Annotated in this window: 42 protein-coding genes, 1 tRNA gene and 1 riboswitch (1 of these 44 running past the window's edge); of the genes, 6 read left to right on the forward strand and 37 right to left on the reverse strand. The window is 41.8% G+C overall.

Annotated features, from left to right (window positions below; translation table 11 throughout):
- Positions 1 to 291 precede the first annotated feature (291 nt).
- The 17 genes from rpoC to tamL all read right to left on the reverse strand — a co-directional run bounded on the left by rpoC (position 292) and on the right by tamL (position 20,982).
- A complete protein-coding gene (gene rpoC / locus BM130_RS01060) occupies positions 292 to 4,569 on the reverse strand; it encodes a DNA-directed RNA polymerase subunit beta' (protein WP_010528814.1) in 4,278 nt (1,425 codons plus the stop codon).
- Between the two features lie 74 nt (positions 4,570 to 4,643).
- On the reverse strand, positions 4,644 to 8,453 hold the full coding sequence (rpoB, locus tag BM130_RS01065; RefSeq protein ID WP_010528815.1) for a DNA-directed RNA polymerase subunit beta: 3,810 nt from the start codon (positions 8,451 to 8,453) through the stop codon (positions 4,644 to 4,646).
- A 105-nt stretch (positions 8,454 to 8,558) separates the two neighbouring features.
- Positions 8,559 to 8,936 (reverse strand): 50S ribosomal protein L7/L12, encoded by a 378-nt coding sequence (rplL, locus tag BM130_RS01070; protein ID WP_010528816.1) that lies wholly within the window; start codon positions 8,934 to 8,936, stop codon positions 8,559 to 8,561.
- A 42-nt stretch (positions 8,937 to 8,978) separates the two neighbouring features.
- Entirely contained in the window at positions 8,979 to 9,497 is a 519-nt protein-coding gene (rplJ, locus tag BM130_RS01075; protein WP_010528817.1) for a 50S ribosomal protein L10, read from the reverse strand.
- Positions 9,498 to 9,528: 31 nt separating this feature from the next.
- Entirely contained in the window at positions 9,529 to 10,227 is a 699-nt protein-coding gene (gene rplA / locus BM130_RS01080; RefSeq protein WP_010528818.1) for a 50S ribosomal protein L1, read from the reverse strand.
- Positions 10,228 to 10,242: 15 nt separating this feature from the next.
- A complete protein-coding gene (gene rplK, locus BM130_RS01085; protein ID WP_010528819.1) occupies positions 10,243 to 10,686 on the reverse strand; it encodes a 50S ribosomal protein L11 in 444 nt (147 codons plus the stop codon).
- A gap of 117 nt (positions 10,687 to 10,803) precedes the next feature.
- Complete coding sequence (nusG, locus tag BM130_RS01090; protein ID WP_010528820.1) at positions 10,804 to 11,346, reverse strand: transcription termination/antitermination protein NusG; 543 nt, start codon at positions 11,344 to 11,346, stop codon at positions 10,804 to 10,806.
- 24 nt (positions 11,347 to 11,370) lie between these two features.
- Positions 11,371 to 11,565: a preprotein translocase subunit SecE gene (secE, locus tag BM130_RS01095; RefSeq protein WP_010528821.1), complete on the reverse strand. Its 195-nt coding sequence runs from the start codon at positions 11,563 to 11,565 to the stop codon at positions 11,371 to 11,373.
- A 39-nt stretch (positions 11,566 to 11,604) separates the two neighbouring features.
- Positions 11,605 to 11,677 (reverse strand) — tRNA-Trp (locus BM130_RS01100).
- 56 nt (positions 11,678 to 11,733) lie between these two features.
- A complete protein-coding gene (tuf, locus tag BM130_RS01105; RefSeq protein ID WP_010528822.1) occupies positions 11,734 to 12,921 on the reverse strand; it encodes an elongation factor Tu in 1,188 nt (395 codons plus the stop codon).
- A 381-nt stretch (positions 12,922 to 13,302) separates the two neighbouring features.
- On the reverse strand, positions 13,303 to 13,617 hold the full coding sequence (gene hpf, locus BM130_RS01110) for a ribosome hibernation-promoting factor, HPF/YfiA family (protein ID WP_010528823.1): 315 nt from the start codon (positions 13,615 to 13,617) through the stop codon (positions 13,303 to 13,305).
- Between the two features lie 4 nt (positions 13,618 to 13,621).
- Complete coding sequence (locus tag BM130_RS01115) at positions 13,622 to 14,506, reverse strand: tyrosine-type recombinase/integrase (RefSeq protein WP_010528824.1); 885 nt, start codon at positions 14,504 to 14,506, stop codon at positions 13,622 to 13,624.
- Between the two features lie 86 nt (positions 14,507 to 14,592).
- Positions 14,593 to 14,784: a 30S ribosomal protein S21 gene (rpsU, locus tag BM130_RS01120; RefSeq protein WP_010528825.1), complete on the reverse strand. Its 192-nt coding sequence runs from the start codon at positions 14,782 to 14,784 to the stop codon at positions 14,593 to 14,595.
- Positions 14,785 to 14,997: 213 nt separating this feature from the next.
- Positions 14,998 to 15,966, reverse strand: coding sequence for a ComEA family DNA-binding protein (locus BM130_RS01125; protein ID WP_010528826.1), 969 nt, complete (start codon positions 15,964 to 15,966; stop codon positions 14,998 to 15,000).
- A 57-nt stretch (positions 15,967 to 16,023) separates the two neighbouring features.
- Positions 16,024 to 17,343 carry a sodium-dependent transporter gene (locus BM130_RS01130; protein WP_010528827.1) on the reverse strand — a complete coding sequence of 440 codons (1,320 nt, stop codon included), beginning with the start codon at positions 17,341 to 17,343 and terminating at the stop codon, positions 16,024 to 16,026.
- 82 nt (positions 17,344 to 17,425) lie between these two features.
- Entirely contained in the window at positions 17,426 to 18,505 is a 1,080-nt protein-coding gene (fbaA, locus tag BM130_RS01135; protein ID WP_010528828.1) for a class II fructose-bisphosphate aldolase, read from the reverse strand.
- 152 nt (positions 18,506 to 18,657) lie between these two features.
- The gene (gene tamL, locus BM130_RS01140) at positions 18,658 to 20,982 is read right to left on the reverse strand and encodes a translocation and assembly module lipoprotein TamL (protein WP_237706181.1); all 2,325 of its coding nucleotides are present in this window, start codon (positions 20,980 to 20,982) and stop codon (positions 18,658 to 18,660) included.
- A 92-nt stretch (positions 20,983 to 21,074) separates the two neighbouring features.
- On the opposite strand from tamL, the gene BM130_RS01145 reads away from it, so the two are divergent.
- Positions 21,075 to 21,845, forward strand: a complete 771-nt coding sequence (locus BM130_RS01145; RefSeq protein WP_010528830.1) for a TrmH family RNA methyltransferase — start codon at positions 21,075 to 21,077, stop codon at positions 21,843 to 21,845.
- Here the strand turns inward: BM130_RS01145 and BM130_RS01150 are convergent.
- The 4 genes from BM130_RS01150 to purL all read right to left on the reverse strand — a co-directional run bounded on the left by BM130_RS01150 (position 21,832) and on the right by purL (position 27,192).
- A complete protein-coding gene (locus BM130_RS01150; protein ID WP_010528831.1) occupies positions 21,832 to 23,397 on the reverse strand; it encodes an NAD(P)/FAD-dependent oxidoreductase in 1,566 nt (521 codons plus the stop codon). The two genes, BM130_RS01145 and BM130_RS01150, sit on opposite strands and share 14 nt — an antisense overlap.
- On the reverse strand, positions 23,397 to 24,107 hold the full coding sequence (gene porT, locus BM130_RS01155) for a type IX secretion/gliding motility protein PorT/SprT (protein WP_010528832.1): 711 nt from the start codon (positions 24,105 to 24,107) through the stop codon (positions 23,397 to 23,399). The genes BM130_RS01150 and porT overlap by 1 nt, the downstream gene beginning before the upstream one ends.
- A 48-nt stretch (positions 24,108 to 24,155) precedes the next feature.
- Complete coding sequence (ubiE, locus tag BM130_RS01160; RefSeq protein ID WP_010528833.1) at positions 24,156 to 24,878, reverse strand: bifunctional demethylmenaquinone methyltransferase/2-methoxy-6-polyprenyl-1,4-benzoquinol methylase UbiE; 723 nt, start codon at positions 24,876 to 24,878, stop codon at positions 24,156 to 24,158.
- Positions 24,879 to 24,960: 82 nt separating this feature from the next.
- Entirely contained in the window at positions 24,961 to 27,192 is a 2,232-nt protein-coding gene (gene purL / locus BM130_RS01165) for a phosphoribosylformylglycinamidine synthase subunit PurL (protein ID WP_010528834.1), read from the reverse strand.
- 254 nt (positions 27,193 to 27,446) lie between these two features.
- On the opposite strand from purL, the gene BM130_RS01170 reads away from it, so the two are divergent.
- Positions 27,447 to 28,205, forward strand: coding sequence for an SDR family NAD(P)-dependent oxidoreductase (locus BM130_RS01170; RefSeq protein ID WP_010528835.1), 759 nt, complete (start codon positions 27,447 to 27,449; stop codon positions 28,203 to 28,205).
- A 415-nt stretch (positions 28,206 to 28,620) separates the two neighbouring features.
- On the opposite strand, the gene BM130_RS01175 is transcribed toward BM130_RS01170, so the two are convergent.
- Together BM130_RS01175 and BM130_RS01180 are read right to left on the reverse strand one after the other, a co-directional pair.
- Positions 28,621 to 29,937 carry an alpha-L-fucosidase gene (locus BM130_RS01175; protein WP_010528836.1) on the reverse strand — a complete coding sequence of 439 codons (1,317 nt, stop codon included), beginning with the start codon at positions 29,935 to 29,937 and terminating at the stop codon, positions 28,621 to 28,623.
- A 658-nt stretch (positions 29,938 to 30,595) separates the two neighbouring features.
- Positions 30,596 to 31,816 carry a serpin family protein gene (locus BM130_RS01180; protein ID WP_010528837.1) on the reverse strand — a complete coding sequence of 407 codons (1,221 nt, stop codon included), beginning with the start codon at positions 31,814 to 31,816 and terminating at the stop codon, positions 30,596 to 30,598.
- 234 nt (positions 31,817 to 32,050) lie between these two features.
- On the opposite strand from BM130_RS01180, the gene BM130_RS01185 reads away from it, so the two are divergent.
- Positions 32,051 to 33,154 (forward strand): Ldh family oxidoreductase, encoded by a 1,104-nt coding sequence (locus BM130_RS01185; RefSeq protein WP_010528838.1) that lies wholly within the window; start codon positions 32,051 to 32,053, stop codon positions 33,152 to 33,154.
- Positions 33,155 to 33,224: 70 nt separating this feature from the next.
- Here the strand turns inward: BM130_RS01185 and BM130_RS01190 are convergent, their stop codons facing one another.
- The gene (locus BM130_RS01190; protein ID WP_010528839.1) at positions 33,225 to 33,968 is read right to left on the reverse strand and encodes an NADPH-dependent oxidoreductase; all 744 of its coding nucleotides are present in this window, start codon (positions 33,966 to 33,968) and stop codon (positions 33,225 to 33,227) included.
- A 143-nt stretch (positions 33,969 to 34,111) separates the two neighbouring features.
- Positions 34,112 to 36,097, reverse strand: a complete 1,986-nt coding sequence (locus tag BM130_RS01195) for a retaining alpha-galactosidase (protein ID WP_029626748.1) — start codon at positions 36,095 to 36,097, stop codon at positions 34,112 to 34,114.
- A gap of 444 nt (positions 36,098 to 36,541) precedes the next feature.
- Here BM130_RS01195 and BM130_RS01200 point away from each other — a divergent pair, with 444 nt between their 5' ends.
- Both BM130_RS01200 and BM130_RS01205 read left to right on the forward strand, forming a co-directional pair.
- Entirely contained in the window at positions 36,542 to 36,904 is a 363-nt protein-coding gene (locus BM130_RS01200; RefSeq protein WP_010528841.1) for a BlaI/MecI/CopY family transcriptional regulator, read from the forward strand.
- Positions 36,905 to 36,917: 13 nt separating this feature from the next.
- The gene (locus tag BM130_RS01205; protein ID WP_010528842.1) at positions 36,918 to 38,672 is read left to right on the forward strand and encodes a M56 family metallopeptidase; all 1,755 of its coding nucleotides are present in this window, start codon (positions 36,918 to 36,920) and stop codon (positions 38,670 to 38,672) included.
- Positions 38,673 to 39,483: 811 nt separating this feature from the next.
- On the opposite strand, the gene cobU is transcribed toward BM130_RS01205, so the two are convergent.
- The 7 genes from cobU to BM130_RS01245 all read right to left on the reverse strand — a co-directional run bounded on the left by cobU (position 39,484) and on the right by BM130_RS01245 (position 47,035).
- Positions 39,484 to 40,017: a bifunctional adenosylcobinamide kinase/adenosylcobinamide-phosphate guanylyltransferase gene (gene cobU, locus BM130_RS01215; protein WP_010527984.1), complete on the reverse strand. Its 534-nt coding sequence runs from the start codon at positions 40,015 to 40,017 to the stop codon at positions 39,484 to 39,486.
- 184 nt (positions 40,018 to 40,201) lie between these two features.
- Positions 40,202 to 40,774: a histidine phosphatase family protein gene (locus BM130_RS01220; RefSeq protein ID WP_010527983.1), complete on the reverse strand. Its 573-nt coding sequence runs from the start codon at positions 40,772 to 40,774 to the stop codon at positions 40,202 to 40,204.
- 445 nt (positions 40,775 to 41,219) lie between these two features.
- Positions 41,220 to 41,978, reverse strand: coding sequence for an adenosylcobinamide-GDP ribazoletransferase (cobS, locus tag BM130_RS01225; protein ID WP_010527982.1), 759 nt, complete (start codon positions 41,976 to 41,978; stop codon positions 41,220 to 41,222).
- A gap of 221 nt (positions 41,979 to 42,199) precedes the next feature.
- On the reverse strand, positions 42,200 to 43,264 hold the full coding sequence (cobT, locus tag BM130_RS01230; protein ID WP_010527981.1) for a nicotinate-nucleotide--dimethylbenzimidazole phosphoribosyltransferase: 1,065 nt from the start codon (positions 43,262 to 43,264) through the stop codon (positions 42,200 to 42,202).
- A 356-nt stretch (positions 43,265 to 43,620) separates the two neighbouring features.
- A complete protein-coding gene (cbiB, locus tag BM130_RS01235) occupies positions 43,621 to 44,565 on the reverse strand; it encodes an adenosylcobinamide-phosphate synthase CbiB (protein ID WP_010527980.1) in 945 nt (314 codons plus the stop codon).
- Entirely contained in the window at positions 44,556 to 45,566 is a 1,011-nt protein-coding gene (locus tag BM130_RS01240) for a threonine-phosphate decarboxylase (protein ID WP_010527979.1), read from the reverse strand. The genes cbiB and BM130_RS01240 overlap by 10 nt, the downstream gene beginning before the upstream one ends.
- On the reverse strand, positions 45,563 to 47,035 hold the full coding sequence (locus tag BM130_RS01245; RefSeq protein WP_010527978.1) for a cobyric acid synthase: 1,473 nt from the start codon (positions 47,033 to 47,035) through the stop codon (positions 45,563 to 45,565). The genes BM130_RS01240 and BM130_RS01245 overlap by 4 nt, the downstream gene beginning before the upstream one ends.
- Before the next feature lie 348 nt (positions 47,036 to 47,383).
- Positions 47,384 to 47,632: riboswitch (cobalamin riboswitch) on the reverse strand.
- A gap of 42 nt (positions 47,633 to 47,674) precedes the next feature.
- Between BM130_RS01245 and BM130_RS01250 the strand changes: the two genes are divergently transcribed.
- Entirely contained in the window at positions 47,675 to 48,016 is a 342-nt protein-coding gene (locus BM130_RS01250) for a hypothetical protein (protein ID WP_074964228.1), read from the forward strand.
- A 218-nt stretch (positions 48,017 to 48,234) separates the two neighbouring features.
- Here BM130_RS01250 and galB read toward each other — a convergent pair whose 3' ends face one another.
- The 5 genes from galB to BM130_RS01275 all read right to left on the reverse strand — a co-directional run.
- Positions 48,235 to 50,667, reverse strand: coding sequence for a beta-galactosidase GalB (galB, locus tag BM130_RS01255; RefSeq protein WP_010527976.1), 2,433 nt, complete (start codon positions 50,665 to 50,667; stop codon positions 48,235 to 48,237).
- A gap of 209 nt (positions 50,668 to 50,876) precedes the next feature.
- Positions 50,877 to 53,717, reverse strand: coding sequence for a TIM-barrel domain-containing protein (locus BM130_RS01260; RefSeq protein WP_010527975.1), 2,841 nt, complete (start codon positions 53,715 to 53,717; stop codon positions 50,877 to 50,879).
- A gap of 295 nt (positions 53,718 to 54,012) precedes the next feature.
- Positions 54,013 to 55,524, reverse strand: a complete 1,512-nt coding sequence (locus tag BM130_RS01265; protein WP_138956902.1) for a cellulase family glycosylhydrolase — start codon at positions 55,522 to 55,524, stop codon at positions 54,013 to 54,015.
- Between the two features lie 119 nt (positions 55,525 to 55,643).
- The gene (locus BM130_RS01270; RefSeq protein ID WP_010527973.1) at positions 55,644 to 57,503 is read right to left on the reverse strand and encodes a hypothetical protein; all 1,860 of its coding nucleotides are present in this window, start codon (positions 57,501 to 57,503) and stop codon (positions 55,644 to 55,646) included.
- Between the two features lie 23 nt (positions 57,504 to 57,526).
- Positions 57,527 to 57,671, reverse strand: partial view of a RagB/SusD family nutrient uptake outer membrane protein gene (locus tag BM130_RS01275; RefSeq protein ID WP_010527972.1) — the end only. 1,454 nt of this gene lie beyond the right edge of the window; the window shows 145 of its 1,599 coding nt (coding positions 1,455-1,599); its start codon lies beyond the right edge, outside the window — the gene reads right to left on this strand; it ends in the stop codon at positions 57,527 to 57,529.

The following is a 57,671-nucleotide window of genomic DNA, read 5'->3' on the forward strand; positions in this document are numbered from 1 at the left end:
TATTTATCAAATCAGGAAAAAGAAAAAATTAAATTTGCAATACTAACTAAACTGAGATAGATCTTTATCCGGACACACTAATTTAAACACTACCAAACGAGCATAAGAATAATAGATTGACACAAAAGAGAATTTAACAATTTTGTCATGCTCATTTCATCGAAGCTATAATTAGCAAATTCCTTTAGGGTAAAATCACAGGTTACAAGTAAAGCATAAAAGCGCGATTTCTAGAAAAGAAACCGCGCTTAAAAAAAATATCACAAGCGTTATTAACGCAACAACTTAATGTTAACGATCAGTAACGTGTTCTGATTCGCGTTTATTGACAAGTTTATCATACTCTTCCTGTGAGCCAACGATAATCTTTTCATACTCACGCAAACCGGTACCTGCAGGGATTAAGTGCCCACAAATAACATTTTCCTTCAATCCTTCCAGATTATCAACCTTACCTTGTATGGCCGCTTCGTTAAGCACTTTGGTAGTTTCCTGGAAGGAAGCCGCAGACATAAAGCTCTTCGTTTGCAACGCAGCTCTGGTAATACCTTGCAGAACCTGACTTGAAGTAGCAGGAACCGCATCACGAGCCTGAACGGGCTTCAAGTCCTTACGTTTGAGCTGAGAATTTTCATCACGCAAACGACGGGCAGTAATTATTTGTCCGGCACGGAGCGTTGTGGAATCACCCGGATCAACCACGACTTTTTTACCCCATATTTCGTCGTTTTCCTCCATAAACTCAATTTTGTCAACAATTTGCTTTTCAAGGAATTTGGTATCACCCGGATCATCGATTTCCACTTTGCGCATCATTTGTCGAACAATGATTTCAAAGTGTTTGTCATTAATTTTCACACCCTGCAGACGATATACATCCTGAACTTCGTTCACAATATATTCCTGTACGGCTGTTGGTCCCTTGATGGCAAGGATATCTGCCGGGGTAATGGCACCATCTGACAATGGGGTACCGGCCCTTACATAATCGTTTTCCTGAACCAGAATTTGTTTGGACAAAGGTACCAGATATTTTTTGACCTCCCCATTCTTGGAAGTAACGATGATTTCCCGATTTCCTCTCTTAACCTTACCAAAGGTAACCTCACCATCGATTTCAGAAACCACAGCAGGGTTGGAAGGATTCCTGGCTTCGAAAAGTTCGGTAACCCTGGGCAAACCACCGGTAATATCACCAGCCCGACCAACCGCTCTAGGAATTTTGGCCAAGGTTTCACCTTGTTTTATTTCATCACCTTCGTCAACAGCAACGTGAGCCCCTACGGGCAGGTTATAAACCTTTATCACCTCACCATTGGCATCCTTAATTTGCACTGCAGGGTTTTTGGTCTTATCACGGCTTTCGATAATTACCTTTTCACGGTAGCCCGTTTGCTCATCGGATTCTTCCTTGAAGGTAACGCCATCAATCATGTTATCGAAGGCGATGGTACCCGATTTTTCAGTAATAATCAAAGCGTTAAATGGATCCCATTCACAAATCAAATCACCTTTCTTCAGTTCGGCTCCATTTTTTATAAAAAGTTTTGCACCATACGGAATGGGCTGAGTGGTAAGGGCAATGTTGGTATTTTTATCGACAATACGCAATTCGGCCAATCGACCAATAACCACATCCAAATCTTGCCCCTCATCACTTGTATAAGGAACAGTCCTTAATTCATCAAATTCAGCAATACCATCGTACTTGGCCACAATATTGTTTTCAGAGGTAACATTAGAAGCGGTACCACCCACGTGGAAAGTACGGAGTGTAAGCTGAGTACCAGGTTCACCGATTGACTGAGCAGCGATCACACCAACAGCCTCACCTTTGTGAACCATTTTACCCGTTGCCAGGTTCCGACCATAACATTTGGCACAGACGCCCCTCTTAGATTCACAGGTCAATACCGAACGAATTTCAACCCTTTCGATCGGGGATTCTTCTATTATGCGAGCGGCTTCTTCGTCAATTTCATCACCACTTTTCACAATAATTTCGCCGGTATTGGGGTGATAAACGTCATGTACAGAGACACGTCCCAGAATCCGTTCATACAAAGAGGCAACTACTTCCTCGTTGCTTTTAATAGCTGTAGCGGTGAGCCCTCTTAATGTACCACAATCTTCTTCAGTAACAATAACATCTTGAGAAACATCCACCAAACGACGGGTCAGATAACCGGCATCAGCGGTTTTAAGAGCGGTATCGGCCAAACCTTTCCGGGCACCGTGAGTAGAGATAAAGTACTCAAGCACGGAAAGTCCCTCTTTAAAATTGGACAAAATGGGGTTTTCAATAATTTGTCCTCCTTCAACACCTGATTTTTGCGGTTTAGCCATCAACCCCCGCATACCTGAGAGCTGACGAATCTGCTCTTTAGAGCCCCGGGCACCGGAATCCAACATCATGAATACCGAGTTGAATCCATCCTGGTCGGAACTCAACTGTTTCATGAGGGTTTGCGTAAGCTTGGCATTAACGTGTGTCCAAATATCAATAATTTGGTTGTATCTTTCATTATTGGTAATGAATCCCATGTTATAGTTATTCATTACCTCTTCCACTTCCTTATAACCTTCATCAACGAGAGCCGCCTTTTCAGCAGGAATGATAACATCTTCGAGGTTGAAGGAGAGTCCACCCTCGAAAGCCATTCGGAATCCTAAAGACTTAATATCATCAAGGAAAGCAGCAGTTCGGGGCGTTCCACATATTTTATGAACGCGACCGATAATATCTCGTAAAGCTTTCTTGGTCAGCAAGGTATTAATATACCCCACCTCTTTTGGAACGTATTCATTAAACAAAATACGTCCTACGGTGGTATCAATCATTACCTTTTCCAGCTCGCCATTTTCATTGAGGTCGTAGGTTTTAACTTTAACTTTGGTTTGTAATTCAACCTTACGTTCGTTATAAGCGATTTTTGCTTCTTCAGGGGAATAGAAAACCAATCCTTCGTTTTTGGCACCCGGACGGGCTTTGGTCATATAATACAATCCCAGTACCATATCCTGAGAAGGAACGGTTATAGGAGCACCATTTGCCGGGTTAAGAATATTTTGACTTCCCAGCATAAGGATTTGTGCCTCTAAAATAGCGGCATTCCCTAATGGCAAGTGGACAGCCATCTGGTCACCGTCAAAGTCAGCGTTAAAGGCCGAACAAGCCAGTGGGTGCAACTGAATAGCTTTACCTTCAATTAATTTAGGTTGGAAAGCCTGAATCCCCAACCTGTGCAGCGTTGGGGCACGGTTTAATAGTACAGGGTGACCTTTTAAAACGTTTTCAAGAATATCCCACACAACAGGGTCTTTTCTATCAACGATTTTCTTAGCCGATTTAACGGTTTTAACGATGCCCCGCTCAATAAGCTTTCTTATAATAAATGGTTTGTATAACTCAGCCGCCATATCTTTGGGGAGCCCGCACTCGTGCATTTTCAATTCAGGCCCCACCACAATTACGGAACGAGCAGAATAATCGACACGTTTCCCCAAGAGGTTTTGACGGAATCGTCCTTGTTTACCTTTAAGACTATCGCTCAGCGATTTTAAAGGTCGGTTAGCATCGGTTTTAACGGCATTAGACTTCCGTGAGTTATCAAATAATGAATCGACAGCTTCCTGCAGCATCCGCTTTTCATTTCTGAGGATAACTTCAGGAGCTTTGATTTCGATCAAACGCTTCAAACGGTTATTACGAATAATTACTCTCCGGTAAAGGTCGTTGAGGTCGGAGGTAGCAAAACGACCTCCATCCAACGGTACCAAAGGTCTTAATTCAGGCGGTATAACGGGTACCACTTTCACGATCATCCATTCGGGACGATTAACACCTTTGGATTCTCGGAAAGATTCGACCACCTGCAGCCTTTTGAGCGCTTCATTTTTACGTTGTTGAGACGTTTCGGTGTTCGCTTTATGCCTTAAATCATAAGACAACTCATCCAGATCGAGACGAGACAGAAGCATTTCCAATGCTTCGGCCCCCATTTTAGCAATAAATTTGTTGGGGTCTTCATCATCGAGATGTTGGTTCTCTTTGGGTAAACTGTCAAGGATATCAAGATATTCCTCTTCAGTCAGGAAATCCATATACTTGATACCATCGGCAGCAGCAACACCAGGCTGTATTACCACGTAACGCTCATAATAAATGATAGAATCAAGTTTTTTGGTGGGTAGTCCCAACAAATACCCGATTTTATTAGGAAGTGAACGGAAATACCAAATATGTGCCACAGGAACAACCAGAGAAATATGCCCCATCCGTTCACGCCGGACTTTCTTTTCGGTAACTTCTACACCACAGCGATCGCAAACAATTCCCCTGTAACGAATTCGCTTATATTTTCCACAATGACACTCATAGTCCTTAACAGGACCAAAAATGCGTTCGCAGAACAACCCGTCCCGCTCGGGTTTGTAGGTACGATAGTTAATAGTTTCAGGTTTTAATACTTCACCTGAAGATCTTTCCAGAATCTCTTCCGGGGAAGCCAACCCAATGGTTATACGGGAAAAATTACTCTTGACTTTCTGATCTCTTCTGAATGCCATATATAGCCGAGTATTAGAATTAAAAAAATAAAAGAGGCAAGGTACATGACAATGAGTCATGTACTGCCGGCGTATTATTCAAGATTCACACTCAATCCAAGGCCACGCATTTCATGGAGCAGTACATTGAGCGATTCGGGAATGCCCGGCATTGGAAGCGGATCACCCTTAACGATGGCTTCATAAGCTTTGGCTCGTCCAACCACATCATCTGACTTAACAGTCAGAATTTCCTGCAAGATATGAGAAGCGCCAAAGGCTTCGAGAGCCCAAACTTCCATTTCACCGAACCTTTGCCCACCAAATTGAGCTTTACCACCCAACGGTTGTTGGGTAATTAATGAATAAGGTCCGATGGAACGTGCGTGCATTTTATCTTCTACCATGTGGCCCAGTTTCAGCATATAAATTACCCCTACAGTAGCGGGCTGGTGAAATCTCTCTCCTGTGCCACCATCGTAAAGGTAAGTCTTACCGAAATCAGGCAAGTTGGCTTTTCTGGTCCAATGCAGAATATCCTCATTGGAAGCTCCATCAAAAATAGGAGTAGCAAACTTAACACCAAGGACTTCGCCCGCCCATCCAAGAACGGTTTCGTAAATCTGTCCCAGGTTCATCCGAGAAGGCACACCCAATGGATTCAGGACAATATCAACGGGGGTACCGTCCTCTAAGAAAGGCATATCCTCTTGTCGGACGATTCGGGAGATAATCCCTTTGTTACCATGGCGACCAGCCATTTTATCACCTACGGTAATCTTCCGTTTTTTGGCAATATAAACTTTGGCTAACTGCACAATACCAGCAGGCAGCTCATCACCAATGGTAAGGTTATACTTTTGCCGTTTCTCTTTGGCTTCGAGCTCTTTATACTTCATCCGATAATTGTGAATGACCTTCTCTATGAGCTCATTCTTATCCTTATCGGTTGTCCATTTATGAGGATTAACAGTGTTATAATCCAGCTCTTGTAAAATTTTCTGGGTAAATTTGGTACCCTTAGCTACCACATCAACACCCCAATAATCCTTAACTCCTTGGCTGGTTTTACCATTAATCAAAGAGAATAATTTATCCACCAACCGACCCTTCAATTCTTCGGCTGCACGGTTAAACTCCTGATCAATTTTGGCGAGAGCAGCTTTATCGCTGGTTCTATTTTTACGGTCTTTAATAACCCGGGAAAAAAGCTTTTTATCAATAACAACTCCAGACAAAGAAGGCGAGGCTTTAAGAGATGCATCCTTAACATCCCCGGCCTTTTCACCAAAAATAGCCCTTAAGAGTTTTTCTTCAGGGGTAGGATCACTTTCGCCTTTAGGCGTAATTTTCCCGATTAGAATATCCCCTGGTTTAACATGAGCCCCCACCCGAATAAGACCATTTTCGTCTAATTCTTTAGTGGCCTCCTCACTTACATTTGGTATATCAGCAGTAAGTTCTTCCAATCCCCGTTTGGTATCTCTCACTTCCAACGAATACTCATCAATATGTATTGAAGTGAAAATATCTTCGCGTACCAATCTTTCAGAAATAACGATAGCATCCTCAAAATTGTAACCTTTCCAAGGCATGAAGGCAACTTTCAGGTTACGACCTAAAGCAAGTTCTCCATTTTGTGTAGAATAGCCTTCAGTAAGGATTTGCCCGGGTTCAATTCGGTCACCCTTTTTAACCAAAGGTTTTAAATTAACACAAGTACTTTGGTTAGTTTTTTGAAATTTAGTAAGCTTATATCGTTTTGTTTCAGGTTCAAAACTCACAAACCGCTCTTCATCCGTCAGGTCATAGCGTACAACAATTTCTTTAGCATCAACATATTCAACAACACCATAACCTTCGGAAACTACTTGCGTACGCGAATCCCTAATCAATCTACCTTCTAAACCTGTTCCTACAATGGGTGATTCAGGCCTTAAAAGAGGTACTGCCTGACGCATCATATTAGATCCCATCAAGGCACGGTTAGCATCATCATGCTCGAGAAAGGGAATAAGCGATGCAGCTACCGAAGCAATTTGGTTAGGAGCGACGTCCATTAAATCAACTTCATCTCCGCTAATTAACGGGAAGTCGCCATCGTGCCGGGCTTTAACCTTACTATTTAGAAAATTTCCTTCATCATCGAGCGGGGCATTAGCCTGAGCAATAGTTTTTGCCTCTTCTTCCTCAGCAGTCATATAGAAAACACCTTCGCTCGATAAATCAACCTTACTATTTTCTACTTTACGGTAAGGTGTCTCAATGAATCCCAAGTTATTAACTTTGGCATATACACAAAGAGAAGAAATCAAACCAATATTAGGTCCTTCAGGCGTTTCAATAGGACAGAGTCGACCATAGTGGGTATAGTGAACATCCCGTACTTCGAAACCGGCTCGTTCCCGAGAAAGACCTCCAGGCCCTAGCGCAGACATTCTTCGCTTATGGGTAATCTCAGCCAATGGATTGGTTTGATCCATAAACTGAGACAAAGCATTGGTACCAAAGAAACTATTAATAACAGACGAAAGAGTTTTACTATTAATTAGGTCAATAGGAGTAAACACTTCGTTATCCCTAACATTCATGCGTTCACGAATGGTACGCGCCATCCGGGCAAGTCCAACACCAAATTGATTGGCCATTTGCTCACCGACGGTACGCACCCTCCTATTGCTTAAGTGATCGATATCATCCACTTCCGTTTTGGAGTTGATCAGCTCAATCAGATACTTTATGATGGCGATCATATCATCGCGCGTCAGTACCTTAGTATCCAAATCGATATTTAGATTTAATTTTTTATTCAATCGATATCGACCTACATCCCCTAAATCGTACCGTTTATCAGAAAAAAACAATTTATCAATAACGTCCCGAGCCGTGGCCTCATCTGGTGGTTCGGCATTTCTCAATTGCCTGTAGATATGGACAACGGCTTCTTTCTCCGAATTACACGGATCTTTCTGAAGAGTATTATAAATAATAGCAAAATCCGAAAGGTTTTGATCTTCCTTGTGCAGAAGAATCGTTTTCGCTCCCGAATCTATAATAGCATCAATATGTTCATCTTCCAGAACAGTTTCCCGGTCAATAATTACTTCATTTCTTTCAATTGAAACTACTTCACCAGTATCTTCGTCAACAAAATCTTCGATCCAGGTTTTCAGGACACGAGCTGCCAGTTTACGGCCAATCACCTTTTTCAAGGCAGCTTTGGAAACTTTTATTTCGTCGGCAAGTCCGAAAATTTCAAGGATATCTTTATCACTTTCATATCCAATGGCTCTCAACAATGTGGTAACAGGTAACTTCTTTTTACGATCGATGTATGCATACATCACATTGTTGATATCGGTAGCAAATTCGATCCAGGAACCCTTAAACGGGATAATACGGGCAGAATAAAGCTTCGTACCGTTGGCATGAACACTTTGACCAAAGAATACGCCGGGCGAACGGTGCAATTGAGATACTATAACTCTTTCAGCACCGTTAATAATAAAACTACCTTTGTCGGTCATGTAGGGAACAGTCCCCAGGTAAACATCCTGAACAACTGTATCAAAGTCTTCATGCTCGGGATCGGTGCAATATAATTTTAATTTTGCTTTGAGAGGGACACTATAAGTCAAACCTCTTTCAATACATTCCTGAATAGTGTAACGGGGTGGGTCGACATTATAGTCGAGAAACTCGAGCACAAAATTATTGCGCGTATCGGTAATGGGGAAATTCTCCATGAAAACCTTCCATAACCCCTCATTTTTCCTTTCCTCCGGGGTAGTCCCCAATTGAAAAAATTCACGGAAAGATTTCAGTTGAATCTCCAAAAGATCAGGATAATCCAACTGATTTTTAATGGAAGCAAAGCTAATCCTTTCGGTAGTAATTGGAGTCATCTATCAACAAATTATTTGAACTTAAACATATAAGCATAAAAAGGTTTAGGATCTCATAAAATGAGTTCCTAAACCGCAACCATATTACAGGTAATATTGTCCTGTTTACTTAAGTTCAACTTCCGCTCCAGCTTCTTCTAATTGAGATTTAAGACTTTCAGCTTCTTCTTTAGAGACTTTTTCTTTAACAGGAGCAGGTGCTTTATCAACAAGTTCTTTTGCTTCCTTCAGTCCAACACCGGTAATTTCCTTAACAAGCTTTACAATAGCAAGCTTAGAACCACCAGGAGACTTCAAGATAACATCAAATTCGCTTTGTTCTGCAGCACCGCCTTCATCACCACCGGCAGCACCACCAGCAACAGCTACTGCTGCAGCAGCAGGTTCGATTCCATATTCTTCTTTTAAGATATCTGCAAGTTCGTTAACTTCTTTAACAGTCAAATTTACCAATTCTTCTGCAAGTTTCTTAATATCTGCCATTGTCTTAGGTATTAAAAAATTTCAATTTCAGTTTGTAAAAAATTATTCCTTTTCACTAAGGGTTTGAAGAATTCCGTGGATTTTAGTTCCACCTGATTGAAGAGCTGAAATAACATTCTTCGCAGGAGACTGCAGAAGGCCGATGATTTCACCCAACAATTCTTCTTTAGACTTAATTTTCGTAAGCACTTCCAATTGCTCACTGCCCAAATATACTGATTCTTCAACAAAAGCACCTTTCAAAACAGGCAATTCAGCTTTTTGTTGAAAATCTTTAATTAATTTGGCAGGTGCATTTCCAGTATTACTGAAAAGAACAACAGAAGTACCTTTAAAGGCCTCGTCCATGCCTTCCACTTTCTTGTCGCTTTGCTCCAGAGCACGTTTAAAAAGGGTGTTTTTAACCATCACCATTTTAATATCCCTCTTGAAGCATTCGCGTCGCAATTCACTGGTTTGGCTGGCATCTAAACCAAGAGTATCGGTCACATAAAAGTGATTGTACTCATTGATTTTGTCCGACAGCTCTTTAATCAGTGCGCTTTTATCTGTTTTTTTCATGATTCCTAATACTCTTCAGTTAACATTAATTTTAAACCTCAACCGATTTGGGTTCAATACGAATACCGGGACTCATGGTACTAGAGAGCGCAATGCTCTTAATATAGGTACCCTTTGCTGAAGCAGGCTTCAGCTTTTGAATGACCCCAACAAATTCACGCACATTTTCAACGAGCTTCTCGGGTGGAAAAGAAACTTTACCAACAGTAGAATGGACGATGCCATATTTGTCTACTTTAAAGTCAATTTTCCCAGCCTTCACTTCCTTCACAGCTTTAGCAATATCCATAGTTACAGTGCCGCTTTTGGGATTAGGCATTAAACCACGTGGGCCTAAAATACGTCCCAAAGCACCCACTTTAGCCATTACGCTAGGCATAGTAATGATAACGTCCACATCAACCCAACCACCTTTAATTTTTTCAATGTATTCATCAAGCCCAACATAATCGGCACCTGCAGCTTTAGCTTCCTCTTCCTTATCGGGCGTACAAAGAACCAAAACCCGAATTTCCTTACCTGTGCCATGAGGGAGCGTAACAACGCCACGTACCATTTGATTGGCTTTGCGTGGATCAACTCCCAGTCGGATGTCAATATCAACAGAGGCATCAAATCTGGTTGTGGTAATTTCTTTTACCAATTTTGCAGCTTCTTCAATGGGATATTGCTTTCCGGCATCGATTTTTTCTAACGCAAACTTTCTATTCTTTGTTAGCTTTTTTGTCATTGTTGCAAACGGATTTTAATGGTTAACCGGAAAATCACCTTCAACAGTGATTCCCATACTTCTGGCTGTGCCAGCAATCATCCTCATTGCAGATTCGATCGTGAAACAATTCAAATCGCTCATTTTATCTTCAGCGATGGCTTTCACCTGATCCCACGTTACCGTAGCAACCTTTTTACGGTTAGGTTCGGCAGAACCGGATTTAATTTTTGCCATCTCCATTAATTGAACAGCTGCAGGTGGTGTTTTAACAACAAAATCAAAAGATTTATCCTTATACACCGTAATAACTACCGGTAACACTTTACCGGCTTTATCCTGCGTGCGAGCGTTGAATTGCTTACAGAATTCCATAATATTCACCCCTTTGGCCCCTAATGCGGGTCCTACAGGAGGTGAAGGATTTGCTGCACCACCTCTAATCTGAAGTTTGATTAAAGTTTCTACTTCTTTAGCCATTGTAGCAATTCATGAGATTATTTATTAATAAATTGTCTTAAAGAGATAAGTCCTGATTTCATAGGTAGAGGTAATACATTAATTACCCTGGAAGCTAACTACTCAATGAAGCGGTACTTATTCTTTAATGACCTGTAAAAAGCTTAATTCCAAAGGAGTTTTTCTTCCGAAAATTTTGACCATTACTTTTAACTTCCGTTTTTCTTCATTTACCTCTTCAATCACACCGTTAAAGCCATTAAATGGTCCATCAACAACTTTAACACTCTCACCAACATAAAACGGATTATTGATTTCTTCTTCATTTTCCGAAAGCTCATCAACTTTACCCAACATACGGTTCACTTCCGATTCCCGCATGGGAGTAGGATGATCTCCTCCCAAAAAACCTATAACATGATTAATATTTTTCAGGATATGAGGAATCTCACCGACTAGCGCAGCCTCAATAAACACATAACCGGGATAAAAATTTCGTTCTCTACTAATTTTTTTCCCGTTACGGATTTGAACAACTTTCTCGGTGGGAATTAAAACTTGGCTCACATAGTCCTGAAGATTTCTACTGGCAATCTCATTCTCTATAAATTCCTTTGCCTTCTTTTCCTTTCCAGTAACCGCCCGGACTACGTACCATTTCTTCTGAATTTCTTCACTCATCGGTACTCTTTCCTTCTTTCCTTACTAATAAAATTGTTGATAAATCCACTGTAATAAGTGATCAAACGAAAAATCCATCAGGTAAACCACGGCTGCAATAATCAAAGAGGCAATCATCACAACAATGGCACTATTCTGTAATTCTGACCAAGTAGGCCATGAAGTTTTATTAACCAATTCATGATGGACATCCTTAAAATAGGCCTTTATTTTTTCCATGCTAAATTTTTATCTGCTCTAACCGGTAATTAAACTATGCACGGGAGGAGAGACTCGAACTCCCGACACCTGGTTTTGGAGACCAGTGCTCTACCAACTGAGCTACACCCGTGTAAAAAGGATAGAGCTTAGTAAAAAAGTGCTCCATCCTTATAGAATTTATCGTTATTATTCAATAATTTCAGTAACCTGACCTGCCCCTACGGTACGACCACCTTCACGAATTGCGAAGCGTAATCCTACGTTCAAAGCAACAGGATAGATCAACGAAACAGAAATAGTAACGTTATCACCAGGCATAACCATTTCAGTACCTTCTGGCAATGTAATTTCACCGGTTACATCAAGGGTACGCAAATAAAATTGAGGACGATATTTATTGTGGAAAGGCGTATGACGACCACCTTCTTCTTTTTTCAACACATAAACCTCAGCTTTAAATTTGGTATGAGGTGTAATAGAACCTGGCTTGGCCAAAACCATTCCACGTTTAACTTCTTTTTTATCAATTCCACGCAACAACAAACCAACGTTATCACCAGCTTGTCCTTCATCCAAAATTTTACGGAACATTTCAACACCGGTACAAACGGTTTTCTTTCCTTCAGCACCTAATCCGATAATTTCCATTTCGTCACCGGTATGGATAACACCGGTTTCAATACGACCGGTAGCAACAGTACCACGACCGGTAATTGAGAAAATATCTTCAATAGGCATCAAGAAAGGTTTCTCGTTATCACGAGGAGGAAGAGGAATCCATTCATCAACGGCATTCATTAATTCCAAAATTTTGGCTTCCCACTTTTCATCACCTTCCAAAGCACCGAGAGCAGAACCTTTAATAATGGGAGTATTGTCACCATCGAATTCGTAGAAATTCAACAGGTCACGAACTTCCATTTCAACCAGTTCTAGCAACTCTTCGTCATCAACCATATCCACTTTATTGAGGAAAACCACAATTTTGGGAACGTTTACCTGACGAGCGAGCAAGATGTGCTCACGGGTTTGAGGCATAGGACCATCTGTTCCTGCAACCACAAGAATAGCACCGTCCATCTGAGCAGCACCTGTCACCATATTCTTAACATAGTCGGCGTGACCAGGACAGTCAACGTGAGCATAGTGACGCTTTTCTGTCTGATATTCAACGTGAGAGGTGTTAATAGTAATACCCCTTTCTTTTTCTTCCGGAGCATTATCTATTGCATCAAAATCTTTTACTTCGGACAAACCTTGCTTGGCCAGCACCTTAGTAATAGCTGCAGTCAGAGTAGTTTTTCCATGGTCTACGTGACCGATAGTACCGATATTAACATGAGGCTTCGTCCTTTGAAATGTTTCTTTAGCCATAACTCGAAATTATTAGACAATTAGATATAAATTGAAACCACTTATTTTATAATTCTCCTTATAAATTACTAACAATCAACAAAGAAAATTAAACTCTTTAAAAATTAACCCATTTTGCGGGGCATAAAGATAAACATTTTCAAGGGAATAATCCATTAAAACCTTTCTTTTTCCCAAAAAATCAGTCAAATAATTATTCCTCCCAATAAAAATATACAGACAGAAAAGCCTTTAGAAACTCTTTGCCTATCATTTTAATAGGCTGATTATCAACAATAACCAGCCTATTAAAATAATTTAAAAAGCCATTAAGGCCATCAAAACGGTGTGCAAATGTATAATAATTTTCATATTACACCAAAAAACAATTCTCTTTTTTAATTATTTGACTTTTAATTTTTCTTTTCTTTTTACTAACTGTTTTCGAAGAGCTTCGCAAACCAAATCTACAGCTTCTTCAAAAGTTTTACTTTGTTTTTTTGCAAATAGAGTATTTCCGGGAATGTCCAATTCAATTTCTACCAATTTGTTTTCGGTAGTCTCTGACTTATCCAGCCTGAGCGTCACAACAGCGCTAATAATGTCATCTGAGAATTGATCTAATTTTCCGACTTTTTGACGGATAAAACTATCAAGTCGAGAAGATGCATCAAAGTGCACGGATTGAATGGTAATATTCATAAAATATCCCTCCATAAATTTATGCCCTGGGATGGGCTTGTTTATAAATAGCTGATAATTTTTCAAACGTATTATGGGTATAAATTTGTGTTGCATTTAGGTTCGCATGTCCCAAAAGCTCTTTAATGGCATTAATATCAGCACCACGGTTTAACAGGACAGTGGCGTATGTATGCCTTAAAATATGCGGGCTTTTTTGGGCCATGGTAGTTACCAGCTTAAGATGTTTCTGAACAATCCGATACACCAATTTGTGGTAAATGGGTTGACCTTTATCGGTAAGAAAGAAGGTCTGAAAAGATTCACCAGCAAAAGTATTGTTACGAACCTTAATATAATGAGTAACATTCTGGACAGTACTTCGGTTCAATGGCACTAACCGCTCTTTGTTTCTTTTTCCCAAAACCTTTACTATGCCCGATTTAAGGTCAAAATTGTGATCTTTCAATGCCACCAATTCCGATAGCCTCATTCCAGTACCATAAAATAAATCAATGATGGTATAGTCTCGAATTCCAGAGTAATCTTTTGAAAATGGCACCTGATCGAGCAACAAATCCATCTCATTTTCTTTAACAAAATCAGGCAAATTTTTGGGTAGCTTGGGGAGAACCACACCATCAACCGGAGAAGTTTCAATAATTTTTGCTCTCAATAAATGTTTAAAATAGGATCTTAATGCTGCAATTTTTCGATGAATGGATCTTGGCTTTATGTTATTGTAGTGAAGTGTTACAACCCAATCGCGAATCACCCTGGTTTTGATATTCCTCTCGTCCATAATACCTCTATCAACCAAATAAGTTTCAAATTGTCTGAGGTCATTTTCGTACGCCACCAAGGTATGGTCAGAGTACCGCTTCTCGTATTTCAGATATTTTAAAAACGATTCAATATATTGCATAAAAAAACGTCTGACTTTTCAATTCATCGTGTTAACGAATATACGAAAAAACATTGAAAAGTCAGACGTTCGAAAAAGATTTTCTCTTACTCGTTGTCTTGCTGTAATTTTTGAATGTAAATAGCTCTTTTAATTTCCTCTCTGCGTCGTACAGAAGGTTTCACAAAAGCTTGACGGGCACGTATTTCACGCATTGTGCCGGTTTTTTCAAATTTACGTTTAAATTTTTTCAAAGCGCGTTCTATGTTCTCTCCCTCTTTAACAGGAACTACAATCATAATTCTAAAATTTTTAAATATCTCAAAAACAAACTATTAACTCAATAAAAATAAATTTGACAGGCATTTCTACTATTGCCCTTAAAACTCAATATTTTCTTTACCCTAAAACGTTAACAACCTCCAATCTTTTAAATTTCAGAAAATTATTAATATTAAAATCGTTTCAAAAATTGCGATACAAAGAAAATGAAGTTTTCTGATTGAAACAAGTTAATCTTCAATTTTTTGTTTATCGACAGAAAAATCTATATATGGCAAAAGCTTTTTTAGCGTTTCTTCGTCAATAGAAGGTATACTTTTCAATTGTTGCTTAGAAGTAATATATCCTTTCTTCTTTCTGTATTCTATGATATCACGGGCCTGATAAAAATTTAGATACGGATGTTTTCGCAAATAAAAGATTGATGCTCTGTTTATGGATATTTTTCTGTAAACCCCTGTATTAATTACAAAGTGATGATTGATATTCTCATACAATTCTTTTGAAATACCATATACTTCTTTAACTTGTTCCCTATCATAAAAACCTCCCAGAAGTTCCCGAAAATCAATAATTCGCTGCGATAAAACATTTCCAATACCTTTTATCTTTTTTAAATCCTCAGCTGTAGCACTGTTAAGATCAACAATAAAAGTATCAATATCGGAAGCTGGCCTACGCTCAGAAATGGTTCTATGATTTTCCCCACTCAGCCTGCCTACAGATGTATGGATAGATGCAGACTTAAAATGATTATTTGATCGGTTTTCATTTGAATTTTTGTTTTCAGAGAAAACCACATAATTGCTTAGCTCTTGTGCCAAAATAGAATCCAATCCATAAATTTTGGCTATATCTTCGGGATGATAAAAAGAGCCACCTGCCTCCAAATATTTCATCCAATTGATGATAACAAGATAAGGAAGACCCATCTTGTCTAACTCAGTTACGGTAACTTTATTTGGATCAAAAAACTTAAAAGCGTACTTGGGTTTATCCTTTTGTACTTCTTCGGCGCCCTCATTATCTTTTTCATTCCTTTCTATAAGCACAGAAGCATCCTTATCCACCTTTATTTCAGATAGATTCCAACTTATTGCCATCAATATCCTTAAAATCACTAAAAGAAAAAGGATAGAGCTTAACGCTATAATGCCGTATTGTTCTCTCCGCGAAAAAGACAGCCAGTCTTTCCACATAATTTTTACTATCCGTCAATATTTATTGATAACGCATAGCCAACATCAACATGGTAATTAAATCCATCCCAGACCTTTCAGAAAAACCAATGTAATGGCAATGGGGGCAACAAATTTAATGATAAATAAAAACCCATTATAATAATGAGCTTTACGTCCATCCGCTTCAATTTCCTCACGCGGTTTTTTAGAGCCCATAACCCAGCCAACAAAAATAACAATCAGCAATCCGCCAAGCGGTAACAAAATATTGGATGAAACTTTATCAAAAATATTAAAAACATTGGAACTAAAAGCACATATTATTGCCAATATGCCAATAACAGCTGTCGCAATCCAAGTGGCACGCGACCGCAACAAATTTAGCTCCTCGGTAAAATAGGCGACTACCACTTCAAGCAATGAAATTGAAGAAGTAAGAGCAGCAATGGTAAGCAAAATAAAAAATAAAAGTCCAAAAACATAACCGCCCACCATTTTATTGAAAATATTTGGCAAGGTAATAAAGACCAGTCCTGGACCTTGGTCTGGCGCCATCCCAAAGGCAAAAGCCGCAGGAAATATTGCTATTCCTGCTAAAACAGCTATTATCGTATCTGCAAGAGAAACCGATAAAGCGGTTCCACCAAGACTTTCAGATTTCTTAATATAAGAACCATAAGTAACAATAACTCCCATACCAATGCTGAGCGAAAAAAATGCTTGCCCCAGAGCCTCCAGAATCACATCAGAAGTAAGTTTTGAGAAATCGGGGTTAAACAGAAATTTCAAACCGGCAGAAGCACCATCTAAAGTTAACGAGCGGATGATAAGTACTAAAATGATCAAAAACAGCAAAGGCATTAATATTTTAGTGTACTTTTCAATACCTTTCTCAATTCCGGCTCTAACAATAAAGGCTGTACCACCTAAAAAAAGAATTGTCCAAAAAGCCGACAGGCCTTTATTTGCTTGAACTCTCTCGAATACTGCAATTAATTCATTTGGTGTACTTCCGGCCAGAGAATTTGTCAAACTTAAGTAGACATACTGTAAGGTCCAACCGGCAACAACTGAATAAAAGGCCAAAATGAGAAAAGCGGCCCCCACTCCCATTACACCTACCAAATTCCAATGCTGGCTTGGAGCTAGTTTTCTAAAAGCACCGAAAACACTTAGCTGAGCCTTTCTTCCTATCAATAATTCTGAAATCATTACCGGAACTCCGATGATAATCACAAATAAAATATATATCAACAAAAACGCACCGCCGCCACTTTCACCTAAAACATATGGGAATCTCCAAATATTACCCAAACCTATAGCCGATCCAGCTGCGGCAGCAATGATTCCAAATTTATTGGTAAAACTATCTCTGTTGGGAGTGTTCAATGACATACTACTGTTATTTTAGAAACTATTAATTAAAAAAACCCCCATTTTATGGGGGTTATAATCAATATCACATTAAAAAGTAAGGTTATAATACATCTATGCAGTTAAGCGCCTTAAAGGCTTCCTGTAAACGTTCCACCATTGACTCTTCACCGGCACGTAACCATTTACGCGGGTCGTAATATTTTTTATTGGGCTTATCTTCACCTTCAGGGTTACCAATTTGTCCTTGCAGATAATCATGATATTTAGCTTCATATTGTCGTACCCCATTCCAGAAAGCCCATTGTGTATCGGTATCGATATTCATTTTAACAACACCATAACTTACGGCCTCGCGAATTTCTTCCAAAGAAGAGCCGGAACCACCATGGAATACAAAATTAACGGGCTTTTCACCGGTACCAAATTTCTCAGAAATATATTTTTGAGAATTTTTCAGGATTTCAGGACGAAGAACTACATTACCGGGTTTGTAAACACCGTGAACATTTCCAAAAGATGCTGCAATAGTAAAATTAGGTGAAACTTTATTTAATTCCTCATAGGCAAAAGCAACATCTTCGGGCTGAGTATAAAGCATGGCATTATCAACACCTGTATTATCAACACCGTCTTCTTCACCACCAGTAATACCAAGCTCTATTTCAAGGGTCATACCCATTTTACTCATACGCTCGAGGTACTTTTTACTGATTTCAATATTGTCTTGAAGTGTTTCTTCAGAAAGATCAAGCATATGAGAACTGAACAATGGTTTACCGGTTTCCTTAAACCATTTTTCACCTTCCTCTAACAGACCATCAATCCAAGGCAATAATTTTTTAGCAGCATGGTCGGTATGAAGAACCACAGGAATACCATAAGATTCAGCCATAAGGTGAACATGTTTGGCTGCAGCCACCGCACCTTTAACTGCCAATTCTTGCCCCTCACCGTTGGCACCTTTACCCGCATAAAATGATGCACCACCATTAGAAAGCTGAATAATCACAGGTGCTTTAGCGATTTTAGCCGCTTCCATTACTGCATTTACGGAATTTGAACCAACGACGTTGACAGCAGGTAATGCAAATTGATTTTCGCGAGCAATACGAAAAATTTCCTGAAGATCTTTGCCTACTGCAACACCTGGTTTTACAACATCCAAAATTTTTTCTTTCATAACATTAATATTATTTGGTAAGATATAAATTTAAAAACGTTTTGCCAACATTTTTCAACAAAACGTAACCATATAACACAAAATCATTTACAAATTCGTGCAAATTTAAGAATAAAATAGAAAATAAAGTAATATCAGTAATAATTCGCCCTTTAAAACGGGTATCCAATGGCAAAATTGAAACTGGTATCAGTCCACCTCCAGGATCGATTAAGAGGTATCCATCTTTCACCTTCAGGAAGAGATGGGTCGCGGGTTTTAAGTCCCATATCCAGGCGAAAAATAAAATAATTAAAATCAAATCGAGCGCCAATACCAGTTCCTACAGCTATTTGATCCACAAATTTATCAAATTCAAAAAGACCACCTTCCGGACTAGAACTTTCGCGAATGCCCCAAATATTTCCTGCATCCAGAAATAAAGCTCCTTCGAGCACCCAAAACAACTTAAACCTATATTCCAGGTTCATTTCCAATTTTATATCGCCTGTCTGGTTGTAAAATTGATATTCCTCTTCGCTATAGCTCCCTGGTCCAAGCCCCCTTACCGGCCAGGCACGAATACTATTAGCACCTCCCGAAAAATATTTCTTTTCGAAAGGCAAAACATCCAAATTTCCATAAGGTATTCCTACCCCTGCAAAAAAACGCCAAACCAACGAAGTATATCGATCGAGACGATTATGAAATCGCAAATCGATATCTGATTTCACATACTGAGCATACCTAATGCCTAAAAGCTCATTGTATTCATTGGCGCTACCATTACCTTTTGCAGACATGGCTAAGGAAAGTAAATTACCAGCAGATTCAAGATTTGCCCTAAAATACCAGAAATCATTATTCTGCCCTAAAGTTTGCTGATTAAGCAAAAAAGAATAATTCATGCCTACAATTAAATGATCCTCGTAAGTATACTCTAAATAAGTACCGCTAATTATTTCTTTGAAATTATCACTCAACTCAGGAATATTGACCAGATTAAATTCCAAAGGATAGAAGGAATGGGAAATATAGCGTGAAGAGCGCCAGTTATACCCCAGCCGTGCATTGGCAAAAGTTCTAGTATAATCGGGCCGACGTTGGTAATTATATGATAATGATATGTTGGTTTTGGGATTATATCTTTGACGGAATTGTTGAAACCGCAAAGGAAGCAAAAAGCGTGGGATGACAATAGAAGCTTCTCCGCCTATTTCAACAGTATTGAATTCTTCAGAAGAAGATCTGACAAATTGATTCTGACGAGCCAAACGGGTATTGAGCGTAAAAAACTCACCACCTTTAAATAAATTCTTATGTTGATAGTTTAAATTGCCTGCCGCTCCAATATTACCGGATGAATTAGTTCCTTCAATATCCACCGAAAAAGATTGAGGCTTTCCGGGAGAAAGTCCAATGATGCAATCGAGTAAAGGCTCGCCTTGCTCGTTGGTATAACCAGTCTCTCGAAAACGGATATTGATATACCTGAATAATCTAAGGCTACTCAACAATTGATGGGTTCGTTCAACTAATGCCGCATTGTAATAGGTGCCCGGCTCTATATAACTGGAACTAATAAGTAATTGAGGTTTAATCGGTAATTCATCGTCATAAATAATCCGGATATTTTCAAATTTAAGAGTGTCAAAATCTAAAGCCACGTCACTCGAATCTTCCTCCAATAATTCATTGGTACCTATTCCTACCTGAAATTCCACTTTACCAATTCTATATTTCTTATAATATGGTTGCCCCTGAACCTCTTCCGGACTAACAACAATCAACGAATCATTTACATAGTTATTCCCAACCGTAGTATCTGACAGATAGTAGATAAACTCTTCAGAAAATCTGTAATATCCTTTGTTCCGAAGATTTTTACTAATTCGCTCACGTTCTTTTTCATGAAGGTCAACGGTAAACGGACGATTTTTTTTGAGAAAAGTCTTTAAGGTATCACTTAATATTACTTCCCGAATGCTGTCATCATCAATCCTATAGCTTACTTTATTTAAAAAATACCGCTCACCCGGATCAATGTAATAAATAACTTTGGCCTTTTGTTTTCCTTTGAAAATAACAGTATCCCTAACCGTCGCTCTAAAATACCCTTGATTGTTCAAATATAATTTCATCTGACGCGATGATTGCGTAACAAGATGGGGATCAAATATCACGGGTTCCTCTCCTATACTGCGGAGCCATCTGTTAAATCCCTTCTCCTTATCATTCCCCGAAAGATTGTACAATCCCAGATAAAACTTCCAGAAGCCCAGAAGTTTAGTATTCTCATTCTGGCGCACATAGGGTCTAAGTTTCTCCTTCGTGATATCTCTTACTTTGCTTTTTATCTTTACATTAGCCAACAGGTATTCATCTTCCGGAACAAACTTCGTAGTAGAACAGCTTCCCAGAATAAAAAACAAAGACCACAATAAGATTATCCTAGTAGCAAAACCTATATATTTTTTTACTTTTTTCAATTGCTTCACTCTAAAAACAGGTTTCAAAAAACTCTCTTTATGCAAAGAAACCAAAATTATCGGTTTAATATTCTATTTTTGCAATCAAAGACAACGCCAAAATGGTTGGAAAATCGAAAAAAAAATTAATCGCCTCTCTTGCTCATAAAAAGTATCGCGACAAAAATTCCCTGTTCGTGGCAGAAGGGTCCAAGCTGGTAAACGACCTTTTGGATGCCGGATTAAAATCGGAATTAATTTATTCGACCAAAGAAAATGCTATTACCGAAAAACACAAAAAACTTATTACTCAAATAATTGACAACAATGAATTAAAACAACTAAGTTTTCTCACCCATCCTCGAGATGTAATAGCTCTATTCAGACAGCCGGATTTTAGCTTTACTTTTGGAGAACATCGTCATAACCTTACTCTTTGTTTAGATGGAATACAGGATCCCGGGAATATGGGCACAATACTTCGATTGGCCGCCTGGTTTAATATACCATACGTTGTTTGCAGTCCGGACACGGTCGATGCGTTTAATCCGAAAGTAATTCAAGCATCCATGGGTGCTATCGCTCATGTTAAAGTTCACTATACACAACTTAATGACTTTTGTCAACGTTCCAATAAGGAATTAAATCTTGAAATTTTTGGGACTTTTATGCAAGGTCAAAACATTTATTCACTGGCATTACCCGATAAAGGAATAATTGTTTTAGGGAATGAGGGCAATGGGATACGAGCCGAAACAGCCAGGACCATTACCACTCGTCTGTCGATTCCAAAATTTGAACGTCCTAACGGTTCTTCTTCCATAGAATCTTTAAATGTTGGAATAGCTGCAGCGATAATATGTTCCGAATTCCATCGTTCTACATTTTGTTAATATATTGGGCGACACCGATGGCACAACGTTCTCCGTCCATGGCTGAGGAAGCTATTCCGCCGGCATAACCAGCTCCTTCACCACAAGGGAAAAGCCCTTTGACCGATACATGCATATAAGAATCTTTATCCCTCGGGATTCTTAATGGCGAAGAAGTGCGCGATTCAGCAGCCAAAACAACAGCTTCTTCACATAAAAAGCCTTTTGCACGTTTCCCAAAATAAGCAAATCCTTCTCGTAAACGAGAAGAAATATGATCAGGCAAAATAAAATGTAACGGAGCGGCCACTACTCCTGGAATATAAGAAGTTTCCGGTAAATCGAAGGATAAACGACCATCAACAAAATCAACTAACCGTTGGGCAGGAGCTATAACTCCCTGACCACCGTTAACAAAACAGAGCCTTTCAACTTCCTGTTGGTAATACAAGCCGGCCAATACCCCGTATTTTTCATATCCTTTCAGATCTTCAGGTCGTATTTCAACCACCATTCCACTGTTTGCATAAGGTGAATTCCTTTGCGATGGCGACATACCATTGATCACCATCTCTTCAGCCCCAGTCATCGCCGGGACAATAAAACCACCCGGACACATACAAAAGGAATAAACCCCTCGGCCCGCTACCTGATGAGAAAAACTGTATGATGCTGCCGGCAAATAAAGTCCTCGTCCGTCCTTGGTATGATATTGAATACGATCTATCAATTCCTGCGGATGTTCTACCCTTACCCCCATAGCCCAGGTTTTGGCATGGAGTTCAATGCCCTTCTCATGAAGAAGGTGGTAAACATCTTTAGCGGAATGTCCTGTTGCCAAGATCACCGCTTTACCTCTAAGTTTAGTCCCATCATGTAAAATTACACCATCAATCCTATCGCCATTAATAATAAAATCTACCACACGCGATCTAAAGAGAAATTCCCCACCGGCTGTAACGATAGTGTTTCGTATATTACGGATAATACCCGGCAATTTGTCGGTTCCAATGTGGGGATGAGCATCTATCAAAATATTTTCCGATGATCCATGAAAATAAAGAAGCTCAAGAAAGTTCCTAAAATCTCCTCTTTTTTTACTACGAGTATAAAGCTTTCCATCAGAAAAGGTACCTGCACCTCCCTCCCCAAATGCATAATTGGAATCATCATCAAGTTGTTCGTTTCGGTTAAGCAAGGCAATATCCTTTTTACGCTCCGATACATCCTTCCCTCTCTCAACAATAATAGGCTTTAAACCCAATTCCATTAATTTGAGTGCTGCAAATAGTCCTGCCGGACCAGACCCGACAACTATTACCTCAGGTGCAGATATTACAGAAGGCCAATGAAATTTTTTAGGATTTGTTTGAGGCATTGGCTCGTTGTGCCATACTTGCACTTGCAAATCCACCATCACCTGCCTCTGCCGGGCATCAATAGACCGCCTGACGATGCGAATACCCGAAATATCACCTATGTTTATTGACAGTTTCCGAACTGCATATTTTTTTATTGTATCTTCTTGTAACGCCTCTTCAGGAGTTAATCGTAAATCTATAAGCTGAAACATTATTCAAAATAAAAAGTAAAAACAAATATTCTCGAAGTCAAGCGATCCAAAACATCGGTATAAAATACATCTTCCGGTTCTCCGGTGCCGGAAGAATCCAATACATTCAGCATGCCAACCGATAATTTGGCCTCGGTCGACAGCCTAAAATAATTCAAATAAAAATCAAACCCGGCGCCAACTTCTAAATATAAATCCCCTTTTTTCAATTTAAGTCCATCATTTTCCGATTTAGCCAGGTCAATACGCGGATTGATACCTCCAACTAAATAGGGTTTCACGTTGGTCATCCTGGCACCGCTAAATTTTAGCAATAACGGGAATTCCAAAAAGGTGGATTTAATTTCAAGTGGTTTCTCCTCTACTTCACCATCCTGAATGTAAAGTAAATCGCGTTGGCCAAAACTAATCCCAGGCAGAAATCTTAAATTAAAATATTGATTAAGGCGTAAGCTAGATACGATGCCGAGATTAATTCCGGGATTTAGATTAACAACCTCAGCATATCGATTTTCCAAACCTTCGGGCCGTTCTGATATAGGTTTATGTACCACTCTAAAATCCATGGTATTAAACCCGATCAAAAAGCCGAAATGCAAAGGTCGATAATCGAAAGCCGGAAGATTAGGCACACCTTTCTTCTCCCTCCCTTGTCCATTTACCGGAAAGTAAACAAAAATCACAAAAGTAAATAGTAAAAGCCAACGCAAGAGAAAAGTATTTTTGAAGCAAACGTAAAGCACGCCAAAATATTGTCATCACATTTTTGTTGCAACATATATGGTTGCTATACCAAATGTTTGTTTTATACCTTTTTGCCATTCAAAGCCTGCCTTTTCCAATTCCTTTTTAAAATCCTCCCCTTCCGGAAATTGCATTGCTGACTCGGGCAAATATTTATAAGCCTCTTTATCTTTAGAAATCATTCCGCCCCACCATGGTAAAATCCGGCGCATATAAAAATAAAATAATTGTTTAAAAGGAAATACTTTGGGCCTTGAAAACTCCAGGACCACCAGCTTACCATCAGGCTTTAATACCCGATGAATTTCTTTCAACCCCTTTTGAAGGTTTTCAAAATTCCTAACACCAAATGCGACCGTAGCTGCATCAAAAAAACGGTCGTCGAAAGGCAACGCCTCAGAATCCCCTTGTTTCAGTTGTATAGTCATATGTAGCCTTTTCTTTTCGATTTTTTTACGGGCTACATTCAACATTTTTTCCGACAGGTCAACCCCATAAACAGCTACCGGGTCAATTTTGGTAAGTTCAATCGCCAAATCACCTGTTCCGGTTGCTACATCCAGGATTATGGGTGCAGTAAGTCCTTTCAACTGTTTAACAACATTTTTTCTCCAGATTTTATCGATTCCAAACGAAAGCAAGTGATTTAACAGGTCATAATGAGGAGCAATTTTATTAAACATGGACCGAATTTGTTCCTTTTTGCTACTCTCCTTGTCCTTATATGGCTTTATCATCCTTAAAAAATTTTGGGTCAAAAATACAAAGATTTTATCACCTACAGAGAGATTGTGGTCTCTAACGATCCGGTTTTTAATCTCAGTATTTTCCTTCGACCCACCATTTCAGTCGGCTTTCAAATTTTGATTTCAGCTCTTTAACAAAGCCATACGATTCATCATCAATTCGAATCTCTCCTCTGGTAACATGTCCCAAAACCGAAAAAGCCTGCTCTTTTTCAACCATAAAATCGACAAAATCATCCTGCTTTTCGGGCGATACAGAAACAATAACTCGTCCTTGGGCCTCACCAAACAGAAAAGCATCTCTGCGAATTTCTGCATCCGTTGTAATATCGAATCCGTATTCCATAGGGATTGCACACTCCAATAGACTAAAGAAAAGTCCACCGTTGGATACATCATGTACCGACCTGACCAAACCACTTTCTATCATGTCACGAATAACCACAAAAAGTTTCTTTTCCTCTTCCGGATTAAAGTAGGGTGGGAGCGATTTTTCGATACCATGAATAATTCTCAGATATTCCGAACCGTTAATATCGTTTCGTGACCGACCCAATAAAAATATCATATCACCCTTATGCTTAAAAGAGAGCGTAGTATGTTTTCCCACATCATTAATTAAACCAACTGCACCAATAACAGGTGTGGGAAGAACAGGAATAATTTGTCCCTCCACCGAACGTTGATTGTAGAAACTAACATTTCCACTGACCACAGGTAAATCAAAAAATTTGCAAGCATCCGAAAGACCTTTTACTGCTTCGGTGAAATCGGAATATGCAGAAGGATCATAAGGATTTCCAAAATTAAGACAATCAGATATAGCCAGAGGCGTACCACCTGCACAAACAATATTTCTGATAGCTTCAGCAACAGATATGCGTGCTCCGTTATAAGGGTCAGAAGTAAAATAGGCAGGATTACTGTCGACTGTAGCTACCAAAGCTTTATCATCACTTTCCAGTTCAATAATTCCTCCATCAGATGGATATCTGGAACTTGCAGCTTCACCGTAAATTTTTTTAGAGAATTTTTGAGTTAGCCACTTTTTTGAAGATACATTCAACGATTTAAACATTTTGTCAACAACAGCGGGATAATGATCCGGCTCCGGCAGATCATCTACTTTTATGAATTCAGGAAGTTCTCTTTGGGAAGCAACCGCTCTTTCATAAACTGGCGAAAATTCTCCTAATCCTAAAAATTTAACAGGCAATTCTACCTCTACATTACCATCTTTACTACCTTTTAACTTACCACTATTGTCTACTTTGCCAATTACTCCAAAAGTAATTTTATGCTTCTTTAAAATTGAATGAATCTTATCTTCATCTTTTGGTGAGAAACAAATTAACAATCTTCCCCAAGTTTGAGAAATCAATATTTCTCTTAAACTCATATCCTTCTCTCTTAACGGAACGTCATCGGCCCAAAAATCAATGCCACTATTCCCTCTCATGGCCATCTCAGCCAATGCTCCTATAATACCTTGTCCGCCTATAGTCTGAGAACCCACCAAAAGATTTTCCTGAACCAATTTTTGATGAGCCTTATAAAGATTCACCTCCGATTGAATATCACGCATCTGATCAAAAGAAATACTTTTGGTTTCAGCATCGGGAATCAACCCGGAATCAAAAGCGTCGCCCGTAATACCGTCTTTTCCGGTGGGTACACCTATTACAGCAACGAGATTACCCTCCCCTTTTGCTACACCAAATAATAATTCCTTCTTTTGAGCAACCCCGATCGACATCGTATTAACAATCGGACTGGTATTATAAGCCTCATTAAAAAAAACTTCACCACCAATAACCGGTATGCCAAAGCCTTGTTCAAAATCAGAAATACCTTTAACAACTTCTTCAAACAACCACCGGGCTGTATCTCTAACTGAATCTCCAAATCTCAACGAATTTAAAAGAGCTACCGGCTTTGCGCCCATCGAAAAAATATCCCTGTTGACGACTCTCATTCCGGTGGAAGCGCCCAGCCGAGGCTGAACAGCACAGGGATGATTATGTGATTCCAGTTTTACTACAACGACCTCCCCGTCACCTATGTCTACAACACCTGCACTCTCTTTACCCGCCTCTACCATAACATGCCTGGCCTTAGTGGGAAGCTTTTGCAGCCATTTTCGGGAATTTTTATAACTAGCATGTTCCGACCATAATATGGAAAATATTTCCAACTCCAACTTGTTGGGGCGTCGCCCTAAAATCTCCTGAATTCTTTCATATTCTTCTTCACTAAGACTCAACAACTGGATATCTTCGACAGGATAGTTTTTATTTTTATTCATAGGGACCTGGATTTTCAATTAACATAAAATCATTATACATTTTGGTCTGTTGGAAATCTCAAAACAAGATTAAAAGTTTTAATATCCTATTTGCACATAAATCATTAGGCCATTTTTATTTTTCTTCTATAAAAATATCGAAAAACAAAACCTCACCAATTCATTAATGTCAGAAGATTTCAATTTTAACAAAACCTTATTAATTTTGAGTTGAAAAATAACAAAAAAAACGCATAAAACAAATCACTTACAATATGGACAAAATAGCGATGGTTACAGGGGCCACATCGGGGATTGGAGAAGCAACAGCTCACATGTTGGCACGTAACGGCTTTAATCTAATCATTACCGGAAGAAGAGAAGATCGGTTGAAAAACCTGGCTGAAAAACTTAAAGAGACTAATATTGAAGTAAAAATTCTTTCTTTTGATATACGGCGATTGTCAGCCACTAACCAAGCATGGAATTCTTTACCCAATGATTGGAAACAAATTGATATATTGGTTAATAATGCCGGACTTGCTGCTGGTGCTGATCCCATTCAGGAAGGCCTATGGGAAGATTGGGAACAAATGATCGACACAAATGTAAAAGGTCTGCTTTCCATTACCCGGCTCGTCATTCCTGAAATGATTAAAAGAAAAAAAGGACACATCATTAATGTAAGTTCTATTGCCGGATCAGAGGTATATGCAAACGGTAATGTTTATTGTGCAACCAAACATGCAGTTCATGCTCTAACCAAAGGAATGCGTATCGACCTATTGCCTCACAATATCAAAGTTTCATCTATCTCACCAGGAATGGTTGAAACAGAATTTTCGATTGTAAGATACCATGGCGATAAGCAGAAAGCTGATAAAGTTTATGAAGGATTAACACCACTTAATGCCAATGATGTTGCCGATGCTATTGAATTCATGATAACACGGCCACCTCACGTTAACGTAAATGATATGCTTTTAATGCCTACAGCTCAGGCCAGTGCAGTGTATAACTTCAGAAATAAATAATTGCTTTTTTGAAATGACTTTAACTGCAAAGGAAAATTATTTAAAGGTAAAAAATCAGTACCAGCACAAAGCCACCAAAGAAATAAACATGAATTTACAATTTCATCAGTTTTATCTAATTCATTGATCTGATGAAACTCGCATAACAATAGGTTAATATTATTTAGGATAATATTTTATGATTTACCCTGATATATCTTTGGTTTACCCTAAGAACTTTAAAGTTTAGGTCTAAGACCTTTATACCTCAGTCTTAGACCTATATTTATTTTATTAGTTTTTTTAATAACTGATTTTAAATAGCAACTTATGCCGAAATAAAGTCTTTTTGATAAAACAATTTAACCGATCGAACAGAAGAATATAAACATTGGATGCGCACTTATTGCCATGAAAATTATTTCTGCCGAAACTTCTATTTTATCTTTAGCTTTATAATTTGGTCAATATCATTTTCCTTCAGTCCGCCAGTATAGATAAACAATCCCTCCTTTTGTTGTTTAAACTTCAATTTCACATTTTTATCGAAGGAAGTTGCTGAGAGCACTTTTTTATCAAACTGAGGGATAAAAACATATGGTAAGCCAGGTTGATTTAGCACATGAACAAATAACGTATTATCTTTAGCTGTAATAGTTCCCCATTCTTGATTTGGAATAATTTGTCCTCGTGTTCCATAAATTGTTTCTCCATATTTTTTTAGCCATTGACCAACTTCATTTAAAATAGAAACAAATTCCGGTTGAATTTTTCCATTTGGCATTGGCCCAACATTAAGTAAAAGATTAGCATCTTTACCTGCGGCTTTCACCAATAAATGAATGATTTCTTTAGGGCTTTTATAATTTTTTTCATTTAAATTAAACCCCCAAGCCTCACCAATAGTAGCGCAGGTTTCAAGAGGCAATTTACTTACTTTAACCCCTTTACTGTACCCGGCAAAATTTTCCCCCGGAAGATCGCGTTCAAAGACCTGAATATCTTCACCTGGAATAGGTTGTATATGATGATTATTGGCAATTAAAGTAGCGGGACTCAAATCATGGATCAGGGAATAGATTTGATCATAGTGCCAATTGGCATTTTTGCGTTCCCAATGTCCATCGAACCAAACACATCCAACCTCGCCATAATTGGTAAGTAACTCGGTTAATTGGGTTTTCATAAATTCAATATAACTATCCCAATCAGTGTCTACAGGCCCACCATCAACAATCTTTTTTCCAAAACCATAATCTTCACGCCCCCAATCAAGCAAAGAATAATAAAAATTTAATTTAATGCCTTCTTTTTTACATTCTTCTGCCAATTCCTTCAATGGATCTTTGCCATAAGGGGTGGCATCTACTATATTGTAATCCGATGCCTCAGTATCAAACATACTAAATCCGTCATGATGCCTTGATGTAATAGTGATATATTTCATTCCGGCATCTTTGGCAATTTTCACCCATTCTCTGGCGTCAAAATCCATGGGATAAAAAAAGTCTGCCAACCTCTTATATTTATCATAAGGTATACGTTGATTGTGCATAACCCACTCACCATCGCCTAAAACACTATAAATACCCCAATGAATAAATAAGCCAAATCGCATGTTTCTAAATTCTTCACGTGCTTTAAGGTTTTCAGACGAAGGGGTATATTCCGACATTTCATAAGGATACTTTTGCTGAGCATATCCCACAAAAGTAAAAAGGCAAAATAAAATGGGAAAAACAAACTTTTTCATGTTTCTTGGCTTTAAGTTAATTAAAATCAATATTATTTATTCCTTGAAGACATGATTCAATTCACACGTCCATTCTTAAATGATTTAATTTTTCAAAAAAATATAACCCGCATGGTTCAACGCTAAGTTCCCTTAAGGAATTATAGGCGTATTCATTTTAGATGCTTCTTGCATCTCTTATTCATCTATTACTTTTTTATCATTAATAACATCACCTTTGGAGTGAATATTCAATTTTTGAGCAGCTATTCTCAAATGAATACTTATTAAACCAGAAAAAAGGGAAAAATTAATTCACAATACTAACTAAACCAAGATAGATATTGGGACACACTAAATTAAACATTTCCGCAAATTAAAACAAAATTCCTTGCTGCCCTATTCCCTTCTATTTGTATCACTATGTCCATGTTCTGGTTGTGGTCAAAATCGCAATTTACATTTTGTTTAAAAATTACAAAAAGCAATTAACAACAAAGAATTACAAAATTTAGAAAATAGGTCCATTGAATAATGCTAAACAAACAAGCTTAGTCAAAAAATCAATAATTGATCTTTTGATTAATAAGCTAAATGACTCAAGAATCCGGTTCCCCTTAATAATTGAGTCGATAACTCACTGTAGGATTGACCATTAACTCTTTAAACCTCAATTAAATTACTCCAAAGGATTCTCTATCTTACCTGAAAATAAAACGGCTCCGCTGTTCTTTTCGGTAATGGCAAAAAAGAAGGGACGATCAAATTTCATAGTCACAGTTGATTCCGGTGAAACGGATGTCAATTCCATCCCCACACTGGTCACGGCTGCGGCTTCCGTTCCCTCTTCATCCACTTTAAGATAAGTCTTGTGGTTAACCTCGCTGATATATACCTGGGCATCGATCATATTTGAAAAGTTGGCCTGTAATGCAGAAAAAGGCAATTCCATCCCCATATTTTTCAATGCAGCATTTAATTCGTATTTGCACGCCACTTCAAAACGAGGCAGAAAAAGTGCGATGTTTTGTTCGTGCATATTATTCACAATGGCCTCCCATTTACCCACATCCATATTCTCTATCAATTGATCTACATCCACATCTTCAAGGGGCTGAATAAGAATCATATTAAACGAACCATTACCGTAAGGCAATCTGACTGCCCGAAGAGCATTGTCACTATAGTAAGGGAAGGTTTGCTTCATGTTCATCATCGGAACCTCAATAGCCGAACCATCAGACAAATAAAAATTATCGTTTATTGTTGCTGTTTCATCGAATTGATATTTCCATTTACCCAAAAAATAGACGGCATTGACCAGAAACATATATTGCTGATCGCTGATTTGATCAATTATCGTAGGAATCTTACCACGCGTCTTTTCATCTACCCATCCGTTGATCATTTCTTTGGCCTTATCAGAATCAGAAAAATCGACACCCTTAAAGACCGCATCATAATAGGCTTCAACCGTATCTTTAAAACTCTGTTTAGCAGGCAAAGATTCCAGATACCATACCGAGTTAGCAACTTCTATTTCAACCTTGGGATCGGTCATACTCAAAACATCCCGAACATTCCGAAAGGCCTCATTCATGGTGGCCACCTCTCCAAAATCCAGCACTTCAAGCATCTGCTCAAGTGTTTCTCCTGCCGCTCCGTTGGTGGTCATGCCCAATGCCTGAGCCACACTCAAGGAGGAAATAATTACATTTTCCCCCGGTTTGGTTTCTTCGTTGACAGCTTTCAAAAGTTCCCAACCAAAACGGTCGGTAGCAGACAACACTTCCAGCGACTTTAAATCAAACACTTTCTGTTCGGGCCCTTCATCGTTATTAAACCAGCAGCAGCCGGACAATATTAAAATTAGGTTTAACACAAATAGTAAACGTTCCATAACCAATTTCGTTTTAGTTTTTTGATTTCAGATGAGTCCGACCTTTTACGCCTTTTTTAAAATAAAACCTGCATCAGAAGGTCAGAGATACAACATCTATTTCCCAATCTTATCGATCCAAATTTAACATAAAAACAAACCATTATCATAAAGATGGAAAGATAACCAAAAGGTTGCTCATGTCTCTGCTAAAAAATTGTACTTTTGCATCCACTAACAAATGATATTGCTTAAATGAAACTTTATTCATCTTCTTACCTGAAACAATTCACCAAAGAGATATTTCTTAAAATGGGTGCTACCCCAGCCCAAGCTGAAACTGCAGCCTCCGTCCTTATTTCGGCCGATCTAAGAGGGGTTGACTCTCACGGTGTTGCCAGATTGTCGGGCTATGTACGTTTATGGGAAAAGAAAAGGCTAAACGCCTCACCGTCTCCCAAAATTGTTTATGAGACCCCCTCCACAGCTGTAATGGATGGGGATTTGGGCGCCGGATTAATGGTGGCACCGGAGGCGATGAAGACAGCCATCAAAAAAGCCGAAACGGCCGGAACGGGTTGGGTGGCCATACGCAACAGCAACCATTTTGGCATTGCCGGCTATCATGCCATGCTGGCTCTGGAACACGATATGATTGGCATCTCCATGACCAATGCCAGTCCGCTGGTTTCTCCCACCTTCTCAAAAAGTCGCCTCTTAGGAACAAACCCCATAGCCGTAGCCATCCCGGCCTTGAAACAGCCGCCGGTGGTCATTGATATGGCAACCACTCCGGTAGCCAATGGAAAGTTGGAAGTTCTCCAGAGAAAAGGTGAAAACATTCCGGAAGGATGGGCCCAGGACAAAGATGGCAATGCCTCCATCGATGCTGAAATATTAAAAAAAGGTGGTGCCATGCTGCCTTTGGGCAGCGACCGAATACATGGCAGCCACAAAGGTTATTGCCTGGGGTCTATGGTGGATATCTTGACCGCTGTCCTCTCCGGTGCCAATTACGGACCGTGGGTTCCTCCCTTTGTAGCATTTCTTGATCCACCTGAAAATCCCGTAGGAGAAGGTATCGGCCATTTCATTGGCGCCATGCGCATCGATGCTTTCAGACCTGCCGAGGAATTTAAAAAACATATGGACAACTGGATTGAGACCTTCCGCCAGGCAGAGCCCATCGATCCCAACCAAAAAGTCCTTATCCCCGGCGACCCGGAACGAATGCTGGAACAGGAACGTCGAACAAACGGCATCCCACTGCTGGACCCCGTGGTAGAAGATCTGACCAAAATCGGAAAAGAATTGGGGGTCGAATTTGAGGCGTACAGTACAGTCAATCAGAATCTATAGCAAACCAATCAAAAAAGGGCGGCCCATATCTTCTTGGACCGCCCCTTTCTTATAATAAATGCAACCTCATCTATTCCAAAAATCCCTGATTTTTGAGGACATCCAGAAAGACCCTGCTGAAATGTTCATTATTCTCTTTGGTGTAGCGAACATCTGTAAAGACCTGTGCCAGGGTTTCCTTGTTGTTTTCGGCCACAAATTGTTTGTTGACTTCCAGCTCTTCTTTTTCTTTATAAAGTCGGTCAATATCTTCGGGTGAATAGTCGTGGTAGGTCTCTTGATGCACCACCGCCTCCAGCGGCAGTCGTTCCGTTTGAGGCGGATTTTCGTCGGGCCAGCCCAGCGTTACGGTAGCCACAGGCACCACGCCTTTGGGAAGCTTCAGGATATCAATAATCTTATCGGCGTTGTAAGTGACAGTTCCCAGATAACAAATGCCCAAACCTTTAGATTCGGCGGCCACACAAACATTCTGAGCCACCAGCAAGGCATCGATGGCTGCTGCCACAAACGACTGAAAATTATCGTATCCGGGCTCAGCCTTTCGTTGGCGACACCATTTATTAAACCGGTTGAAGTCGGCACAAAACGTGAGAGACACCGGAGCGTTGGAAAAGACCGGCTGATTAAAATGAGCCGGCGCCAGCTTCTCTTTCATTTGCGGGTCGCGCGTCACCACAATGCTGTAAAGCTGCATATTACCCGTTGTTGAGGCCCGGATGCCGGCTTGCAATAATTCATTTAACAAATCATCCCCGACCGGTTGATTTTTGTATTTTCGAATGGTTCGGTGATTTAATAAAACGTCTGTCATATCTGACTCTTTTAGTTCTGTGTACAAAACTACAAAAAGAGAGCTGTTTTTTTGCGGGAAATGAAACTAAATTCCCTGACGGTAAATCGTAACCCAATCATTTTTCCCGAAAAAACAGCTTCCCAACAAAATGACCTTCAACCCTAATCAACCGGTTGAATAATGGCAGCCCATCCACCTCCACTTTTCATTTCGATTTTCATCTTCTCACCGCCATTAATGGTGACTTCTTTTCTGGTGTAGTCGCAGGCTGCCCGGTCGGCATTGATGCCATCGGCAAAGATGGTGGCCCGGAAACGTCCTTTACCCAGGAACGATAAATCTAGCTCAATTTCCCGGCTGTTCCAGTTGGTCATGGCCCCTACATACCATACATTTCCCTTTTGTCTGGCTACAGCCACATACTCTCCAACTACTCCGGCCAGAGGAACGGTTACATCAAAGACCGTAGGCACCGAAGCTATAAATTCAACACATTCAGGTTCCCGCATATAATTGGAAGGATTATCACAAAGCATGGAAAAAGGCGAGTCGAACACCACATACATGGCCAGCTGGTGGCAACGTGTCCCCTGACTCATGGGTTCACTCCATACGGCATGCCAATTATTGCGATTGGCGTTTTTCATGGCACCGGGGGTGTAATCCATAGGGCCGGCCAGATTACGGATAAAGGGAATGGTCACATCGTATTCAGGAAATTCTTTGTAATCGGTCCATTTCACCTGTTCCTGACCATAGACCCCTTCATAGGTCAACACATTGGGATAGGTACGACTCAACCCGGTAGGTTTGTAGGCTCCGTGAAACAAAACAAACTGTTTGTATTCCGCTGCCTTTTTTGCGGCTTTATAGTAAAAATTAACCATCTTCTGATCATCGCGGTTCATAAAGTCTATTTTATATCCCTTCACACCCATGCGGGAATATTTTTCAAAGACCTCATCCATCTGCTGATTCAGCGGGAACCATCCTGCCCAAAGTACGATGCCTACCTCCTTCTTCTTTCCATGATCAATAATTTCCTGAAGGTCTATCTCCGGAATCACATTCATCAGGTTGGTACTCTCCGACCACCCTTCGTCCAGAATGACATATTCGATGCCATTCTCCGCAGCAAAATCGATGTAATATTTATAGGTTTCGGTATTGATCCCTGCCCGGAAGTCCACACCATAAATATTCCAATCGTTCCACCAGTCCCACGCCACTTTCCCCGGCTTAATCCATGACGTATCTTCCAGGCGCGAAGGAGAGGCCAGCTTGTAAACCAAATCATTTCCCAGCAGGTCGAAATCGTTTTTACCTACCGCAACAACTCGCCATGGGTAAGCCCTGTTGCCGTTAGTCTTTGCTATATAATCGGCCCGTCGGGTAACAAACGATTGCAAATTATTGTGTCCGCCCTGTTTCTCTTCGAGGGGAAAAGGTGCAAATTCAGCTTCAAAACCAGTGCCCGCATCATTGACGGTAAGAAACATTCCGGGATAATCCTCCAAATCAGCTTCGGTTACAACCAGAGAAGTACCGTCGTTATTCTTCACCAAAACCGGTGTAATAATCAGGGAATCGGGCTTTATTTGCGAAAGCGGAAGTACATCGTAGGTGCTTTCAAACGAAACCTGGTATCGACCCACCGGATTCTGTACATAGGGTACGTATGCCTCCCTGGAATCGGGAAATACAAATACACTCTTTTCACGCCTTATCTCGATATCTCCTTTCATAGAGGTAACGAAACGGTAGGCCACACCATCGTTGTAGGCCCTGAAAATAAGACCGTATCGCCCCTTAAATATCATATTCAGTTCATTATAGCTGTTCTCAACCTCAGATTTTTTATAGAGAGCAGTACGGATTACTTCATCTTTCGATGAGGTAAATGAATTTCGCAATACCGGATTTTTACCCAGTACGCCATAATTCTCCACCTCCATTGCCATGACCGAGGGACCAGCAACCACATTACCATTTACTTTTAACACCCAGCTAATTTGGTCGGATATGGTTATTTCCACCTGAAGCGTTTTATCCGGAGAAGCCAGATTGAGCACTTCCTCCTTTTTGGCATACGATGATATTGAAACGGTTACAACAATCATTAAAAAGGCCACAAGTCTTTTCTTCATTTTCATAAATTTTAGTTGTCAATGGATAGATTTAAAATTTTTACAAAAGATATAATCTTATATTTTTTTATGAATGGTCGAATTAAGTATTGGCAATCCTGAACGGATTATGAATCTCCAACCGGACTTGTTCAAATATAGCAGATATTCTCAAGAAAGTAAAAGACAAAAACTAAGATCAGAAAAACATATCGCCTTCTGCCCATACAATGAAAACTGACTAACTTTTTAGTTATTTTAACACAAAAATATTTGCATGACTAAAAAAATAGTCATTACTTTGAATTGGGATTGACAAAGACACTTTATTAGATTTTTAGATGTAAGATTAATAGATATTAGATATTTTATACAGGGTATCAATACATCAAAGCCATCAATTTTAACCGATTGGTTTCCCTAATAGAAAGTTTAATAAAAAATTGCACAAAAAAAAATAGAAAGATGCAGTTAACAAAAGCAGAAGAGCAAATAATGCAGATCCTTTGGGAACTGAAAGAAGGTGCAGTACGAGACATCCTGGCAAAATTTGACGAACCAAAGCCGGCACGCAACACGGTATCCACCATCGTTCGCATTCTGGAAAAAAAAGGATTCGTGGGGCACCGCCAATTTGGGAATGTTCACGTATACCATCCTCTAGTACAAAAGAAAGAGTACTCCAAGACCTTACTTTCGGGCGTATTGAAAAAGTATTTCAACAATTCGTTTCCGGCCATGGCTTCTTTTTTCGCCAAAGAAAACGACCTCTCATTGGATGATTTGGAAGAAATCATGGAAGAGATAAAAAAAGAGATAAAAAAATAAAAACCGAAATTTTATGGAATTGCTGCTCAATTACATATTAAAGTCGTCCGTGTGGCTTACTTTATTTGGCACGGTATATTTCCTTTTTTTACGGAATGAAAGATACTTCTTTCTCAACCGCCTATTCTTGCTGGGCGGGATGATTGCTTCGTTGCTTTTTCCGTTCATTACCTACCGATATACCATCACGGTTAATCCCGTTCAGGGAACTGTTACGGCAGAGCTTCCGGTAGCATCATACATAGAAGAAGTCAGTATCTGGACCTGGCAGAACATACTCACCGGGATTATTTTTGCAGGGGCGATGATTCTCTTTTTCAGGGCAGTAATTCAGATTTTTAAAATAATCCTTTCGATGAGGCATTGTCCCATCGAGAAATACGACAACATAAAACTTATCCGGGAACACCCTTTCAATACATCTTTTTCCTTTTTCACCTACGTCTTTGTCAATCCCAACATGAAGGAAGAAGAAACCCGGGAAATCATCTCCCACGAAAGGGCACATATTGCGCAATATCACTGGATCGATCTGATACTGATTGAATGGATCAGGCTCTTTCAATGGTTCAATCCGATGGCATGGTTATATGGCCAGTTCATCCGACAAAACCATGAATACCTGGCCGACAGGGAAGCCATCCATTCCACCGACAACCCGGCTGTTTACAAAGCCACCCTTCTCAATCAAATGGTAGGAGGCGAGGTCATCAGCCTGGGAAATTATTTTAATTATTCACTCAACAAAAAACGTTTTATCATGATGACCAATAAATCAACTTCCATAATAAGCAAACTGAAACCATTAGTTGTATTGCCTTGTATAGTTTTTGTTTTTTATGCTTTTGCAGAACCCAAATATCAATATATTTCCGTTTTGGAACCTACCACTAATGAGCCCGGTTTAATTTCCGATATGAACGGAAAAACCGTTAAAGGAATGGTTGTTCGGGAAAATGGCGAACCCCTTCCCGGCACCAGCATTGTGGTAGCAGGAACAACTGCAGGAACCGTTTCGGGCAAAGACGGTAGTTTTACCCTTCAAAACATCAGCAAGAAATCTGAGCTGGTATTCTCATTTGTGGGATACAAAACCACCAAAACACCTCCTGAATTTGGGAAAAACATGAAGGTGGTTATGCAAAAAGATACCATTGAAATAGTTCCCGCTGTTTCCATTTCCATCAACAAAAAAGAGCCCAAAGAAAAACCGCTCATCTTAGTAAATGGTCAAGAAATTCCCTACGAGGCCTTGGAAAAAATTGAACCGACAGAAATTAAAAAGATTGAAGTTTTAAAGGACAAATCGGCCGTTATGCAATATGGCGATAAAGGGAAAAACGGGGTTATCTTAATACAAACCAAGCTTGAAAAGGATGGAAAGAAAGAAAAAATGGTTGAGGCCCGCATTCAAAGTACCACCGTCCAGCCCACCTTTTCCATAGTACAAGAGATGCCCAGGTTTCCGGGTGGCTATAAAGGTTTACACGACTATATATTAACGAACACCCATTATCCTCCTAAAGCCAAAGAAGCCGGCATTGAAGGAAGAGTATATGTCAATTTCATTATCTCACCCAACGGCAAACCCACCAATATTGAGGTTGCCAGGTCTGTACATCCCCTTCTCGACGAAGAAGCCAAAAGAGTCATTGCCTCCATGCCCGATTGGAAACCCGGTAAACAAAGGGGTAAAAATGTGGCCGTAAATTATACCCTACCCGTAAATTTTGCACTCAACAAGACAGATTCCAATAGTGACCAATAATAATAATTAAATAGAACAACATAATTTATTCCTATTGGTAACAATTTCCGTAATTGGGAAGGCAACGATACTATATTGCCTTCCCAATTCTGAGTTAATAGCTACTAGTTATTAGTTGCTAATTTTAATTTCCTTAAAATTCCGGTCTAATAGCCTAATGGTCTAACAACCTAATCGCCTATTTTCGAAACCTTCATGCAGCCTTGCAATGGCTTTCGGCAAGCCTCGAAACCTTCTTGCAGCGTTGCAATGGCTTTCGGCAACTCCCGAAACCTTCATGCAGCGTTGAAATGACCTTCGGCAACTCCCGAAACCTTCATGCAGCCTTGCAATGGCTTTCGGCAACTCCCGAAACCTTCTTGCAGCGTTGCAATGGCCTTCGGCAACTCCCGAAACCTTCATGCAGCCTTGTAATGGCTTTCGGCAACTCCCGAAACCTTCTTGCAGCCTTGCAATGGCTTTCGGCAACTCCCGAAACCTTCATGCAGCGTTGAAATGACCTTCGGCAACTCCCGAAACCTTCATGCAGCCTTGCAATGGCTTTCGGCAACTCCCGAAACCTTCATGCAGCGTTGAAATGACCTTCGGCAACTCCCGAATCCTTCATGCAGCCTTGCAATGGCTTTCGGCAACTCCCGAAACCTTCATGCAGCGTTGCAATGGCCTTCGGCAACTCCCGAAACCTTCATGCAGCCTTGTAATGGCTTTCGGCAACTCCCGAAACCTTCTTGCAGCGTTGTAATGGCTTCCGCATGAAAGTTCTCATCAGACAGTATCCCTGTATAGTCAAAGAAAGTATCTTAAACATTCCTTATTCACTGCGCTTTTCCTGTTTGCCTGGTTTCACCGTAAGAGGTAATCCCGCCACCATGAGTGTCACCTCATCGGCCTTGGAAGCAATATATTGATTCATCCACCCTTGCAGGTCGGTAAAACGTCGTGCCACCGCATTCTCGGCATGACCTCCCATACCTATCTCGTTGGAAATAACAATCAGCGTGGCATTCTTCGCCAACAATTTTTCAAATTCACGCTTTGCCAATTCCAACACCTCATCCACGCTTTTTTCCTTATTCTCGAAAAAAAGATTGGTCAGCCACAGCGTGATACAATCGAGTACCACCACCCTTCCATCAATGTTGGCACGCCACAGATGTATGGGTTCTTCCAGATTGGTCCATTCAGGACCCCGGTCTTGGCGGTGACGCTCCACCCTTTGCCGAAAATCTTCATCCCAGATGCGGGCGGTAGCCAGATATACCGGACGGTCAGTCAGCTGCAACGCCAGACGCTGAGCATAACTACTTTTCCCTGAACGCTGTCCGCCTGTTATAAAATAGAGCATGGCTTAGAAGTTTTGATTGACGATTAATAGATATTAGATTATTAGATGTAAGATTTTTAGATATTAGATGTCAGCGTCCGTGAGCCGGATTTTAGAGGTTCAAATAAATTTAAAATCAATAGAACAAATCCCCATCTTATATCTAATAATCTGACATCTATTAATCTATCATCTAACATTTGTCCTACAAATATTTTACTTTATAATATTCACTATTATGCCACTCAAGACAAAACACGTCTCCGTAGTCGATATGAATGGCAAAAATTTTTCGGGGTGAAGCCTCCAACAGATGAGCCAGCAATGCCCTTAACAGCCCGGCATGTGTAACTACCAGAATATTGTTATATCCGGTTTGGGTAACTTGTGCCAAAAATGTTAGGACACGCTTTTGCACATCCAAAAAATTCTCACCCCCATGTACCTTACAACGGATAAAATCCTCTCCCCAGGCTTGCTGTTCTTCGGGTGCTATATCAGCCCAAGGCATCATCTCCCATTTGCCAAAATCTATTTCACGCAGGTAGCGAGACCGCACAATTTTTTCGGCAGGAACGAATGCAGCGGCCAGCAGGGTGCAACGCGTCAGGGGACTGGTGAAACAAATATCAAAATCGACCCCCTGAAATTTGGAATGTCCTTTTTGTATGGCTTTGGCCAAAGATTGTTCCGAAGGCTTTACATCTGAGATACCGTAACAGATACCCTGTGGCACCTCGGTTTTGGGATGACGCATAAAATAGATTCGCTTGGGCATACTTCCTTTCTTTATATTTAAACCATAAGTTTGATAACTTATTCATTCGTATATAATTTATTTAACTCATTGGCCGAATGGAACTCGCATGACAAAGAGTTTTATACATTCTCTTTTGTGAAAATCTCTCATTGTCATGCTCGTTTCATCCGTATAAAATTTATCTAATTCATTGGCCGGATGGAACTCGCATGGCTTAGTCAAATTTATACATGTACTTTTGTGGCAAAAAGTCGCCATGCTCGTTTCATTAGTATAAAATTTACTTATATAATTAGTTTAAAGCCCATTATGGCCATCCCACACCCCTTAATCCCCTAAAGGGGAAATTTCCCAACCCGCAATCATAAAATCGATAAATCTCACTTCTGCCTTCTGCCTGTGCACTTCTGCCTATATCATTTTATACATGCTCTTTTGTGGCAGCAAGCCGCCATGCTCGTTTCTATTGTAATACGACCAACAGAACAGCCATCACCAACAATTCATTCACCTGCTGCACAGCGCCCAGACAATCTCCGGTATATCCGCCAATCCTTGCCTTAAACCACCTGCCTGCCATCAATGCGAACATAATTACCAAAGGCACCGAAACCAATATCCACCATGAACAGAAATATATCAGGGGGGCAACGCCTAAAACCGAGGCAATAAAAAAACGTCCGGCAGAGAGGGGGTGACTGGTATCCCTCGACTTGGAAGCGCCCGACGGCCGCGCATAGGGCCACCGCATAGCGATAATCAAAACGGACCACCGGCTCAGGGCATGTGATGCCACCAAAACTGCCGGAACCGCTAAACCTTCCATCTCTGTCAGCAGTGCTATCTTCATAGCCAGCAACAAGACCAGACCGATAACGGCATAGGCACCTACCCGCGAATCTTTCATAATCTTCAGTCGCTGTTCGGCACTGTAGCCTCCCCCAAAGGCATCGCACACATCGGCAAATCCATCCTCATGAAAAGCACCCGTTACCAAAACCATAACCCCTAACGCCAACACCACGGCAACCGACGCAGGGAACACCATACCTGCCGGATAATAAGCAACTCCTCCCATCAAACCCACCACCACACCTACCAGCGGAAACCAGGTAAGGGCCAGGTGCTGATTTTCTTTCCTGTATTCCACACGAATGGGTAACGACAAACGCGTAAAATAGAGAAATGAAGAATAGAGTATTTGTAATTCACGTTTTAGCATTGGAAAGTGTTTTGTTTTTATTCCTTAGTTAATAGTTTTTTAACCTCCCCTATTCCCTCAATCCGGTCAATTTCCACTCCGGCAAGCAAGTATCTCCGCCCTGCGGCTCAGTCAGTAGCTAAAAGGCGGTATACAGAGAACAGACCCCCCCAAAACCCCGCCCCACTCATCAACATACGGTCTATCAATACTTTTATCTAATAACCTATTGACCCAATAGCCTATTGGCCTAATTTGTCGGCAACATTATACACCTTTGCTTCACCGAATGAAGTCATTTGGTTCAGCATGGCCACGCTGCCCTCAACGATGGGGTAAGCCAGTGCCGCTCCGGTTCCTTCGCCTAATCTCATATCTAAATTTAAAAGAGCCCGGGCACCAACATGTTCCAACATTTGCTTGTGTCCCGGCTCTCCGGAACAATGAGCAAAGATGGCATAATCGCGCACGGTGGGACAAATGGCATAGGCAGCCATAAAGGCAGAGGTGGTGATAAAGCCGTCCACGAGGATGACCATGCGTTGGCGGGCTGCCTCCAGCATACCACCGGCAATGGTGGCTATTTCAAGGCCCCCAAAAGTGGCCAGGTTTTCCTCCGGTCTGTCAGAAATACCATGTTTTTCAATGGCCTTCTTAATCACTTCGGCCTTATTGATAATGCCTTCACGGTCCAGACCACACCCCGGGCCGGCACATTCTTCAACAGGAATACCGGCATAGACCGACAACAAGGCTGTCGCAGGGGTGGAATTACCTATGCCCATTTCACCAAATCCCACCACATTACTTCCTTTCTCTGCCAGTGAAGCCACGACGTCCCTTCCGTTTTGGATGGCACGGTCACACTCCTGAATCGTCATGGCCGGCTCCTTCAGAAAGTTACGGGTTCCTTTCCGGATTTTCTTATCAATCAGCCGCGGATGGGACTCAAAATCGAAATTGACACCTGCATCGACCACAAACAATTCTAATCCGTATTTCCGGCAAAACAGTCCGATGCCACCTCCTCCGTTCAGGAAATTCTTCACCTGTTGCCAGGTTACCTCTGCAGGTGCGGGGCTAACCCCTTCGGCAGTAATGTCATGGTCAGCAGCTACGGTGAGCATGGTCGGCGACTTCAATTGCGGGGTTGTGGTTTGTTGTATCAACCCTATCTGCATCGCCAGGTTTTCCAAAAATCCCAGCGACCCCACAGGTTTGGTCTTCTGATTGATGTTATACTGCAATAGTTTTCTGAGCTCATCATTTTCAACAGGCTCAATGTTCAGGTTTTGTAATGCGTTCATCCGTATAAAATTTACTTATATAGTTGATTTAAAATTTATTCCACCCACCGCTCACTCCTTAATTCCCTAAAGGGGAAACTCCAGGCCCGCCATCATTAATTCGAAAAATTCAACTTCTGCCTTCTGCCTGTGCACTTCTCCTTCTGAGTTTTATACTTGTTCTTGTTGTGACCAACCTACTTAGTCATGCTCGTTTTATTCGTATAAAATTTATCTAATTCATTGGTCTAATGGAACTAAAGTAGTCATTAGTGTTTGGTCATTAGTGCTTAGAGGTTAGTTAATTGTCTATTTTTTACATCAATACTCCCAAGCTCTTCAATTCCCTCAATCTCATTATCTAATGACCTGGTGGCCTATTGGGCTAACAGCCTAAACCCCAATCTGCCAAAAACGACTAAAACAAGCATAACCACTTCCACAGTTCTATTAATTTTTATGGTTTTTATCAAATCATTCTTTTCCGGTTCGCGCGTATTATTACCAATCACCGGTTTGCTCACCCGCTGGCCAAAATAGATGTGATTCCCGCCAAACCGTAAGTCGAGAATTCCTGCCAGTGCCGCCTCAGGATAGCCGGCATTGGGGCTCGTATGCGCTTTACCGTACCGCCTCACAAAGTGCCATGAACGGACACTCATGGCGCATACTCCCATCAAAAAAGCTGTAATCCTGGCCGGAATGAAGTTGGCCGCATCGTCTAAGCGGGCAGCACATTTTCCGAACTGTTCATATTTCGCGTTCCGGTATCCTATCATGGAATCCAGAGTATTCACCATTTTGTAGGCCATCATTCCGGGGATTCCGGCAACTCCCAACCAAAACAATGGGGCAATCACCCCGTCGCTGAGATTCTCGGCCATGGTTTCAAGCGTTGCTGTCTTTATTTCATGGGTTGAGAGATGCTCGGTATCCCTTCCCACGATGCGAGACAATTGTCTGCGACCCGACACCACGCCCTCTTCCAGCTTTTCAAAAACGGCTTTCCCTTCTTTAATCAGGGTGGTGCCTGCCAGACCATAAAAGACAACCAAGAGGTCGAAAGCCCCTCCTGCCAGCAGATTCAGCCCATACAACCATGCCGATATACACCAAAAAAGGCAATAGACCGCCACGACCGCCATGATTGTTACGACCATCCCTTTTATAAACCTATGTTGCCCACGATTAAAACGGCTGTCGCACCAGGCAATGAATTTCCCAAACAGAACCACCGGATGGGGCATCCATTCGGGATCGCCCACAAGACGGTCTAACATATAAGCAATTACCAACGCTCCTATATGGATGGTTAACTCCATTGTTTCAATACATTAATTAAAATGTTGTTTTCATCTTCCGCACGAACCGACACACGAAAGTGACGTTCGCCTAACCCCCTGAAATTGGATGCATCACGAATAAGAATCCCATGTTCTTCTGCCAGTCTATTTTTCAGGATGGATGCCTCCACCGGCCCTTCCACCAGAAAGAAGGTGGTGGACGAGGGGCAAACCCGGAAGCCTTTCAACCGATTAATATCTTGTTGTACCCTCAGGGATTCATCCAGCAGACGACCGACAGGGAAAGGCTCGCTATCACGCTCCTGCAAACAAAAGATACCCGCCTCTATGGCCAAGGTATTGATACGCCAGGGCATCACCATCCGCTTCAGGGCATCTGTTATTTTATGACCGGCCATCAGATACCCCAACCTAAGTCCGGGTATGGCATATCGCTTGGTCATGGATTTCACCACCACGATATTGCCATGCTCCTGAACTAAAGGAACTAATGACGTGGCACACTTTGTAAACTCTATATAGGCTTCATCCACCACAAACAAGGTTGCGGGATGCTCCTTAATCTTTTGGCAGAGAAACGCAGTATCATAGACGGCACCATCGGGATTGTTAGGGTTGCATATCCACACCAGGTCATGAGTCGAATAGTCTGCTGTTGAGGCCTCACAATGAGGTCGAAATTCAATACAATGGCCAAAACGAAGACAAGCATCCTCATATTCCGAAAAGGATGGTGTAAAAATCAGAGAACGTTTTCCGGCAAACAGTTCGGCAATGAGATAAAAGGCCTCCACGGCGCCGGAAGTGACCAGCACCTTAGAAGATGTTACCTCTTCCTTACGGGCAATCAGTTCCACCAGGTTGCCGGCCAAGGGCGAAGGATAACACCCTATTTTGTCCACACATTGACGCAGATGTTCTTTCAACCGAAGGGAAGGACCAAACGGATAAACATTGGAACTAAAGTTGTACCGCACATCCGGATATTGGAATATGTCGTCGCCATGTCCTGTAATCATTCTGCCATTATTTTATAAATGCTGTTTATGTCTACATGGCGTCGCAAATGGTCGGCCAGCATATCGTACTGTTCCTGTTTAAAGGCATCGTAACTTTTTACCCGGGAAATCTCAGAGACAAAGGGCGACAACAGGTCTTCTATAACGACAGGGTTGTCGAGGATGCCATGCAGGTAGGTACCCCATATTTTGTCATTTACCAAACACCCTTCGTTTCCGCCTGCCACCGTCCGGTTTAATGGTTTGGCGCCGGCGTCGAAGTGGGTCTGTCCCATATGTATTTCATAACCTTGGCATATCTGCCCGAAATGTTTATACCTGAATGAGGTTCTAACGGTCGATTTTTCGGTACCAATAACAGTTTCAACGGGCAGCAGGTTGAGTCCCGGCAGCTTTTCCAGGTCTCCTTCAATATGTTGAGGGTCGCGGATGTACCTTCCCATCATTTGAAAACCGCCGCAAATACCGACAATGGTTTTACCATCCCTGGCCTGGCGTACAATCTCGTCGGCCACGCCGTTTCTTCGCAACTCATCCAGGTCGGCAATGGTGCTTTTGGAACCCGGCAGTATGATGATGTCGGCTTTGCGAATCTCTTCCACATTATTAGTATAGTAGAGATTAACCCTTTCGTCCTGTTCCAGACGGGCAAAGTCGGTAAAGTTGGAAAGCCGGCGCAGAAAAATCACTGCCACATTGACCTTATTCTCTCTGGCCGAAAAAGCTTTGCGTGCCAGTGATACCGAGTCCTCCTCCTCTATTTGGATATGTCGGAAGGCCGGCACCACGCCCAAAACGGGGATTCCGGTCAGCTCTTCCAGTATCTTTCGACCCTCATCAAACAAAGAGATATCCCCTCTAAACTTATTGATAATAATTCCTTTGATTCTCTTTTGTTCTTCGGGTTTCAACAGTTTCACCGAACCGTAGACACTGGCAAAGACCCCGCCCCGCTCAATATCGGCAACAATAATGGTGGCAGCCTTTACCGCCGTCGCAACCCGCATGTTAACAATATCATTGTTTTTAAGGTTGAGTTCGGCAATGCTTCCGGCACCCTCAATAACCACGGGGTTATATTGTTTTTGCAACCGCTCAAAGGCGCTCATCACCTCGGCAAACAACCGGTCCTTTATCTCGCCCCTGAAATAGCTTCCTGCAGAGAAGTTGCCCAGAACCTTCCCGTTGACAATCACCTGCGACCGCTTATCGGACCCCGGCTTTAGCAACACCGGATTCATGTCGGTATGGCACTCCACCCTACAGGCCTCGGCCTGCACCGCCTGCGCCCTTCCAATCTCTCCTCCATCTGCCGTCACATAACTGTTGAGCGACATATTCTGGGCCTTAAAAGGCACGGGACGATATCCATCTTGCAGAAAGATGCGGCAAAAACCGGTGGCTAATACGCTCTTTCCAACGTCCGAACCCGTTCCCACTATCATTAACGGATGCTTTAATGCTTGCATTGGTATATATTTTATTTCAGTTATTGGTGGAATGGAACCCACATGACCTAAAGTTTATACATGTTCTTGTTGGGACAAACCATTTTAGTCATGCTGGTTTCATCCGTATAAATTTTACTTACTTCATTGATATATTGTTTCTTAAAAGTAGTCATTGGTGGTTAGTCATTTGTCACTGGTCCATTAACACTAATGACTGTTGACTAACCACTTAAAATCCGACGGTGGGGAAAAATAATTTTAGTTGAAATTATTCCACCTTGCATCCATAATGATTAGGAAAAACATGCCGAACACGCGCGCAAATGTTCTGAACATATACTTCTAACCCGGAAGCAAAATGTTACTTGATTCAATTGTGTTTTGGCAGGTTTTCTGGCTCGCTCCGGTTTGAATGGCCTTCCCGTCCTACTTTGAACCTTTGGGTTTCAAAGTTCTCCTTCTTTGGATTCAAAGAAGGTAGTGACAGTGGCAAGAAGTAATATTCAAACCTTTTAAAGAGCTCACAGCTGCGGGTACAGCTCCGGATTCTCACCGGATTCCCTTTTACAGACCATGAAGAAATCACGACCTGTCACCAAAATTTCGGACAAAGATATTGGATTTTTGATAACTATAAAAACATAATATTTAGTTAGGATGAATCTAAAGGCGAGTAAGGAGGGTGAGTTTCGGGATTATAAGTTCTGCCTTCTGGCCTCTGCTAACAACAGAAACCTTCATGCAGCGATGCAATGCCTTCCGGAACGATTTGAAACCTTCATGCAGCGATGTAATGCCTTCCAGAACAATTTGAAACCTTCATACAGCGATGCAATGCCTTCCAGAACGATTGGAAACCTTCATGCAGCGATGCAATGCCTTCCAGAACGATTGGAAACCTTCATGCAGCGATGCAATGCCTTCCAGAACGATTGGAAACCTTCATGCAGCGATGCAATGCCTTCCAGAACGATTGGAAACCTTCATGCAGCGATGTAACGCCTTCCAGAACGATTGGAAACCTTCATGCAGCGATGTAACGCCTTCCAGAACGATTGGAAACCTTCATGCAGAGATGTAACGCCTTCCAGAAGAGCATTTTCGCGAAACTGTGTCCATAGCAAAAAAACAAAAACCCCAGAGCCGGAACAGATAAAACATTTTCCAACTCTGAGGAATTACCCCTGCAAACAAACGAAGAAAAAATTTACAACTGTTTACTTCATTTCAATTCTAACCGTTGACTCGGGCAAACCTTCTGAAGCGGCCTTTAACAAAACACTTCCTTTTTTAGTTCCGGCCCGCACAATGGCCAGACATTTACCATGAAATGCTTTTCGTTGATGACTTTGGAAAGAAGTGAGACAGGTTTGGTCTCCATTATCAGTAGCAACGATAGAAGCCTCGCCATTCAGACTAAATTTAATCAGATTGTTGGCATCAGGAACTGGATTTCCATCTTTATCGGTTACGGTAGCCGTAACAAAGGCCAGGTCTTCTCCATCGGCCCTAATCACCTCTCTGTCGCATGTCAAATGAATACGGGCGGGCTGTCCAGCCGTATGAATAATTTTTTCGGCCACGGTTTGTCCGTTTTTTCGGGACACAGCTCTGAGGGTTCCGGGAACGAAGGGGACTCTCCACATGACGTGGAACTGTTCATCCGATTTACTTTTACTCCCCAGCGATTTGTCATTCAGGAATAATTCCACCTCATCGGCATGGTTGTAATAGGCCCATACATCCACCATTTGTCCATCTTCCCAGTTCCAGTGTGGGAAAACATGGAGAACGGTATCTTCCGACCATTCACTTTTATAAAAATAGTAGGCATCTTTAGGGAAACCGGCCAAATCGACCAATCCGAAATAGGAGCTGCGCGAAGGCCACTTGTAAGGTGTAGGCTCGCCCAGATAATCGAAGCCGGTCCAGATAAACATGCCCGACAGGAAGTCGTACTTTTTAATCAGTCGCCAGGTGTCGGCATGTGTAGAGCCCCATGGGGTTCTGCAATTGTCGTAGGCCGAACAGGTATTACCTGGATTTCCACCCTCAAACGGCACATCCCAGCGGGTGGGCCAAATTCTCACGCTGTCCGACGGCATGTCGTAATGGCCTCGGGTATGGAGCGACGAGTTGGTTTCAGTTGCAATAAATTTCTGTCCCGGATAAATTTTCGGAAAATCGGTCCATCCCTCATGATGATAATTAATTCCTATTAGGTCGAGAGCGCCTGACTGAATCAGATAATTGCGTGGGGATGGCTCATTATTGCCTGTGGTTATGGGACGAGTAGGATCCAATTTACGAACTATGGCAGCCAGTTCTCGGGTTAACTCCACTCCGGAACTGTCCCATTGCTCCATAATTTCGTTACCGATGCTCCAGATCATGACCGAGGGATGGTTGCGGTCGCGTCGGATGAAATCGCGCAGATCCTGCTGATGCCACTCCTCCCAATAGAGCGAATAATCGTATTTCACCTTGGCGATGGCCCACATATCGAAAGCCTCGTCCATAACGATGAAGCCCATGCTGTCGCACAATTGCAACACTTCTGGCGCCGGCGGATTATGTGAAGTACGAATGGCATTGACACCCATCTTTTGCATGATTTGAAGCTGACGTTCCATAGCCCTTCGGTTAAAGGCCGAGCCCAGGGCACCCAGATCGTGATGCAGACATACGCCTTTAATCTTCACTGGCCGTCCATTGAGGAAAAATCCCTTTTCGGCATCAAAATAAAAATTGCGAATGCCAAACTTTGTACGATACTGATCCATTAAATGTCCGTTGGACCATACCCTGGTGATGGCAGTATAAATCTTCGGCTGGTTAAGATCCCACAACACGGGATGGGGTACTTCCACCGAGTCGGAAAACGTTATTTTTTGGTTGGGCAAAAGCTCCTTATCTGCCGATTCAGTTTGAGCAACCACCACTCCTTCGGGCGACACCACCTGGGTAATAACCGTACAGGCAACAGGCTGGTCGAAGTCATTGTTTACAGTACTTTGAATATGTACCACCGCCCTGTCGTCTTCGATGTGGGGGGTCGTAATAAATGTTCCCCAATGATCGACATACAGGGGGTTAACGGTGGTGAGCCATACATTTCGGTAGATGCCCGAACCGGAATACCACCGAGAATTGGGCTGACGGCTGTTATCCACTTTTACGGCCAATACATTTTCTTTATCACCGAAATTCAAATGAGGGGTAAGGTCATAACGAAAAGAGATGTAACCATAGGGTCGCTTTCCAAGGTAATGACCGTTGATCCAGACCTCACTGTTCATATAGACTCCATCGAAATCTATAAAAACTTTTTTACCACGATCTTTCTCCGACAACAAAAAGGTTTTCCGATACCAGCCGATGCCTCCGGGCAGTGCGCCGCCTCCCACATCGGCCGGATGGTCGGGACTAAAGGTGCCTTCAATGCTCCAGTCGTGCGGCAAATTGAGCACGCGCCATTTGGAATCGTCCAGGTCAGGACGATAATAACCCGAATCGTTTTCCAGACTATCCAATAAATTAAATTTCCAATGGTTAGTAAATTTCCTGACAACCCGAACATTTTCTTCCTTTTGGGTACAGGAAGAGATCAGCAGGACAGAAAACAGGGATAAGAATACTATAAATCTCATATTTCAATAATTTAAGTTATAATATTTCGACACGTTGTAAAAACGTCAGGGTGAATAGCAGCATTACTTTGCAACATAAAGAATAACAAATTCTTAATGGGCTATATCATTGTAAAACTACTTTCCTGATCTAAAAAAACCAAATGATCGGCAAAAAGATTATGGCCTAGGCCATTTGCTTGTATCACCCTCCGTCCCCGTTGTGGCTCTCATCTCACGGGCACCTCCACCACCTCACCATTGTAAGGTACCACCTGTGCGGTAGAAATATCAGGATCAAATTCGACGGGATGTCCGGGTGTAACAAAAACCACCTTAAACAGGCGTTTTTCCGGCATTCCGTCGTATGATCCTTTCCGTTTTCCGATAGTCAGGGTTTTATTTTTTTCGTTGTATGTGAAAGGGATAGTGGCAAATTGTCCTTTCTCATAATTATAGTTGGTGTTTTCGTCTTCGTACAAATCAAAGCTACCATCATCACCGGTATAGACATAAAGGGTGATGGGATCTGGGATTTTCTGTGTCGCGTACTCTATTTGCGGACCAAGGGGAATAATGGCCCCGGCGGGCACAAACAAAGGCATACGATCATAGGGTGCATCCACAGTCAGCGTTTGTCCCCCTTCCATAAATTCACCGGTATAGAAATTATACCAACCTTTATTTTTGGGGAAATAGACCTGGCGTTCCCGGGCTTTATAGCGGTACACGGGACATACCATAAAAGCGGGCCCGAACATATACTGATCTCCGATGTCAAAGACCATGGGGTCGTGGGTAAAATCCATGACCAGTCCGCGCATGATGGTATAATCGTGATGGTAAACGGCGCCGGCCAGGCTGTAAATGTAGGGCATCAAGCGATAGCGCAGTTTATTATACCAAAGCATCGATTTATAGGCGGGATGATCGGCAGGGGCGATATTCCATATTTCGCGATATGGATACTGACCGTGCACCCTGAAAAGAGGGGCAAAAGCACCGAATTGATACCAACGGGTATTCAGTTCGCGCCACTCTTCCATATCATCGCTTCCTTCTTTAGCGGTTTCGAATCGTTTTTCGACGCAGAAGCCACCGATGTCCATGGTCCAGTAGGGCAATCCGCTCATGGAAAAGTTGATGCCTGCGGGGATCTGTGCTTTCAGGTCTTCCCAAACGGTACCGATATCGCCACTCCAGGTGGCGGCGCCGTAACGCTGCATCCCGGCAAATGCGGAACGGGTAAGGATGAAAACGCGTTTATTGTTGTTCAGAGCCCTTTGACCTTCGTATATTCCTTTGGCATTCATCAAAGCAAAGGCATTGAAATATTTGACCGATGGTCCCAGATGGGTGGGATTCATCAAGGCTTTGCGATAGTCCATGCTGGCATTGGAAAGAATATCGGGTTCGGTAGCATCGAGCCACCAGGCATCAAACCCTTTGGTATAAAGATGTTCTTTAATCTGTTCCCAGAAAAGCTTTCGGGCACCGGGTGAATAGGCATCGTAAAAAGAGCCTATATATCCTGGATATATCCAGTCGCGAATACTGTCTTCTATTGCTCTGCGATAGATCCATCCATTTTGGTCAAACTCCTTAAAGTGTTGGGTTCCCAGGTAAAACTTGGGCCACACGGAAATCATGATGTGGGCATTGTTGGCATGCACTTCATCGACCATAGCTTTGGGATCGGGGAAACGTTCCGGGTCAAATTCATGGCTTCCCCATTGGTCAACGGGCCAGTATGACCAGTCCTGAACGATGTTATCGATGGGGATATGCCGTTTTCGGAATTCGCGTAACACGCCGAGCAATTCATCCTGGGTTTTGTATCGTTCCCGGCTTTGCCAGAATCCCATAGCCCATTTGGGCATCACCTGAGCTTTACCCGTCAGCGTCCGATAGTTGCCGATAACCTGGTCCATCGATTCGCCTGCCATAAAGAAATAGTTGATCTGATCGCCCATTTCCGACCAGAAGGATATTCGGTTTTGTTCCTCCGGGGGTCGGGGGGTCAGAACTTTCAATCCTATGTAAGAAACGCCGCCGTCAGGGATCCACTCCAGCTTCAGATGGTATTTTGTATCTTCATTCATGTTAACCTGGAATTTGGCGACGGAAGGGTTCCAGGCTGTACGCCACCGGTCGGCCATGAGCCGGCCATCAATCCATATTTTGGTATAGCCGGCGTAGTAAAGCAGGAATCGGAACACGCCACTCTCGCGGGGTTGCAAATATCCTTCCCAGGTAATCTTCGCCTTGTTAAAATTAAACCCCTCCGGGAAATTTTTTATTGTTGTCAGGTTTTCATAATCGATGGTCTTTTCCTGACGAATGGTATAGACCTTTTGGTTTTGGATGTCGTCGACATAGGTTGCTGTGAGACCTCCCACCTCACCTGCGGCATTATACAGGTCGAAGACGTCGAGTTGAGCATAAGGACGTGGATCCCCAAACCGGGTAAGGGAATAGTTATCCCACAAAATACCGTAATTTTTGGTAGAGATAATGACCGGAACAGACACCTTGGTATTGTACTGAAACAACTCTTCGTTTTTCCCTTTATAATTAAATTCATGTGCCTGGTGCTGTCCCAGCCCGTAGAGGCCCTCATCGGGTGCAGACTCCCAAACCTGCCGGATTTCGTAACCTTTAACGCCATCGACCTCCATGGGTTTAAATGTTTTACCGCCATTCTTCTTTTCCTGAAGGATGAGTTCCCCTTTGGCATTATAAAAACGTACTTCGCCGGTAATTTTAGAGACTGCGGCCGACAGTTTTCCGGTATAAAGCATCACCTCCTGATCGGTTTCGGTGACATCAAAATCAACGGGACTGTCGGGTGGCAAAGCTGTCAAACTCTCCTGATCACTAAACTGGTTATCTGCCGTGGCCGATACTTTTATGATTTCCTCGGTGTAAGGTTCCAATCGTACGGCCTGTAACAGTTCATCCGTTGGTTTTTCTGGAAACACTGTCACTCCCCTGTTGTCGGCTTTCCAATTATCAGTGGTACAGCCAAAATAAATAAAGGCCACAGCCATTATAAACATTAATTTCTTCATAAAAACAGGTCGTTATATAAATTTATCCGTATAAAATTTACTTAAGTTATTAGCTGGATAGAACTTAAAATTAATTTTTAGTCGTAAGTCATTAGTGCAATCATTACTAATGACTGTTCACTAATCACTAAACTTCTGCCTGGACACTACTGCCTTTGTCCTTTTATACATATTCTTTTGTGACAAACTCACATTGCCATGCTCGTTTCATCAGTATAAATTCATCAAATAAATTATTCAGATGGGAAAAACCTCTTGCCCAACCATCATATCAAGTTAAGGATATAATTCCCCTCTACTGAGTGGCACCTTTCAATATTGCCTGCAGGGCTTGGTCGTCCACCACTTCACCGGTTTGGCGATTAAACAAGGCAAAGCCGTTGTTGCCGGCCCAGCCGTTGTCCCAATATATGGGTACCAGACCATTGGCGATGGCGGCATGGGTTACATACTCCAGATAATAATTGCGAGCGGCGATGTGTTTCTCCAGCTCTTCGCCGGTAAGGTCAGACCTCAGCACGGCGCCGTATTCACCCAGAATGACGCCGATGCCCTGATCCACAAAATGGCTTTTCATCATTCCGAAGGCTTCATCGACCCAAGGTTCCTGCCCCCATGACGAGACGTCGCCCCCGGCAAAAGGCTCACCCCATTGGGTTTTAAAGCTGCCATCGGTCTGAAGGGTAAAATCGTAAGGATCGTAAAAGTGCACTTCGGCCAAAAGACGATTTTCGGTATCATCGTCGGGCATCACCATATGCTCGATGGCATAACCGATGTTGGTGTTGTAGGCCTGCACCACCAGAAAACGATAGGTATTTCGGCCTCCGGTGCTGCGAACAGCATCGACGAAGGTTTGATTAAAAGAGTTTTGGACCTCCACGTTTTCGGGTGAAGGATCGCTGTAATCGCCCTCTACATGCACCTCGTTGGTGCCGGCAAATAAGAGTTGGTCATCGTAATCACGAAAGTGGACAGCGATTTGCTTCCACAAGGCCCGTAATTTGGTATTAATGTCATCCTGCCGATCATAATAGGGATGATCCAGCCACCCTCCGTCCCAATGGATATTGATAATGACAAAGAGTTCGTTATCCAAAGCATAATTAACCACCTCCTCGACGCGTTCGAGCCAGGAAGATGATATTTCAAAGGTTGATTCATCCACAATTTTATGCGACCAGGAAACAGGGATGCGAATGGTATTGAATCCCGCCATGGCCACTGAGTCAATCAACCGTCGGGTGACCACGGGATTACCCCATGATGTTTCATCACCGCTGAGTACACCATTATTCACCTGGATGGCTTCGAGCGAGTTTCCCAGGTTCCAGCCAACGGTCATCAGTTGCGCAAATTCTACCGACGAAAGATCTCTCATTCCGGTAGCATCAGGGTCAATATAATCGTCCTGACCATCAGGTGGCACAAAGGCATCCTGAATTACGGTCACTTCAATTTCCTTTTTATCATCATTTGTACCTGCCGAAATCGTGAGCACGAGACTCCGTTCTTCCTCCACCTCACTGGCATCGGCCGTAATGGTAACCTCAGCATCGCCTTTGGAAACTGAGATGGAAGGCCTGGCCCAGGTATCGGCATCAAAAGCAATGGTCCATGCCGAATTGCTGGTAATGGAAATGCTTTTCTCGCCGCCCTCGGCCGAAAAATGAAGTGAGGCCGGTTCTACGGAAAGGGTCACTTTCGGGGTAGGATCAGGATCGTTGCCATTCTCCGCATTATCGCAAGCCGTTATAATAAAGGGAATCAACAACAAATGAAATAAAAAGGTTGCTCTGTTCACCATCATCAACATTTAAAGATTAGATAAGAAGCAAAATCTTTGGTTCGAAAGCGAAGACTAGATTTTACCAGTTTCAGCAATTATTCTCTCTTCCGAACCAAAGATTAATACTTTACTAGGATTTATTCGAGGATATAATGATAGGATGTATATTCAATATCACCGGTTTTCACGCCCAGCCAGAACCCATTCTCTTCAACATTTTGAAGATCAAAACTCATCAGGTAATAGTCGGGTCCGGAAGTGTTTAGCCAGGACCCTGCACCAAACTTAATGATGTCCATATCCGGCATTGTAATTAAACGGTTGTCGGGGTCAATTGTAACGGGTGAGGATTGAACATTTCCTTCTTCATCAATTTTGGTGGCGGTAATAACACCATCGACCTGTTTAAAGGTGATACGCTGATCTTCCACCGAAGCAGCAATATCCTCACTCCAGTACCAATCGGCTAGCACGCCGGGCTCGGTCCATCCTTCGCCCAGGGGATTGCGCCAATCGACAGGCCAGTTCAGATCAATTTTAAAGGTGCGTTCCGATTCGCCCAAGAAACCACCGCAAAGGGCTTTGGTTACCTCACGCCTGAAATCGGGCACATCGGCATCCAACTGGAAGTGGAAAATCATATATTCATCCTTACCGGTATCACGTTTTCCGAACCAAACGTCGGTGGTAATGCCCGAGATAGCTTTGGTTTTCACAATTTTCCACTGATTATCACCGGTAATCACATTTCCGGCTTCATCTTCAAAGTAGTCGGTCGTGGTGATGGTTACCCAACCACCGGAAATATAGAATGAAGGTTTGACACCATGGAAGGTCACCAGGTTGGTTTCGGCCTCCAGGTCGAAAGTACCAATTTCACTGGAACCGTCATTATTAATTATTTCCACATCACCGGATCGGGTGAAGGTAATCCGTACATTTTCAAAATTGGGGATGGCCGATTCATCAAATCCTGTCCAATCGGGATAATCAGCCATGGCATACCAGTTATTCAGAAATCCACCATTAAGATCAGCCCAGTTAAAGGGTGTTTGGGGTGATATTTTCCAGGTATGGGAAGAGCTACCTGCCAGAATCAACATTTGATCGCCATGGTCAAAGTTAGGATCGGGCTGGGCCTCAGGCACGTAATTTTCTGCATATTCTTTCCAGACGTAGTTAAAAATATACCACCACGGACCTTCTTCATTGGTTCGCATAATAGCAATCCGCAACTGGTTTTCGGTTAATTCCAGAATACGGATATTGTTGGTCCAGTTGGTGGCGTTAGGAATAAAGGCCGCCAGCCGAACAATGGTGGCATCGGTGGTACTTAATGTATGCTCCTCCACATTAAGGGAAAATACCCCTTGTTCGTTTTGGTTTTCTTCGTTGGGCTTCACGGCAGTGAGGTGAGCCCCGTCAATGAGGTCAAAGGTCATTTCGGCCTGATAATCGGTTTCTGTAGCTCCTATGTCACTTCCTGCCGGTTCCCAGTTGGGCTCGTAATTTCCCCAGACCTGTTCACGAGATGGGTCGGCATATGAAAGAGGCCCTGTTGCCAAACCGTAATTACCATTATCCAATATCCAGGTTTTAGATTCTCCAACCCCACCTGTAAGTAAAACCCATAAGGGATCGCTTATATAATTGGTATTGGTGGTGGTCAGGGTAACCGTAACGGTATCCGCCTGGACAAATCCACCGGCTGATTGAACGCCATAGACAAATTTGTAGGTTCCCGGGAATGCCAGTTTTACGGTATCCACGGTTTTGAGTGACCGCCCCACCGGTGTAATCCATAAAGGGGTAACGCCCGGGGTGAGACTTTCGAGTAGAATCATGTTCGGGTCGTCCGGATTTTGTGTGATGCTAAACTCCAATTGATCTTTAGAGATCATTTCACCCAAAGAATAATCGTCTGGCTGACAAGCCGAGAAGGCCAGCACCATATAGGCCAGAAGAGTTAAAACAATATAAAGCTTATTGGTCTTCATGTTCTGTCAAATTAAGAGATTCGTTAATTCCAACCGTCGTTTTGCTTCAGGACGTTATCGGACAAACTGATTTGATTTTGAGGGATCATTTGCAATCCGCGGGTATCAATGATATTTTGAGGATCAATGACCTTTTGAGCTTCCACGCCGCCATTGAGCACGGTTGTT

The sequence above is a fragment of the Thermophagus xiamenensis genome, from assembly GCF_900112795.1.
Taxonomy (GTDB): domain Bacteria; phylum Bacteroidota; class Bacteroidia; order Bacteroidales; family Marinilabiliaceae; genus Thermophagus; species Thermophagus xiamenensis.

What these genes read in the sequence shown, in the direction of transcription:
- secE (WP_010528821.1), bottom strand. Translation starts at nt 11,565, where the DNA reads ATGGAAAAAATAAAGGCCTATTTTAAGGATGTCCATCATGAATTGGTT.
- rpoC (WP_010528814.1), bottom strand. Translation starts at nt 4,569, where the DNA reads ATGGCATTCAGAAGAGATCAGAAAGTCAAGAGTAATTTTTCCCGTATA.
- BM130_RS01200 (WP_010528841.1), top strand. Translation starts at nt 36,542, where the DNA reads ATGCAGTTAACAAAAGCAGAAGAGCAAATAATGCAGATCCTTTGGGAA.
- BM130_RS01265 (WP_138956902.1), bottom strand. Translation starts at nt 55,524, where the DNA reads ATGGTGAACAGAGCAACCTTTTTATTTCATTTGTTGTTGATTCCCTTT.
- rplJ (WP_010528817.1), bottom strand. Translation starts at nt 9,497, where the DNA reads ATGAAAAAAACAGATAAAAGCGCACTGATTAAAGAGCTGTCGGACAAA.
- BM130_RS01170 (WP_010528835.1), top strand. Translation starts at nt 27,447, where the DNA reads ATGGACAAAATAGCGATGGTTACAGGGGCCACATCGGGGATTGGAGAA.
- BM130_RS01130 (WP_010528827.1), bottom strand. Translation starts at nt 17,343, where the DNA reads ATGTCATTGAACACTCCCAACAGAGATAGTTTTACCAATAAATTTGGA.
- BM130_RS01185 (WP_010528838.1), top strand. Translation starts at nt 32,051, where the DNA reads ATGAAACTTTATTCATCTTCTTACCTGAAACAATTCACCAAAGAGATA.
- BM130_RS01260 (WP_010527975.1), bottom strand. Translation starts at nt 53,717, where the DNA reads ATGAAGAAATTAATGTTTATAATGGCTGTGGCCTTTATTTATTTTGGC.
- fbaA (WP_010528828.1), bottom strand. Translation starts at nt 18,505, where the DNA reads ATGAAAGAAAAAATTTTGGATGTTGTAAAACCAGGTGTTGCAGTAGGC.
- BM130_RS01115 (WP_010528824.1), bottom strand. Translation starts at nt 14,506, where the DNA reads ATGCAATATATTGAATCGTTTTTAAAATATCTGAAATACGAGAAGCGG.
- galB (WP_010527976.1), bottom strand. Translation starts at nt 50,667, where the DNA reads ATGAGATTTATAGTATTCTTATCCCTGTTTTCTGTCCTGCTGATCTCT.
- BM130_RS01240 (WP_010527979.1), bottom strand. Translation starts at nt 45,566, where the DNA reads ATGATTACAGGACATGGCGACGACATATTCCAATATCCGGATGTGCGG.
- cobS (WP_010527982.1), bottom strand. Translation starts at nt 41,978, where the DNA reads ATGCTAAAACGTGAATTACAAATACTCTATTCTTCATTTCTCTATTTT.
- BM130_RS01220 (WP_010527983.1), bottom strand. Translation starts at nt 40,774, where the DNA reads ATGCCCAAGCGAATCTATTTTATGCGTCATCCCAAAACCGAGGTGCCA.
- BM130_RS01205 (WP_010528842.1), top strand. Translation starts at nt 36,918, where the DNA reads ATGGAATTGCTGCTCAATTACATATTAAAGTCGTCCGTGTGGCTTACT.
- nusG (WP_010528820.1), bottom strand. Translation starts at nt 11,346, where the DNA reads ATGAGTGAAGAAATTCAGAAGAAATGGTACGTAGTCCGGGCGGTTACT.
- BM130_RS01250 (WP_074964228.1), top strand. Translation starts at nt 47,675, where the DNA reads ATGAATCTAAAGGCGAGTAAGGAGGGTGAGTTTCGGGATTATAAGTTC.
- rplL (WP_010528816.1), bottom strand. Translation starts at nt 8,936, where the DNA reads ATGGCAGATATTAAGAAACTTGCAGAAGAATTGGTAAATTTGACTGTT.
- BM130_RS01175 (WP_010528836.1), bottom strand. Translation starts at nt 29,937, where the DNA reads ATGAAAAAGTTTGTTTTTCCCATTTTATTTTGCCTTTTTACTTTTGTG.
- cobU (WP_010527984.1), bottom strand. Translation starts at nt 40,017, where the DNA reads ATGCTCTATTTTATAACAGGCGGACAGCGTTCAGGGAAAAGTAGTTAT.
- BM130_RS01180 (WP_010528837.1), bottom strand. Translation starts at nt 31,816, where the DNA reads ATGGAACGTTTACTATTTGTGTTAAACCTAATTTTAATATTGTCCGGC.
- cbiB (WP_010527980.1), bottom strand. Translation starts at nt 44,565, where the DNA reads ATGGAGTTAACCATCCATATAGGAGCGTTGGTAATTGCTTATATGTTA.
- BM130_RS01195 (WP_029626748.1), bottom strand. Translation starts at nt 36,097, where the DNA reads ATGAAGAAAAGACTTGTGGCCTTTTTAATGATTGTTGTAACCGTTTCA.
- BM130_RS01270 (WP_010527973.1), bottom strand. Translation starts at nt 57,503, where the DNA reads ATGAAGACCAATAAGCTTTATATTGTTTTAACTCTTCTGGCCTATATG.
- BM130_RS01190 (WP_010528839.1), bottom strand. Translation starts at nt 33,968, where the DNA reads ATGACAGACGTTTTATTAAATCACCGAACCATTCGAAAATACAAAAAT.
- rplA (WP_010528818.1), bottom strand. Translation starts at nt 10,227, where the DNA reads ATGACAAAAAAGCTAACAAAGAATAGAAAGTTTGCGTTAGAAAAAATC.
- BM130_RS01245 (WP_010527978.1), bottom strand. Translation starts at nt 47,035, where the DNA reads ATGCAAGCATTAAAGCATCCGTTAATGATAGTGGGAACGGGTTCGGAC.
- rplK (WP_010528819.1), bottom strand. Translation starts at nt 10,686, where the DNA reads ATGGCTAAAGAAGTAGAAACTTTAATCAAACTTCAGATTAGAGGTGGT.
- BM130_RS01145 (WP_010528830.1), top strand. Translation starts at nt 21,075, where the DNA reads ATGGTTGGAAAATCGAAAAAAAAATTAATCGCCTCTCTTGCTCATAAA.
- BM130_RS01125 (WP_010528826.1), bottom strand. Translation starts at nt 15,966, where the DNA reads ATGTGGAAAGACTGGCTGTCTTTTTCGCGGAGAGAACAATACGGCATT.
- hpf (WP_010528823.1), bottom strand. Translation starts at nt 13,617, where the DNA reads ATGGAGGGATATTTTATGAATATTACCATTCAATCCGTGCACTTTGAT.
- tuf (WP_010528822.1), bottom strand. Translation starts at nt 12,921, where the DNA reads ATGGCTAAAGAAACATTTCAAAGGACGAAGCCTCATGTTAATATCGGT.
- cobT (WP_010527981.1), bottom strand. Translation starts at nt 43,264, where the DNA reads ATGAACGCATTACAAAACCTGAACATTGAGCCTGTTGAAAATGATGAG.
- purL (WP_010528834.1), bottom strand. Translation starts at nt 27,192, where the DNA reads ATGAATAAAAATAAAAACTATCCTGTCGAAGATATCCAGTTGTTGAGT.
- rpoB (WP_010528815.1), bottom strand. Translation starts at nt 8,453, where the DNA reads ATGACTCCAATTACTACCGAAAGGATTAGCTTTGCTTCCATTAAAAAT.
- rpsU (WP_010528825.1), bottom strand. Translation starts at nt 14,784, where the DNA reads ATGATTGTAGTTCCTGTTAAAGAGGGAGAGAACATAGAACGCGCTTTG.
- ubiE (WP_010528833.1), bottom strand. Translation starts at nt 24,878, where the DNA reads ATGATAAAGCCATATAAGGACAAGGAGAGTAGCAAAAAGGAACAAATT.
- BM130_RS01150 (WP_010528831.1), bottom strand. Translation starts at nt 23,397, where the DNA reads ATGTTTCAGCTTATAGATTTACGATTAACTCCTGAAGAGGCGTTACAA.